Origin of the sequence: Variovorax dokdonensis (assembly GCF_030316895.1) — a bacterium.
In the GTDB taxonomy this organism is placed as follows: Bacteria; Pseudomonadota; Gammaproteobacteria; order Burkholderiales; family Burkholderiaceae_C; genus Variovorax; species Variovorax dokdonensis.
The window spans coordinates 1,816,261-1,868,682 of the sequence record NZ_JASZYV010000001.1 but is presented as its reverse complement, the minus strand read 5'-3'; the positions used below and the strand labels follow the sequence as shown (position 1 = coordinate 1,868,682).

Sequence of the window (52,422 nt, the reverse complement as noted above, 5' to 3'; positions counted from 1 at the left end):
TTGGCTTGGCAAGTTCAAGATCGGAGGCGTGGGCTTCGGGCCCGTCACGGGGTCCTTGCTGGCGGGGGTTCTGATCGGCAACTTCTGGCACGTGCCCGTGTCCGACACCGCAAAATCCCTGCTGTTTCTCATGTTCATGTACGGCATCGGGTTCTCGGCGGGACCGGGCTTCGTCCGGGGCGTGCGCGACGGCGGCTGGCGGTGGGTGGCCCTCGCCGTATGGATGCCTGTCGCCGGCCTGATGACCACCTATGCCCTGGCCCGGCTGCTCCATCTCGACCTGGGCTATGCCGCCGGCTTGATGTCGGGCTCGCTCACGGAATCGCCGGTGATCGGCACGGCCAGCGAGGCCATCCGGTCGCTGGCCTTGTCCGAAGAAGAAAAGCATCGGCTGATCGCCCAGATTCCTGTGGCCGACGCGCTGACCTACGTCTTCGGCACCTTCGGCGTGATCTTCTTTTGCTCCTACGTCGGTCCGCTGCTGCTACGGATCGATGTGAAAGCCGAGGCCATGGCGCTGGAAAAGCAGATGGGCTTCGAACGCCAAAGCCCCGGCATCGCGTCGGCGTGGCGCATGTTCGAAATGCGCGCCTACGAGTTGCTCGAAGGTTCGCTCGTAATCGGCAAGACCATCGAGCAGGTGGAGAGCATGGTGGCGGACGAGCGCATCTTCGTCGAACGCGTGCGCAGAGGCAGCGAGATCATCGAAGCATCGCCCGGGCTCGTCCTGCAGCAGGGCGACGTGGTGGCGGCCATCGGCCACCATGCCTCGCTGATCCGCGCCGTCGGCGACCGCAATCGGGAAGTGTTCGATCGGCCCCTGCTCGACGTCCCGTCGGCCACCTTCGACGTCGTCCTGCGCAACCGCAAGGTGGCCGGCAAGCCCCTGCAGCAGGTGCGCGACGAGACGCCCGACGTGCGGGGCGTCTTCGTCAAGGGCATACGGCGCGGCACCGAGCAGATTCCGGTCATGCCCGGTACGAGGCTCATGGTCGGGGACGTGCTCACGCTTCACGGCCTGGAGCCCGCAGTGCGGCGGGTGTGGCCCAGCCTGGGCGAGTTGCTGCCGCTGGGCAGCACCACGAACTACATGGCGCTGGGCCTGGCGATCTTCGCGGGGGCGTTGCTCGGCGTGGTTGTGGCGTTTCCGGCCGGAGGGGTCAAGATCGCCCTCGGCAGCAGCGTGGCGACCTTGTTGGTGGGCCTTGCCATGGGTTGGCGCAACTCCACGCATCCCACGTTCGGCGCCCTGTCCGCCGATGCCGCCGAGCTGATGAAGTCCATCGGACTGGCCGCCTTCGTCGCCATGATCGGGCTGAAGGCCGGGCCGGTGTTCGTCCAGGCCCTGCAGGACATCGGGCTGACCGTTTTCCTGGCCGGCATCGTGGTGACGTCCGTTCCGCTGGTCACCGGCCTGCTGTTCGGTCGCCATGTGCTGGGCCTCAACCCCATCCTCCTGCTGGGGGCCTTGGCCGGCGCCCAGACCATGACTGCCGGGCTGGCTGCATTGCAGGAGCGCTCCGAAAGCCCGGTGGCCGTCATCGGCTATTCCAGCACCGTTGCATTCGGCCACGTGCTGCTCTCCATCGGCGGGACCGTGCTGGTCTGGATGCTTGCCTGAGCCCGCCCCCCTCCCCTGACTCGCCCTGCTGCAGGGCATTTCCCCGGCTTCGCCCCCTACCGTAAGGAGGGGCGCGAGCGCCCCTTACTTTCCCAGAATCGGTCTCACCCTGATCGAGTCCCGTGCAGTGCATGGGCGGTCGGGGGCAATCACCTGCCCCACCCTTTGCCAAGAACAAGAGGAGACCCGTGCTTCTTCCACAAACCGCGGCCCGCCTGCGCGCCGACTGCCCCTTTCTTGCCCTTTCCGTCACCGCCACGGCCGTCCTGTTGCTGGCCTGCGCACCGGCCGCCCATGGCTTCGAGATCGACACCGGCAATCCCGACTTCGCGGTGCGCTGGGACAACACGGTGCGCTACAACTACGGCAACCGGGTCGAAGGCCGGGACCCGAAGATCGGCAACTCGCCGATCTCGGACGAAGGCACGTACAGCTTCGGCAAGGGCCACACGGTCACCAACCGCCTCGACCTGCTGAGCGAGTTCGACGTGACGTGGCGCAAGCGCTTCGGTGCCCGCGTGAGCGGCGCCGCCTGGTACGACGCCGCCTATGGGGACACCAGCCACGGCAACCCCAACCCGCCGCTCAACGCGATCCCCAGCTACATCAACAACCGCTACAGCGACTACACCAGCCGCTACTACGGTGGCCCTTCCGGCGAACTGCTCGACGCCTTCGTCTTCGGCGGCGTGGACATCGGCAACGTGCCGGTCAATGCCAAGCTGGGCCGCCATTCGCTGTACTGGGGCGAATCGCTCTTCCTGGCCGGCAACATGCACAGCGTGGCCTATGCGCAGAACCCGCTGGACCTGCAGAAGGGATTCGCCACGCCGGGCGTGGAAGCCAAGGAACTGTTCCGGCCGCTGAACCAAGTTTCGGCACAGGCCCAACTGACCGACGACCTGTCGATCGCCGGGCAATACATGCTGGAGTGGGATTCCTACCGCTACCCCGAAGGCGGCACCTACCTGGGGCCGGTGGATTTCGCCTTCAACGGGCCTGACCGGCAGTACATCTCGCCCGCACTGGGATTCGCGATGCGCGGCGATCCATCCGAGCCCAAGCAGCATGGCGAAGGCGGCCTGGCCGCACGCTGGAGCCCCGAGTGGCTCGACGGCACCATGGGCTTCTACTGGCGCCGGTTCGCCGACAAACTGCCGCAAACCTTCCTTACCAACGTGGGCCGTGGCGTCAGCCGGTACAACCTGATCTACGCCGACGACATCGACGTCTACGGCGTCAGCCTGGCGAAGAACATCGCCGGCATCAGCTTCGGCAGCGAGCTGTCCTACCGCCACAACACGCCGCTCAACAGCACGGTGCTGGGCATCGCGCCGGGCCTGCCAGCGCAGGGCGACACCAAGGGCCCGCGCGGCGACACCTACCACGGCCTGGTCAACGCCGTGGGCGTGCTGCCCAAGACGCCGCTGTTCGACACGGCCACCTGGGCAGCCGAACTGACCTGGTCGCAATGGGCCAAGGTCAACAGCGGCGCCAATCTCTTCTATGCCGAAGGCTACGCCGCCTGCGCCGGCAAGGACAAGTGGGACGGCTGCACCACCAAGAACTACGTGGGCGCGGGCCTGGCCTTCACGCCCACCTGGTTCCAGGTGTTCCCGGGCGTGGACCTGTCCATGCCGCTGACCTATGCGATCGGCCTGTCCGGCAACGCCGCGACCATCTTCGGCGGCAACCAGCACAACGGCAACTACAGCATCGGACTGGGCGTCGACGTGCGCCAGAAGTACCGCTTCGACCTCAAGTACATCGACTACCTCGGCGACTACCGATCCAACGCGACGGCCGTCACCAGCCAGAACGGCTTCACCACGCTGCTCAAGGACCGCGGCTTCGTGAGCCTGACCTTCAAGACCACTTTCTAAGGAGACAGACATGCGAATCACCCTCACGCTCGCCGCAGCGCTCGTGGCCGCGCAAGCCGGCATGGCCCACGCGGCCATCACGCCGGACGAGGCCAAGGCGCTGGGCAGCACGCTCACGCCCGTCGGCGCCGAAAAGGCCGGCAACAAGGACGGCACCATTCCCGCCTACGCCGGCGGCCTGACCAAGGCGCCCGCCGACTTCAAGCCCGGCGACGGCATTCGCCCCAACCCCTACGCCGGCGAGAAGCCGCGGCTGGTGATCGACGCCAAGAACATGGCCGAGCATGCCGACAAGCTCACCGAGGGCACCAAGGCGCTGCTGCAGAAGTACCCGACGTTCCGCGTCGACGTCTATCCGACGCACCGCACCGTCGCCTTTCCCAAGTTCGTCGTCGACAACACGGCGGCCGCTGCCGTGCAGGCGAAGACGAACAACGACGGCCGCTCCATCGAGGGCGTGCATGCGGGCTTTCCGTTCCCCATCCCCAAGACAGGCTACGAGGCGATGTGGAACCACCTCGTGCGCTTCAATGGCCAGTCCTACGAGGCCAAGTACCGCAACATCAACGTCGATTCGAGCGGCCGCCCGACGTTGGCCACCGAAGGCGTGAGCGTCCAGGAGTTTCCGTTCTGGAACGTGGGCAAGCCCGAGGCCGACATCTACTGGCGCATCAAGCTCACCTACACCGGACCCGCCCGCCGCGCCGGCGAGGCGTTGATGCTCGTCGACCCGCTGGACGTGGGCAACAAGGAACGCCGCGCCTGGTCCTACCTGCCGGGCCAGCGCCGCGTCAAGGTCGCGCCCGATCTGGCCTACGACACGCCCAACCCAGGCACCGCCGGCGCCACCACCTTCGACGACACCTTCATCTTCAACGGCTCGATGGATCGCTTCGACTTCAAGCTGGTGGGCAAGAAGGAGATGCTCGTGCCCTACAACGCCTACGCGGCCGTCTACCAATCGAAGCAGGACGAACTGCTGCAGCCCAACCATCTGAACCCCGACCTCGTGCGCTGGGAGCTGCATCGCGTCTGGGTGGTTGAAGCCACCCTGCGCGAAGGCAAGCGCCACGTCTATGGCAAGCGCACCTTCTACCTGGACGAGGATTCGTGGGCGGCGCTGGCTTCGGACAACTTCGATGCGCGTGGCCAGCTCTATCGCGCCGGCTTCGCCTACATGGCACCCAGCTACGACCTGCCCGCGCCATACACCGACATGTTCGGGCACTACGACTTTGTATCGCGCGTCTATTCGCTCACCGGCTTCATTGCCGAGACTGGCGGCCTTCGCCACACCAAGCCGCTGAGCGACCGCGAGTGGACGGCCGATTCGCTCGCCGGCAGCGGCGTGCGCTGAGGGCAAGGCCATGGAACTGCGCAGCGCCCTGCGGCCCCTGCTGGTTGGGCTGGGCACCCTGGTCGTGGCAGGCGGCGCCGGCTGGGCGCTTGCCGCCGCCGACGACGCCGGCAGCACCACGGCCGTGCGGCAAGCACGCCCTGTGCGTGACGTGCTCGACACCCCGGCGGCCCCGAGCGTCCTGGCTTCGCGCACGCTGCACAACGGCCTGGCACGCGCTGGCGACCGCATCATCTCGGTCGGGCAGCGCGGACACATCGTGTACTCGGACGATGACGGCCAGCACTGGACCCAGGCCGAAGTGCCCGTCAGCAGCGACCTGGTGGCAGTGCACTTTCCAACGGCCGCCGATGGCTGGGCGGTGGGTCATGACGGCGTCGTGCTGCATACGAGCAATGGCGGCCAGTCATGGTCCGTCCAGCTCGATGGCAGGAGCATCGACCCGGGCAAGGCCGAGGATCCCTTCCTCGACGTGTGGTTCCGAGACGCGCGCCATGGCTATGTGGTCGGCGCCTTCGGCATGGCCTATCGCACCACCGACGGCGGCGCGCGCTGGACGCCCATCACGGCCAACCTGGACAACCCCAAGGGCCTGCACCTCTATGCCGTGCGCGGCATCGGGCAGGACGTGTACATCGCCGGCGAACAAGGCCTGTTGCTCAAGCAGCCTGCCGGCGAAGCCAGGTTCCAGTCCATCGAGCTGCCTTACAAGGGCACGCTGTTCGGCCTGACCGGCGCCGACCAGACCGTGATCGTCCATGGCCTGCGCGGCACCGTGCTGCGCAGCGGCGACAGCGGCCGGCAATGGCAGCAGGTGCCTACCGGGCTGCAAGTGGGCCTGACCGGCAGCACCCGCGGCGCCAAGGGCCAGTATTTCATCGTCAGCCAGGCCGGGCACCTTCTGGCCAGCCACGACGACGGCGCCACGTTCCAACCCTTGCCGATCAAAGGCATTCCCCCGGCGGCCGCCGTGGCCGCAGCCGCCCACGGCACGCTGGTCGTCGCCGGACCGCGCGGCGTCCTGCCATTGCAGTTGCCCTGAACCGGGCAGCCGGAGACCCTCTCATGCACTCCCCTTCCCCGCGCACGGGCGCGGCGGCACAGATCGCCTCGCTCTCCGAATTCGACACCCGCTCCGGCTCGCGCCTGGAGCGCATGGTGTTCAACCACCGCCTGGCGGTGATCGTCTGCTGCGCGCTTGCCACGATCGTGCTCGCCCTGACGGCCTGGACGCGACTGGGCCTGAACGCCAGCTTCGAGAAGATGCTGCCGCGCAGCCATCCCTACATTCAGAACTACCTCGCACATCGCGCGGACCTGCGGGGCCTGGGCGATTCGCTGCGCATCGTGGTGGAGAACAAGAAGGGCGACATCTATTCGCCGCAATACCTGGACGCGCTCCGGCGCCTGCAGGACGAACTGTTCCTCACGCCCGGCGTCGACCGCGCCTGGCTCAAGTCACTGTGGGCGCCGGGCGTGCGCTGGACCGAAGTCACCGAGGAAGGCTTTCGCGGCGGCCCTGTGATGCCGGACAACTACGACGGCTCGGCGCGCGCCACCGAACAGCTGCGTGCCAACATCGCCCGCGCCGGCGTGGCCGGCAGCCTGGTCGGCAACGACTTCAAGTCCAGCATGATCATCGTGCCCTTGCTCGACAAGGACGCACAGACGGGCCAGCGCATCGACTACCGCGCCCTCTCGCACGCGCTCGAAGACATGCGCGTGCGCTACGCAACCGACGCCCAGGGCCAACCTACCGGCATCGAGATCCACATCGTCGGCTTTGCCAAGTTGGTGGGCGATCTGATCGACGGGCTGCACCAGGTGGCGCTCTACTTCGCCATCGCCGCGCTGGTGGCGGCCCTCATCCTCTATGGCTACACGCGCTGCCTGCGCAGCACGGCTTTGGTGCTGGGCTGCTCGCTCGTGGCGGTGGTGTGGCAGCTGGGACTGGTGGCGGCTTTCGGCTTCGAGCTCGACCCGTATTCCATCCTGGTGCCATTCCTGGTCTTCGCCATCGGTGTGTCGCACGGTGCGCAGAAGATGAACGGCATCATGCAGGACATCGGCCGCGGCGCGCATCGGCTGGTGGCCGCGCGCTATACCTTCCGTCGGCTCTTCCTGGCCGGCCTTACCGCACTGGTGGCCGACGTGGTGGGCTTTGCGGTACTCATGGTCATCGACATTCCGGTCATCCGCGAACTGGCGCTGTCTGCCAGCCTGGGCGTGGGCGTGCTCATCTTCACCAACCTCATCCTGCTGCCGGTGCTGCTCTCGCGCGTGGGCGTGAGCTCCGCTGCCGCAAGACGCAGCCTGCGCGACGAGCAGGAGGACGGCGGCCCCGGCCAGGGCCGAGTGCTTGCGACGCTGGTGCGCTTTACCGAACGCCGCTGGGCGATCGGCACACTGGCCGCGACGGCCGGGCTGCTGGTGCTCGGCCTGGCGGCCAGCATGCATCTGAAGATCGGCGACCTGGACGCCGGCGCGCCGGAGCTGCGCCCGCAGTCGCGCTACAACCGCGACAACGCCTACATCGCGGCCAACTATTCGCTGTCCAGCGACACCTTCGCCGTCATCGTCAAGACCGACAAGGAAGGGTGCCTGCGCTACGACACGCTCGTCGAGGCGGACCGCCTCGCCTGGGCGCTGCAGCAGGTGCCCGGCGTGCAGACCACCGTGTCGCTGGCCAATGCGGTCCGCCAGATCACCGCCGGCAGCAACGAGGGCAGCCCCAAGTGGCTGACCATCGCGCGCAACCAGGACGTGCTGAACTACGGCGCCCAGCAGGCCAGCGTGAACAACCCGGAGCTGTTCAACACCGACTGCTCGGTGATGCCGGTCATCGCCTACCTGGCCGACCACCGCGCCGACACGCTGGAGCGCGTGGTGGCGGCCAGCGCCCAGTTCGCCGTTGCGCACAGCAATGACGAGCGCCGGTTCGCCCTGGCCGCCGGCAGCGCCGGCATCGAGGCGGCCACCAACATCGTCGTGCACAAGGCATGGAACCAGATGCTCGTGCTGGTCTATGCGGCCGTGATCGCCCTTTGCTTCATCACCTTCCGCAACTGGCGGGCGGTGGTCGTCGCCGTCGTGCCGCTGGTCGTGACCTCGGTGCTGTGCGAGGCGCTGATGGTGGCACTGGGCATTGGCGTGAAGGTGGCCACGCTGCCGGTGGTGGCCCTGGGCGTGGGCATCGGCGTGGACTACGCGCTCTACCTGTTGAGCGTGCAACTGGCCGAGCAGCGCGCCGGCGCGACGCTGGCCCAGGCCTACGGCCGCGCGCTGCGCTTTACGGGCAAGGTGGTCGCGCTGGTGGGCATCACGCTGGCGGCGGGCGTGCTGACCTGGGCCTTCTCGCCCATCAAGTTCCAGGCCGACATGGGCATTTTGCTGGGCTTCATGTTCCTCTGGAACATGGTGGGCGCGGTGGTGCTGATTCCGGCGCTCTCTCACTTCCTGCTTCAGCCCAAGGCACGCGCCCCGGCCGCGCAGCAGGATTCGATCGGGCATGCGGCCGCGCAGGCCTGAGCCGACGGTCGGCCTTGGACATCGTTTGTTGCACGATCATCAAACTTGTTGAGCGCTTTGACCTCAAGAACCCATAGAGTGCGGCCACCGCTTCTTTGGAGCTCACCATGGTTGATCGGAAGGTCGGTCTTAGGGCCATCGCCGCGATGGCGGTGACGGTCTTCACGGGCACGCTCGTCCAGGCGCAGGACAGCCTCCCATTTCCACCGCGCAAGTCCGGCAGCACGGCGGGCCCCACCATGCAGTCGTCGGTGTACAAGCCGCTGCCGCAGCCCCAGCGACTGCCGGGCGATGCGCCCAATGTGCTCATCATCATGCTCGACGACGTCGGCCCGGCGCTGCCCGACACGTATGGTGGCGACATCCACACGCCAACGCTGACGCGCATCTCCAAGAGCGGCATTTCGTACAACCGCTTCCACAACGCCGCCATGTGCTCGCCCACCCGCGCGGCGTTGCTCACGGGGCGCAATCACCACCGGGTGGGCTTCGGGCAGATTGCCGAACTGGCCAACGACTGGGACGGCTACTCGGGCCGCATTCCGCCCACCACCGCCAGCGCCGCCAAGGTGCTGGGCTACTACGGCTACAAGACAGCCGCCTTCGGCAAGTGGCACAACACGCCGGCCGAAGAGACCACGCAGCAGGGGCCGTTCGACCTCTGGCCGACCGGACGGCTGGTGGGCTTCGACTACTTCTACGGCTTTCTGGCCGGCGAATCGTCCCAGTGGGAGCCGGCCGTAGTCGAGAACACCGTGCGCCTGCCCGCACCGCACAGGAAGGACTACCACTTCACCGAGGACATGACCGAGAAGGCCCTGAAGTGGATGCGCCAGCACCAGGCGGTCAGCCCCAAGGAGCCCTTCTTCATCTACTGGGCGCCCGGTGCGTCGCACGGGCCGCATCACATCTTCAAGGAGTGGGCCGACAAGTACAAGGGCAAGTTCGACGAAGGCTGGGACGTCATGCGCGAGCGCATCTTCGCCAGGCAGAAGGCACTGGGCTGGGTGCCGCAGGAAACTCAGCTCACGACGCGCCCCCAGAGCCTGGCCGCATGGAAGGACATTCCCGAAGACGAAAGGCCATTCCAGCGCCGGTTGATGGAAGTCTTTGCCGGCATGACCGAACACGCCGACACGCATGCCGGCCGCCTGATCGACGAACTCGAGAGCCTGGGCATCCGCGAGAACACGCTCGTGATCTACATCTGGGGCGACAACGGCTCTTCGGCCGAAGGCCAGAACGGCACCATCAGCGAACTGCTGGCGCAAAACGGCATCCCCACCCAGATCAAGGACCACATCCGTGCCCTCGACGAACTGGGCGGCCTGGATGTGCTGGGCACCAACAAGGTCGACAACATGTACCACGCGGGCTGGGCCTGGGCGGGCAGCACGCCGTTCCAGGGAACCAAGCTCACCGCTTCGTACCTGGGCGGCACGCGCACGCCCATGGCGGTGTCGTGGCCCAAGACCATCAAGCCCGATGCGGCCATTCGCACACAGTTCCACCACGTGAACGACATCGTTCCGACCATCTACGACGTGGTGGGCATCCAGCCGCCCAAGCTGGTCGACGGCGTGACGCAGGAGCCACTGGACGGCGTGAGCCTGCGCTACACCTTCGCCGACGCGAAGGCGGTCGAACGCAAGAAGACGCAGTACTTCGAGGTGATGGGCAGCCGGGCCATCTACCAGGACGGCTGGATGGCATCGGTCTTCGGCCCGCGCACGCCCTGGGAGCCGGGCCTGCCGCCGAGCATCATGAGCTGGTCGCCCGAGAAGGACACGTGGGAGCTTTATGACCTGTCGAGCGACTACGCGCAGGGCAAGGACCTCGCTACAGCGAACCCGCAGAAGGTGACCGATCTCAAGAAGGTCTTCGACGAACAGGCCCTGGCGAACAAGGTCGATCCGGTGGGCGGCGGCTTGTGGTCGATCCTGCATCCGCAGTACGCACCGACGAATCCGGCCACGGAGTTCGCCTACAACCAGGACGTGGTGGGCATACCGGAATTCGCCGGCCCCAAGGTGGGTGCGCGCAGCAGCCTCGTGACGATGGAGGTCGACCTCAAGTCCGATTCGAGCGGCGTGCTGTATGCCTTGGGCGCCATCTCCGGCGGTCTGGCGCTGTGGGTGGACAAGGGCAAGCTCAGCTATGAATACAACCTGTTCGAGATCCAGCGCACGCGCATCGAATCGCAAGGCCCGCTGCCCGAAGGCAAGGTGAAGATCGAGGTGGAGTCGCGCATGGCCGAGGCCAAGCGGGCTTCGGCGATGGACGTGTCCATCCGCGTCAACGGGCAGGAAGTGGCCAAGGGCCGCGTGCCCGTCACCGCATCGCTGGCCTTTACCGCCAACGATGCGTTCGACGTGGGCATCGACAGTTACTCGCCGGTGTCGCTGGCCTACTTCGATCGGGCGCCGTTCAAGTTCAACGGACGGATCGGACAGGTGAACATCCGATACCTGTAGCTCGCCCGCCGAGGCGGCACGCGGCGCTTCCTCGCCACGGTGCGCACCGTGGCTCCGAATCCATGAATCCTACTTTGGTCGGATTCACAGCGCCCCCGGCGCCACGCAAGCTTGGCATCCGTGCCTCCTTGCAGCGGCGCCCATGAATCACGCACCACCACACTCCCCACCGAAGGCGTCGGACGCGCCTTCCGTGCGCGTGGACGCGGTGGCAGGCCTCACCGCAGCAGCTGTCGTGCTGCCCAAGGCCATGGCCTACGCAACCGTGGCAGGGTTGCCCGTCTCGGTGGGCCTCTATACGGCCCTGGTTCCGATGCTGGTCTATGCCCTCATGGGCTCGTCACGCGTGCTCAGCGTCAGTTCGACAACCACGCTGGCCATCCTTGCCGGCACTCAGCTTGCTCAGGTGGCGCCCGATGGCGATCCGGCTCGGCTCGTCAGCGCGACCGCCACGCTCGCGGCGCTGGTGGGTGTGGTGCTTCTGGCCGCACGCCTGTTGCGCCTGGGCTTTGTCGCGAACTTCATTTCCACGCCGGTACTGACCGGCTTCAAGGCCGGCATCGGGCTGGTGATCGTCATCGACCAGATTCCGAAGCTGCTGGGCATTCACATCGACAAGCAGGGCTTCTTCCTCGATGTCGCCAGCATCGTGCAACACCTGCCCCAGACTTCGTGGCTGACGCTGGCACTGGCCGCCGCCACCTTCGTGGTGCTGATCGGCATGGAGCGGCTCTGGCCGCATTCGCCTGCCCCGCTGGTCGCGGTGGGCGGCGCCATCGCAGCGTCCTGGTACTTCGGTCTGCAGGGCATGGGTGTGTCGACCGTCGGGCTGATTCCGCAAGGCATTCCCAGGCCGACATGGCCGGATCTCAGCCTGGTCGCCGAACTGGCACCCGGCGCCGTCGGCATTGCATTGATGAGCTTCACCGAGACGATCGCAGCCGGGCGTGCTTTCGCGCTGGCGTCCGACCCGCCGATCGACGCCAACCGCGAGCTGGTCGCCACCGGCTGTGCGAACCTGGGCGGCGCGTTGCTGGGCGCCATGCCGGCGGGCGGCGGAACTTCGCAGACCGCGGTGGTCCGCTCGGCCGGCGGCCGGTCGCAGAAGGCGTCGCTCTTCACCGCAGGCGCGGCGATGGCCACCATGCTGGTGCTGGCGCCGCTGCTCGGCCAGCTGCCCAACGCCACGCTGGCGGCCGTGGTGATCGTCTATTCGGTGGGCTTGATCGATCCCGCGGAGTTTCGTGCCATCCGCGGCGTGCGCTCGATGGAGTTCCGATGGGCACTGGTGGCCTGCGTGGGCGTGCTGGTGTTCGGGACGCTCAAGGGGATCGTGGTGGCCATCATCGTGTCGATGATCGGGCTGGCCAGCCAGACGGCAGACCCTCGCGTGTCGGTGGTCGCGCGCAAGCGCGGCACCGATGTGCTGCGCCCTCTATCTCCCGACCATCCCGACGACGAGCTGTTCGACGGCCTGCTGATCGTGCGGCCCGAAGGCCGTCTGTTCTTCATGAACGTGCAGGCCGTTCGCCAGCGGCTTCAGGCCCTGGTCGCCGAGCACCGGCCAAAGGTGCTCGCGCTCGACCTCAGCCGGGTGCCTGACATCGAGTATTCCGCCTTGCAGGCATTGATCGAAGGCGAGAAGAAGATGACCGAGTCCGGCATCGTGGTCTGGCTCGTCGGCATGAACCCGAGCGTGCTCGAGGTGGCGCGCCATGCGGGCATCGACCAGCGCCTTGGCCCCGAGCGCATGCTGTTCAACGCCCGCGAAGCCATCGCGCAGTATCAGCGGCTGTATCTCACTCCGGCTTGAAGCCGACCGACTGCAGCACCTGACCGACCCGCTGAGAGTCGGCGGCCAGCGAAGCCGACAACGCCTGCGGGCTGCGCTCTTCACCCAGCTCCAGGCCGCTGTCGAGCAGCCGCTCGCGCAAGCCCGGCTGGGCCAGCGCCTTGCGCACCGCATCGCGCTGCGCGGCCTTGATGGGTGCAGGCACGTCGGGCTTGGTCCACAGGCCCATCCACGACTGCGCAGTGAGCGTCGGGTAGCCCAGTTCGGCAAAGGTCGGCACGTCTGGCAACAGCGGCGAGCGCTGCGGCGTGCTCACGGCAAAGGCCTTGATCTTTCCGGACTTGATGAGCGGCAGCGATGTCGGCATGCCGTCGAACATCAGCGGCACGTGGCCGCCCATCACGTCCGTCAGCGCCGGGGTCGACCCCTTGTAGCCCACGTGCGTCATGTCCAGGCCGGCGGCCTTGTTCAATTGCAGGCCCAGCACATGGGACATGGTGCCCGCGCTGTACGAGGCATAGCTCACCGCGCCGGGTTGCCGCTTGACCCATTCCAACAACTGCGCGAAGGTCTTCGCCGGCACCGTGGGCGCGCCCACCATCACCAAGCCGCCATGTCCCAGCTCGGCCACGGGCTCGATCTCCTTGAACATGTCGTTCTTGAGCTTCATGACGTGCGGGATCTCGCTCACCAGCGAATTCACGCCCACCAGCAAGGTGTAGCCATCATGCGGCGACTGGCTCAGGTCGCTGACCGCAAGCACCCCACCCGCCCCCGGCTTGGGGTCGACCACCACCGGCTGGCCGCTCTGCTTGGCCAACGCGTCGGCAAACAGGCGTGCCACGATGTCGGCCGTGCCGCCGGCCGGGCCGGCGACGATCACGCGCACTGTCTTTTGGGGCCACTTGGGCGCCGTCTGCGCATGGGCCGCGCCGAACATCGCCGGCCCCAGGCAGCCGAGACCGGCCAGGCCCGCCAGTTGAAGAATGCGTCGTCTCTGTTGACTTGCTTGCATGTCGTTCTCTCTTTTTTCAGGATGCCCAATGCAGCAACGCAAGGGCCAGTATGGCGAGAAATGCGGTTTCGCCAACCATGAGCAGCACCGGCTTCAGCCCCACGCTCGCCAGGTCGCGAAGCTGCGTCTTCATGCCGATGGCGGCAATGGCCGCGACCAGGCACCAGCGCGAGACATCGCCGCCCGCCTCGGCCAGCGCGTGTGGCACCCAGCCAGTGCTGTTGACAGCCACGAGCAGCGCAAATGCCACGGCAAACCAAGGCAACAGCGGCGGGCGCGCCTGCCCTGCCTGCTGGCCGGCGGCGCGCGAACACAGCACCGCGAACACGATCACCGGCAGCAACATGCCGACGCGCATCAGCTTCACGAAGGTGGCGACGTCGCCGGTTTCCTTCGACATGCCGTAGCCGGCCCCCACCACCTGGGCCACGTCGTGGATGGTGGCGCCCAGGAAGATGCCTGCCGCATGTTCGCCCAGGCCCAAGGCTCGCGCGATCATCGGGTAGACGATCATGGCCAGCGTGGACAAGGCCGACACGCCCACGACAGTGAACAGCGTGGCGCGCTCCTTCTGCGGATGCGCCGGCAATGCGGCTGCCAGGGCCATCGCGGCCGACGCGCCGCAGATCGCCGTGGCGCCTCCGCTCAGCAGCCCGAACAAGGTCTGGAAGCCCATGATCCGCGCCACCAGCATCGACACGCCGATGGTCAGGATCACCGACACCACCACCAGCGCGACCGGGTGCCAACCCAGTTCCGCGATCTGGCCCGCAGTGATGCGCAAGCCCAGCAGCGCCACGCCCCAGCGCAGCACCTGCCGGGCGGTGAACTCGATGCCTGACTTGCACGGTCCGTCTTGCGAGAGGAAGTTCATCGCCAACCCAAGGATCAGCGCGAACAGCATCACCGGCGCGCCGTAGTGCTGGGACAGGAAGGTAGAGGCCGCCGCCACGACGGCGCAGGCCAGCACGCCCGGGAACAGGCTGCGGCCCAGTGCAGGCCAGGCCGAGATCGACAGCGTTGCCATGGCGCCCTCAGACCTCGGCCAGCAGATGGTCGCCGTAGGCTTCGCGCAGCAGGTTCTTCTGCACCTTGCCCGTTGCGCCAAGGGGAATGCGATCGACGAACACCACGTCGTCCGGCGTCCACCAGCGCGCGATGCGCCCTTCGTAGAAGCCGATCAGCTCTTCGCGCGTCAGCGACTGGCCCGGCTTTCTCACCACCACCAGCAGCGGCCGTTCGTCCCACTTGGGGTGGCGCGCCGCGATGCACGCGGCCAGCTCCACGGCGGGATGCGCCATGGCGATGTTCTCCAGGTCGATCGAGCCGATCCATTCGCCACCCGACTTGATCACATCCTTGCTTCGATCGGTGATCTGCATGAAGCCGTCGGCATCGATGGTCGAGACGTCGCCGGTGGGGAACCAGCCATCGACCAGCGGTCCCGCACCCTCGCCCTTGAAGTAGCCCGAGATGACCCATGGGCCGCGCACCATCAGCTCGCCCGCGGTCTTGCCATCGTGCGGCAACTCGGCGCCATCGGGTCCGACGATCTTCATGTCCACGCCGAAGACCGAACGGCCCTGCTTGGACTGGATGGCCATGCGTGCTTCATCGTCCAGCGCGAGGTGCTGCGGCTTGAGCGTGCACACCGTGCCCACCGGGCTGAGCTCGGTCATCCCCCAGGCATGCAGCACCTGCACGTCGTAGCGCTGCTGGAAGGCGCGCATCATCGCCGGCGGGCAGGCCGAGCCGCCGATGATGGTCCGGCGCATCGTGCGAAAGCCCAGGCCATTGCCTTCCACATGTGCCAGCAGCCCTTGCCACACGGTGGGCACGCCGGCCGACAGCGTGACGCATTCGGACTCGAACAGCTCGTACAGCGACTTGCCGTCCAGCCAAGGCCCGGGAAAAACCAGCTTGGCGCCCACCATGCAGGCGACGTACGGCAAGCCCCAGGCGTTGACGTGGAACATCGGCACCACCGGCAGGATGACGTCTTTGGCCGAGCAGTCGAGTGCATCCGGCAACGCCGCGGCGTAGGTGTGCAGCAGCGTGGAGCGGTGACTGTAGAGCGCGCCCTTCGGATTGCCGGTGGTGCCGGAGGTGTAGCACAGCGACGATGCAGCGCGTTCGTCGAACACCGGCCACTGGAACTGCGACGAATGCGCATCGATCAGGTCTTCGTAGCACAACAGGCCCGGCACCTTGCTTGCCTTGGGCATGTGCTCGCGGTCCGTCATCACGACGAAGGCGCGGATGGTCTTCACGCGCGCGGCCACGGCCTCGATCAGCGGCAGGAAGCTCAGATCGAAGAACAGCACCTGATCTTCCGCATGGTCCGCGATCCAGGTCACCTGGTCGGGATGCAGGCGCGGGTTGAGCGTGTGCAGCACGGCGCCGGAGCCCGACACCGCGTAGTAGAGCTCCATGTGGCGGTAGCCGTTCCAGGCCAGCGTGGCGACGCGGTCGCCCTGCCCGATGCCTTGCGCGGCCAGCGCATTGGCAAGCCGGCGCGAGCGCTCGGCCAGTTCACGGAAGGTGTAGCGGTGGATGTCGCCCTCCACGCGCCGCGAGACGATCAACTGGTCGCCGTGATGGCGCTCCGCATGGGTGAGCAGGGAGGAGATCAGCAGCGGCTGATCCATCATCAATCCGTTCATGAAAGTGTTCCGTAGGTCGTTGAGGTGCGGGTCATGCAGGCATGCCCTGCGCTTCGCCGGTGCCGGCGGCGTGCTCGCCGATGGCATCGGTTTGGCTGGCCAGCTGGAGGTCGGCCTCGTAGTTGCGGCTGGCGGCCATGAAGCCGGCGGCTGCCAGCAAGCCGAACACGGGCATCACCGTCAGGGCGTGTTCCAGGCTCCAGGCGTCGGACAGAAGCCCGGCGATGAAGGGCCCGGCAGCCAGCCCCAGCAGGTTCTGGAACAGCGACATCACCGATGCGCCGGTGGCCCGGATGCCGGGGTGCACCACATCGATGACCGCCGCCGCCACCACGCCCACGCTGCAGGTCATGAGAAAGCCCCCCACGGCGAAAAGCGCGAACTGCATCGGCTTGGTGAGCACCACGCCAAGGTGCTGCGCGCCGAAGGCCATCGCCAGCACCGCCGACGAGGCCACGCACACGAATGCGGTCAGGTGCAGCTTGGCGCGCGGACGCGTCCGGCCGGCCCGATCGGCCAGAGCCCCCCACGCGACGCTGCCCAAGGCGCCGCACAGCACCACCAGCGATGCGCGCACTGCCGCCTGGTCGGGCGCCAGGCCATGCAGGCGGTTGAGGTAGCTCGGCAGCCAGGCCCAGACGGCCGACACCAGGATCAGTTGCGCCGGAGCGGCCAGGCACAGCCACAACAGCGTGCGACAGCGCATCAGCCGCCGCACGATGGCGCCAGCGGCCCCGCGGGTGCTTGACGTGGCGCGCTCGAGTCGGGGGTTGAGCGCCACCGTGCGGTAGTCGCGCACCTTCCAGTACAAGAGCGCCAACACCAGCCCCGGAACTCCGACGATGCCAAAGGCGGCCTGCCAGCCCCAGCGCGCCGCGATCAGCCCGCCCAGCATGACGCCCAGCACCGAGCCGACCGAAGCACAGGCAAAGAAGGCGGCCATCAGCGCCCCGCGCATGCGCGCGGGAAAGTGGCTGGCGATCAGCGCCGCGCCCACCGAGCCGTAGCCTGCCTCACCCAGGCCGACCAGCGCGCGCGCCGCCAGCAGTTGGCTGTAGTTGCGCGTGAACATGCAGGAGATGCTGGCCAGACTCCACACGGTCGCCATCACCACGATGCTCTTGACGCGGCTGAACCGGTCGGCAACGAGCGCCACCGGAATCGCGCCCAGCGCCACCGTCACCGAGACCGCCGAGACGAGCGCGCCGAGCTGCTTGTCGGACAGTCCCCAGTCCTGCTTGAGGTGCGGGAAAAGGGAAACGATCACCTGCCGGTCGATGTAGTCGACCATCATCAGTGCGATGGTCATGGCGAAGGCGAACCAGGCCTGGCGCGGGCCGGCGAGGTAGCCGTCCGCCTGGGGCCTGGCGCCCTGTGCGTGCAAGTCCATGATGGCCTCCGCTCAGGGCACCAGCACCGTCGCGCCGGTGGTGGCGCGCGATTCGAGCGCGCGATGCGCCTCGCCCGCATCGGCCAGCGCAAAGCTCTGCTTCGGTTCGCTCACGATGCGGCCGGCCTCGACGTGGCCGAACAGCTCATCGGCCATGGCGAGCATGTGCGAGCGCGGCGTGATGTAGTGCACCATCGCCGGCCGCGTGACCCAGATCGAGCCCTTCACGGCCAGGGTCATGGTGTCGATGACCACGGGGCCCGAGCTGGTGCCGTTGCTCACCAGCACGCCGCGCGGTTGCAGACTGTCGAGCGAGGCTTCCAGCGTGTCCTTGCCCACCGAGTCGTAGACGACCGGCACGCCCTTGCCGTCGGTGATCTCGCGCACCCGCTGGGCGATGTTCTCGCGCGAGGTCACGATGGTGTGGGTGCAGCCGTTGGCCTTGGCGATGGCGGCCTTTTCGTCGGTGCTGACGGTGCCGATCATCGTCACGCCCAGCGCGCGCGCCCATTGGCAGGCGATGAGGCCCACGCCCCCGGCCGCCGCGTGATAGAGGATGGTTTCGCCGCCCTTGAGCGGATAGACCTGACGGAACAGGTACTGCGCCGTCATGCCCTTCATCATCAGCGTGGCGGCCGTGCGGTCCGAAACACCGTCGGGCAGTGGAATGAGCACCTCGGCCGGCATCACCCGCACCTGCGCATATGCGCCCTGGGGGCCGATCAGGTAGCCCACGCGATCGCCCACGCGGATGTCCTTCACGCCGGGGCCCACGGCCTCCACCACGCCCACCGCATCGGAGCCGATGCCATTGGGCAGCGGCAGTGGATAGCGCCCGGTGCGAAAGTAGATGTCGATGAAGTTGACGGCGATGTAGGTGTGGCGCACACGCGCCTGGCCCGGGCCGGGCTCGCCGACCTCGATGCTTTCCAGCCGCAGCACTTCGGGTCCGCCGGTCTCATGAATGCGAATGGCCTTGGCCATGATGTGTCTCCTTGTCTTGGTTGGCGGGCGCGGCGCGCCGCGCCTCAGCCGGCTGCCAGCTCGGCGATGAACGATTCCGCCCGGGGCCATGGGCCGAAACCGGAAGCGGGGTTGAGGTGGCCGACCGCGCCCAGGTCGACGAGTCGGCTGCCCCACGCCTCGGCCAACGCGACCACGCGCTCGTAGCGGGCCAGCGGGTCGTCACGGCTGGCGGCCACGATGCTGGCGAACGGCAGTCGGCTGCGCGGCACCGGCAGCCAGCCGTTTGCCTCCAGACGCGCCATGGTGGGATAGCCCGCGGGCATCAGCTGCTCGAAATCCGGCGGCGCGGCCAACAGTGCGCCGAACACGGCCAGGCGGGTCCGGCGCGCCCAGTGCGCGACCATCAGACAGCCCGCGCTGTGCGCCACGATGATCGGCGGCTGGCCGATGCGGGCCGCCTCGCGTTCGATGGCTTCGAGCCGTGCCGCGCAGTCCAGGTCCGAGCGGCCCATCGGGCGAACGGATCGCACGGCGCGCCCCGCATCGCGCAGCCGGGCCTCCAGCAATGTCTGCCAGTGCGCCGTGACGTGGTCGCGCAGTCCGGGGACGATCAGGATGGGCGGCATGGCGCGCAGGACTTCGGACTCAGGCCACGCGGCGCAGGTGCCCCTGCTGGCGGCCCTTCGGGTTGGGGGCGAAGCCGTTGGCGGCCAGCGTCTCTTCCACCGTGTCGTAGAACACGCCGATCTTCAGGATCTCGCGCGCCTCGCGGCCGTTGGCCACCTCGCGGCCGAACTCCTTGGCCAGGCGCACCAGCTGCTCGATCTGCGCCACGGTGCCCATCTTCGCGGTGCGCGCCTGGTTCCAGAGGTTGTCCTCGATACCGCAGCGCACGTGCAGGCCCATGGCCATGCCGATCATGTTGATGGGCAGCACGTTGCGCATGCTGCTTTCCACGGTGAGCATGGCGCCGTCGGGAATGGCGCGCAGGAAGTTCGCCAGGTTGTAGATATTGGGCGCGTCCATGCCACCGCTGATCGCCACCCAGTTCATCACCAGCGGACCCTTGTAGACGCCGCGGCGGATGAGTCGCTCCACCGTCTCGTAGCTGTTGATGTTGTAGAACTGGAATGCGCTCTGGATGCCGGCCGCGGACAGTCGCCGGACATGCTCCTCGATGAAGCCGGGGCCAGACGGAACGATCATCTCGCGGTAGGCCGCGTTGACTTGCGGATCGGCCAGCGAGGTGCCGGCGATGTCCTCGGCCTCCATGTGCTCCAGCACGTTCATCTGCGTGGTGTTGACCGTCACCGTCACCTGGTCGGGCTTGGGGTCCAGTTCGGCCAGCATGTGGCGGGTGTCGTCCTTGAGCCACTTGGCGGCGGCACCGTCGCTTTCGGGTGCGAACGAGATCGAGCCGCCGACCTGGATCACCATGTCGGGCACGGCCTTGCGCACGCCTGCGATCAGCTCGTTGAACATCGACAGTCGCTTGGAGCCTTTGCCGTCGAGTTCGCGCACGTGCAGGTGCAGCACGCTGGCACCGGCGTTGTAGCAGTCCACGGCCTTCTGGATCTGCGCTTCCATCGTGACGGGGATGTCCTCCGGAAAATCGGAAGGCACCCACTCGGGTCCGTAGGGCGCGGCGGTGATGACCAGCTTGTCCTGGTTTTCGGGAATGAGGGAACCATCGAGGAAGTTCATGTCGGGCCTTTCGTTGTGCTCGGAGATCGGGAATTTCAGAAGGTGGCTTCGCCGCGGATGCCGGCGCGTTCCATCTTTCGATGGCAAGGCGGGTAGTCCATGACGGCGTAGTGCTGGGTGCTGCGGTTGTCCCAGAAGGCCACGCTGTTCTTCTGCCAGCGAAAGCGCACCTGGTATTCCGGGATCGCGGCCTGGCTGATCAGGTAGTGCAGCAACTGGCTGGCGCCGGGCGCGTAGTCCTGCCCGTAGCGCACGTTGGCCGCCGTGTGGAAGTTGGTGAAGTGCGTGGCGAAGGCGTTGACGAAGAGCACCTTCTCGCCCGTCTCCGGATGGGTGCGCACCACCGGGTGCTCCGCGTCGGGAAACTGGGCCTTCAGCGCCAGGCGCTTGTCGGTCGGCATGGCCGCGCCAAAGCTGGCTTCGATGCTGTGGCGCGCGCGCAGCCCGTCGATCTTGTGCTTCACGTCTTCCGGCAGACGCTCGTAGGCCAAGGCCATGTTCACCCAGATCGTGTCGCCCCCGACCGGCGGCGCTTCGACGCACCGCAGCACGCAGCCGAACGGCGGCTGTTCGCGCCAGGTGGCGTCGCAATGGAATGCGTTCTCGTAGCGGTCGTTGGGCGTATCGGGCGACTTGTAGATGCGCACCAGGCCGGGATGTTCGGGGTCGCTGCCGGCCACGGGGTGGTCTTCCAGTTCGCCGAAATGGCGTGCAAACGCGACATGCTCGGCACGGCTGATGTCCTGGTCGCGGAAGAACAGCACCTTGTGCCGGAGCAGCAGCGAGCGCATTTCGGCCATGGTGTCGGCGTCCTGGGCCGCGGCACCCAGGTTCACCTGGCTCAGTTCGGCCCCGATGCTGCAGGTCAGCGGTTCGATCCGGATGGATGTCTGACGTGCCGCCGCCGACACGATGGCCGGTGCATCCGGCGCCGGCTTGGATTCGATGGTGATGTTGCTCAAGGCCTGTCTCCATGGAAGGACACTGGTCGGCCCTTCTCGTGTTGCTGTGTTGCGGTTGCAAGGCCGCGCCAAGGCGGCTTCACAGCTTTGGAGAATAGGAAGAGGGAGGTCTCGCAGCCCCCTCCTTGCGGGAGGGGGTGCGGACTAGTCCGAACTCTGGATCAGCCCCAGGATGCGCGCACGCACCACCACCTCCTTGCGCGTGCCGGCGTCCAGCTTGGCCAGGAGGTTCTTTACATGCCACTTGACGGTGGTTTCGCTCACCTGCAGGGCGCGGCCGATCTCCTTGTTGGAGAGGTTGCGGGCCAGCAATTCCAGCACCTCGCGCTCCTTGGGCGTGAGCACCATGCCGCGGCCGACCAGCAGACGAGGCGGCTCCTTCGGCGCTGCGGGCGCGGGTGGCGGGGCGGCGTGGACCGAACTCGTGGCCTCGCCGTCCGCCTGCCGGGCCCACTGGCCCAGGTCGGGATGCGCATCGTCGAAAACGCGCACGAGCCCGTAGCTGGCGGCGAGGTCCATGGCTTCCTTCAACAGCGGCAGGCTGCGTTCGCCGCAGCGGTCGAGCGCAAAGGCGCGCAGACCGAGGATCTCCAGATGCAGGCGGCCTTGGCGAATCGCCTGCGCCAGCTCGGCGGCCTGGTTCAAGGGCAACAGTGCGCCGCGCCAGTCCTGCGCTGCGATGGCGGCGTGGCCCTGGGCCAGCCGGTGCAGGAGGTCGACGCTGCGCCGCCACATCGGGCCCCGCGGCAGCGCCGGGTCTTCGAGCATGGCTTCGATGCGCACGCACAGTTCGGCGCAAGTCTGGGCCCTGTAGCGCCGCGCGTGGATGCGCACCTGCTCGACCAGGCTGGCGATCCGCAGCCGGGGCAGGTTGCGTGCGGAGCCGATGGCGTCGAGCGCGCCCAGCAACTCCATGGCGCGATGTTCGGCGCCCTCGGCCGCCGCCATGCGCGCCAGCGTGCGGTAGGCCAGCAGGAGCGCTTCGGGCAGGCCGCTGCGCTCCAGCACGTCGAGCCGGCCCGCGAGCAGCGCCGCGGCATCGGACGCCCGCCCACGCTCCCAGAGCGCCGAAGCAAGCAGCGCGGCCAGCATGCAGGTAAAGCTGTTGCGTCGCCCCAGTTCGCCTTCGGCGCTCGCCACGGCCGGCTGCAGCAGGTTCTCGACCAGCCTCACCTGCCCTTCCCAGACGTAAGTCAGGCCGATGATGAGTTCCCCCCATCGCCCGACGAAGTCCTGGCGGCGGCCCGACTCCGGGGCCGGCGATTGCTGCTGGCGCAGGCGCGCGAGCGCCGGATCGCCTTCGAGCAAGGTGCGGTAGGCCGTGCGGTTGGCATGGACCTGCAGCAGCATGGGGTCGAGCAGCGGCGGGTTGTCGGCCCAGGGCTGATGCAGCTCGACGAAGCGGTCCGGATCGTCGGCGAAGACGGCGGCGCCGCTCAGGATGAGCGCGCACTCGCAGCGCAGCGCATCGCTCACGTCAGGCTGCGCGAGGATGCGCGCCACCATGCGGCCCGCATCTTCATGGCGCTCGCTGGTGGCCAGCGTCCAGGCGGCGGCCAGCAGCAGGCGCGGCCGGCGGTCGAGCTCCTTGGCCGGGAGCTGGCTCAGCCATTCGAGCACGACGCCCTGGCGACCATGCGTCACGATGGATTCGTACAGGCTGCGCTCGGCCAGTTCGTAGGCCAGCTCGTTCTGGCCGGCCGCCAAAGCGTGGCGGGCGGCGTCTTCGAGCAGGCCACGCGCGCCGAGCCAGCGAGCGGCGCGCGCATGGACCTGCGACTGTTCCTGCTCGGGCAAAGCCGAAAAGCTTTGCCGAAGCACGTCGCGCGCGAGCGTGTGCATCCGCACCCAGTCGCCCTGCTCGGAGGCGACGAAAACGGGTGTGTCGCGCGCGAGCCGGTGCAGCCGCTCTGCCGCATCTTCCATCTCGGTGGCGGCACGGCACAGGTCGGGATGAAGGTTGTCGAGGATGGCAATGCGCGCCAGGTAGTCACGGTCGGCCGCGTTAAGGTTCGACAGCAGCAGCGCCAGCACGCGGTCGCGCACCGAGCCGCCCATGGCGGCGAGGCTCGCCACCTGCGCACGCGCGTCGGTGCCCTGCCCGACCAGCGTCATCGCCAGCTGCAGGCCCAGCGGCCAGCCCTCGGTCAACTCGTGCAGCCGAGCCGCGGCGTCGCTGTCGATGCGCGAGCCCAGGCGGCCTTGAACCAGCTCCAGCGTTTCTTCCAGGCGCAGGCGCAGCAGCGCCGGGCCGACCACCACGCACTGGCCGTAGGCCATGAGGTCGTCGATGTCGAGGTTGCAGTCGGGACGCGCGGCAATCACCACGCGCAGGTTCGGCGGCGCGTTGCGCAGCAGGTAGGCCAGTGCGTCTCGCGAAGCCTGCGGAAGGCGCTCGGCTTCGTCGACGATGAGCACCACCTCCAGCGCCGTCTGGACCACCTCGGCCAACCAGATGGTGATGCTCTCCAGCCCGCCGGGGCCGGCGGCGTCGAGCAGCACGTGGCCGAAAGTGGCCCGTCCGGAGCCCTGCCGCACCGCGAGGGCCAGCACCTGGGCCAGGCGCTGCGGCGTGTCGGTGTTCTGGGCCGACACCCATGCCACCACGGTGCCGCGCGCTAGATGCTCGAGCCGCCATTGCGCCAGCAACGAGGTCTTGCCGAAACCGGCGGGCGCCTGCACCAGAATGGCCGGCACGCCCTGGAAGGCAGCATCCGACGCCAGCAGGCGCGCGCGCGCTACCAGATGCCGCGGCACCCGCGGCGGTGACACGCGAAGCAGCAGGTCGTCGCTGACGGTGTCGCTGATCGGCGCTGGACTTTTCACGTTCAAAAGCTGACCCCCACCGCCATCACCACCACCTGATCCTGCGACGCCGGCTGGAACCAGTAGGCACCGAGCGTCAGGCGCTCCCAGCTCACCTGCGCGAAAGGCCCTGCCAGCAGGTCGCGCTCTCCGCCGTAGGCGCGGGTGCGCTGCGTGGCCACGCCGAGCCGAAGCCACGACGCTGCTTTGAAGCCGAGTTCGCTCCATGCATACAGATAGCGGCTGTCTCGATCTTCGAATCGCACGTATTCGATCTCGGTGTAGAAGTCGACACGGCCGTAGGCGACGCTGCCCTTGAGCCCCGGCACCACGGCCGAGATGGCTCCCCATGCGCCGCCGATGAGCGGCGTGAGCTCCCACTGGAAGCCGTCGCCTTGACCGCCCGAAAAATTCCAGCCGACGAAGGCCGAGCGGGCACCCACGGCTTCGTAGTTGTAGCGCGCCTCGAAGTGGAGCGGCCCGCGATCGGCGGTGGCAACGGCGGAGGTGTAGCTGTCGCCGCCCCGCACGATGGTGGGATAGGCCGTCAGAGAGAATTCCCATGGCGACCTGACCTCGCCGCCCGATTCCGGCTGACCCTCGGCAGCCATCGCACGGCCTGCCAACGCGAGGGCCGCCATTCCCAGCAAGGCGCGGCAAGCGGCACCGGCCATCATCCGCCGAGCAGGTGGATGGCGATCACCAGCAGCGTGCCGAGCAGTGCCATCTTGATCCCGGCACGCCATCCCCCATAGCCCGCATACCTGCCCAAGGTGAAGCCGCAGAAGAAAAGCATGGCCAGGGAGATCCCGCGCGACACGGACTTGGCCGCGGCAACGTCTGACATCACCGCAAACGGAATCACCACCGGGAAAGTGGCGATCACCACAAGGAGGAACACCGCCACGGCCGCCAGCAGATCGTCGCGACCCAGCTTGGGCCGCGCAGGCACGTCGGGCAGCTCGACGATGCGCTGGCGCATCGCTTCCATCTCGGTACGCGATACCAGGCCGGCGAACTGCGCTTGAAGCGAGGCCTCGATCAGCGCCTGGCCTGCTTCTGCGTCCGCACCCGCGGCACGCACCGAACGAACCAAGCTGAGCGACTTGCCCCGGGCGGTGGCCACACGCACGAGGTACATGACGGCATCGACCAGCCCCCAGGCCAGATTGCATCCCAAGGCGGCCAGGAACATCGCCCGGAGTTCGACGCGCCCGGCTTCGGCAACGGAGACGGCGCCGGTAAAGCTCAGCGCCATCAACAGGCCGAAGATCAATTCCGACACCCGATCCACCGGGTCGAGCACCCGATTGCGTGTCGAAGCCTCACCAATGGCGTCTTGGGGCACTGGCGCTCTCCTCCTAACCAATGTGGGCGGCAATCATGGCACATCTGGCAAGCGACGGATCAGCAGAAACACCCGTCCCCTTTCGATGCATCAAATTAGTTTGCCAACCGGCAAACTGTCTTGCTATAGTTCGCCACATGGCAAACTATTCAGCAGCTTCGCTCGACGACATCTTCCGTGCGTTGGCCGACCCGACAAGACGGTCGGTGGTGGCGAGGCTGGGCCGCGGATCCGCCTCCATCAAGGAACTGGCCGATCCCTTCGGCCTGGGGCTGCCCGCGTTCCTCAAGCACATCAAGGTGCTCGAAAGCTGCGGGCTCGTCGTCTCCGAAAAGATCGGTCGCGTGCGCACCTGCAAGCTCAGGCGCGCCAAGTTGAAAGCCGCCGAAAAGTGGTTCGACGAACAGCGCGCCGCATGGGAAAGCCGCTACGAATCCCTCGACAACCTCCTCACAACCCTGAAAGGCGACCAAGGTGAAAGCTGAACTTCAATTCGATTTCGTCGTCGGCGACGACAAGCGCACGCTCGTGATCAAGCGCGAGTTCGCAGCCAAACGACAGCTCGTGTGGGACTGCCATACCAAGAGCGAACTTCTCGATCAATGGTTCGCGCCCAAGCCGCTGACGGCCAAGACCAAGTTCATGGATTTCAAGGAGGGTGGCCATTGGCTCTACGCGATGGTCGAGCCGAACGGAACGGAGTACTGGGGCCGTACCGACTTCCAGACCATCCACCCCATCGACAACTACACCGCGCTCGACGGGTTCTGCGACTCGAACGGCACGCTGAACCCCGAGTTGCCTCGCGCGGAATGGGACGTCACGTTCTCCGACCTGGGGGCACATACCCTCGTGCAGACCGTTGCACGCTACGCATCGCCACAAGCGCTGGAACAGGTCATGCAGATGGGCATGAAGGACGGCATGACCTCGACGATGGAACGTCTGGACGAGCTTCTGCTGGTGATCGCCCCTCGCTGAGCCCACCTGATCGAGGCAGGCGCCGACCTTCGGCGTGGTCGATGTGTCTGGCTGCGCAATCTGGTGGCCGAGGTGGCTGCGTCGTTGTGACGTCTCCGCCGGCCTCACCTTGATCTAGCGCAACGCTGTCCGCTCGCGGATCCCTAGAGTCGTCTTTCGGCGCGGCACTTTCGGCCGCCCCTGCATTTCCTGCAACCGGAAGACGACCGCCCGAAGGAGCCCGCCCAACATGAACGCATGGAGCCGCGCGGCCCGCTTCCGCTTCATGCCCCGCAACGGCAGTCGTGCATCGCTGCCGGCCCGCTTGGGCATGGCGATCTTGCGGCGACAACGGGACGCGCCTTGAAACGCAGCAAAGGCGTCGCCCTTGGCCTGGGCATTGTTGCCCTTGTGGCCGCGCTCGGCTGGTGGAACTGGCCCGTGACTGTGCAGGCTGCCCGCCCCACCCGCGGACCTGCCATCGAGGCGGTCTATGCGACCGGCACCGTGGAGCCCACCATCCTCATGCCTGTGTCACCCCGCGCGGGCGGCCGGCTCACGGCGGTCGAGGTCGAGGAAGGCCAGCACGTCGCACGCGGTCAGGTGCTGGCCCGGATCGAATCCGACGACCTCGATCAGACCGTCTCGGAGATGCGGGCACGCGAACAGCTGGCGCAGGCCCAATTCGAACGCACCAGACAACTTGTCGAACAGGGTTTCATGTCGCGCTCGGAACTCGACCGCGCGCGCACCGAACTGCAGGCCACCGGCGCCGCCGCGCGGCGGGCTCGCGTCCAGCGCGACTACGCACAACTCACGGCGCCGGCGGACGGCGTCGTGCTGCGTCGCGACGGCGAAGCCGGGCAATTCGTCCCCGCCGGACAGGCCGTTTTCACGCTGGCGTGCTGCGCGCCCCTGCGCGTGACGGCGGAGGTGGACGAAGAAGACATTGCCCGCGTCACGGTGGGCCAGACGGTCACCATGCGCACCGATGCGCTGCCCAAGCAGCTGTTTTCCGGCATGGTGTCGGAGATCACGCCCAAGGGCGATCCTGTGTCACGAAGCTACCGCGTTCGCATCCGGCTTGCGGATGCGCCGCCGGTGGATGCCGGCCCGCTGCGCAGCGGCATGACCATGGATGCCAACCTGATCGTGTCGCGCCGGGACGGCGCGCTGCTCGTGCCCAATGCCGCGCTGCAGGGAAGCACCGTGTGGCTGGTGAGCGAGGGCCGGCTGCGGCGGCGCCCGGTCGTTCTGGGCGTCGCGGGCGCGGGACTGACCGAGATCGTCTCCGGCCTGGGCGACTCGGACATGCTGGTGCTGTCGCCGCCCGCCCATCTTCGCGAAAGCCAGCGTGCGCGCGTCGCTCCCGGCGTGTCCACGCTTCCACCCTTCGCTTCCATGAACGGGCAGTGACGCGCATGCCGATCGCGCTTGACATTGCCGTGGCCCACCTGGCCGGCCGCAAGCGCCAGACGCTGGTTTCGGTCACCGGCGTCGTGCTGGGCGTGGCGTTCTTCCTGGGTGTCTCCAGCCTGATGCGCGGCTCGGAGGACGACTTTCTCAAGCGCCTGGTGGACAACAGCCCCCACGTCACCGTCTACGACGACGTGCGACGAGGACGGATGCAGCCCGCCGCCCTGCAATGGCCACAGGCCGCGGTCGCGGTGCGCAACGTGCGCCCCTTGCGCGAGACCCGCGGAATCCGTGGCTGGCGCGAGAAACTGGCAGTCATCGAAGCGTTGCCCGGCGTGCGTGCCGCGCCGGTACTTGCCGACGCCGCCGTCCTGACCTTTGCCGGCCGCCTGCAAGGCGTGACGCTCTCGGGTGTCGTGCCCGAGAAGATGAAGCACGTGACGACGATCGAGGAGAAGATGCAGGAAGGATCGCTCGACGCGCTGGCGGCGGACCCCAATGGCATCGTGATCGGCCGCGCGCTGGCCGACAAGTTCAACCTGCACACCGGCAGCACGCTCGTCATCCTGTCGGCCGATGGCACCAGCCGGTCGCTTCGCGTGGTCGGCATCTTTCGCACGGGCAACTCCGCGTACGACGAAAACCAGGTCTTCGTGCTGCTCAAGCGCGCCCAGGCGCTGCTTGCGCGGGTGAACAGGGTCAACCGGATCGTGCTGCAACTGGCCGATCCCCATGCCGCGCAGTCGGCGGCGCAAGCCATCGAAGCGGCCACGGGCTACAAGTCGGTGTCATGGATCGAAGCGTCCGAAGACCTGCTCAGCCTGCTGCTGGTGCGCAACATCATCATGTACAGCGTGGTCGCCGCGATCCTGGTCGTGGCGGGATTCGGCATGTACAACACCATCTCCACCATCGTCATGGAGAAGACGCGCGACATCGCCATCATGAAGTCGATGGGCTTCCACCCGCGCGATCTCCGCCGCATCTTCCTGCTCGAAGGCCTGATCGTCGGCGTCGGCGGCAGTGTGCTCGGCAGCCTGTTCGGCCTGGGCCTGATGCACGTGCTCGCGCAGATCGAAATCCGGCCGCCCGGCGTGACGGAGGTCGTGCATCTGCCGATCTTCTGGGGCAGCACACAGTTCGCGATGGCCGCCGCCTTTGCCCTGCTGTCGTGCATCGCGGCCTCCTACCTTCCCGCGCGGCGGGCGGGACGGCTGAGGCCGGTGGACATCCTGCGGGGCGCGACATGAGCGAGCGCAAACCGGCGATCCAGTTCGAGCGGGTGACGCGCCGACTCGAGGGCGAGATCCCCGTCACGCTGGTTCAGGACGTCGACCTGCGCATCGACGAAGGGGAATTCGTCTGCGTGATGGGCCCTTCGGGCTCGGGCAAGTCTTCCCTGCTCTACCTGATGGGACTGCTCGACGTGCCGACCACGGGCAAGGTCCTGGTCGACGGCCTGGACACGACAAGCCTGGACGAAGACCAGTTGGCCGACTTCCGACTGTCCAGGCTCGGCTACGTGTTCCAGTTCCACTTCCTGCTGCAGGAGTTCAGCGCTCTGGAGAATGTTGCGCTACCGATGCGAAGACTCGGCAGGCTGTCTCGCGAGGCAGTGCACGAGCGGGCCGCAGGCCTGCTCGACCGATTCGGGCTCGGTGGCCACCACGACAAGCGCCCGAGCCAGCTTTCAGGCGGCCAGCGCCAGCGCGTGGCCATCGCGCGCGCACTGGCCAACGATCCGAAGGTGATCCTCGCGGACGAACCCACCGGCAACCTGGACTCGGCCTCCAGCACGAACGTGCGCGACATCCTGCGCGACTTGACGCGAGAGCCCGGCAAGACGGTGATCGCCGTCACCCATGACGCATCGTTCGCCTCGATGGCGGACCGGCGCATCGGGATCGTCGACGGGCGCATCGACATGAACTGGCGGCCCGAACGTCAGGCTTGAATGCGGCATACCGCCGTGGCCGCGCAGGTTGACCCGGCTACACGGGCGATGCGTCGACCCAGGCCGCGTTCTGGCGCGTGGGCGCACTGTCCGAATCGCCGTCGCCGCCCTGCTCTTGTGCAGCGCAGGCGTCACGCAGCTGCTCCGGGCACTGATCGCGGAAGTCGGCATAGCCGCCCATGCTTGCGGCCACCGTGCCGAAAAGGAAAAGCAGCCACATCAAGAAGGCCGCGATGCGGGGGCCCGTAGAGCGCTCCCGCGCAGAGAACGCGAACCAGTGTTCCTGCCTCGGCGCCTGCTCTTCTTCGTGCCCTTGCGCGGCAGCTGCGCTTTCGAGCTTGGCCAGATAGCGCCCGATGAGCCGCATACGGGACGAAATGGCCCACGCCTTCACACATCCATAGACCGGAAACGCGATCGGGGTCAGCCACAGCAGCCCCTGGTAGGCGACGAAACCGCCTGCCGACAGCAGCACCAGCGAGAAAGCCAGAAGCGCACCCAGGCCGCAGGCCCATTCGAGGCGATGAAGGCTCCGCGCGGCCTCGCGCAATTCGCTTTGCAAGGCGAGGTACTCTTCTTTGTCCGACAAGGTGTCTGCCATCATTTTCGGGTTGTTCCAGGGGCGCCATCGTAGTCGAAGACTGATGATTCATCCAGTACTCGGCGCCGCCATTCACGGCGATGGATGCCACGCTCGTGGGCGCTTGGCCTACCTCGGCCCGGCGACGGAACGCCAACCATGTGGGGCGCTGCCTCCACCTGTCTCACCCCCATGTCCGAATCCAGAATCGCGGTCTACGGCGCCATCGCGGCCAACGTTTGCATCGCCGCGACGAAGTTCGCCGTTGCGGGGGTCACTGGCAGCTCGGCCATGCTCTCCGAAGGCGTCCACTCGCTGGTCGACACGGGCAATGGCGCGCTGCTTCTGGTGGGTCTGCGCCGCAGCGGTCGGCCTGCCTCGCGAGAACACCCCTTCGGGCATGGCAAGGAGCTTTACTTCTGGAGCCTCATCGTGGCCGTGCTCATTTTCGGAGCGGGCGGCGGAGTCTCGTTCTACGAGGGGATCGTCCATATCCAGGATCCCGAGCCGCTGACAGACCCCTTCTGGAGCTACATCGTCCTGGCAGCAGCGTTCGTCTTCGAAGGCGCCAGCCTCCTGGTGGCACTGCGGCAGTTCCAGAAGTCGCGTGCGCGTGGACCGTTCTGGCAGGCGCTTCACAGCAGCAAGGATCCGTCGACCTACACCGTGTTGGCGGAAGACTCGGCCGCCCTGGCCGGACTGCTCATCGCGGCAGCGGGCGTGTATTTCAGCCATGAGCTGAACATGCCCGTGCTGGACGGCGTCGCATCATTGCTGATCGGGCTCTTGCTGGCTGGCGTGGCTGTCCTGCTGATCCGCGAATCGCGCGGCTTGCTGATCGGCGAAGGCTTGTCGCGCAAGAGCGCGCAGGACATTCGTGCGATCGTCTCCGGCTATGCGTCGGTGCGGGAAGTGGGTCCCCTGCTCTCGATGTACCTGGGTGCCGAGGACGTCCTGCTCACGCTCGACGTGGTCGCCGATCCCGACGTGCCGGCCGGCGAGTTGGCCGTCACGATCAAGGACATCGAGCGCGAGATCCGCCAGCGTTATCCGAAGATCCGTCGCATCTACATCGAAGCGGTGCCTCGCCTCGACGTGCCACCGACGGCAGCACGAACCACCGAGCCGATGGTCAAGCCCTGGACCAAGACCGAGAAGACCACGACGCAGTAAGTCAACGCCAGGATCGTTTCCCGGTATTGGCTCTCGGGCAGATGCAACGCCAGGGCCACCGAGATGCCGCCGCGCAGCCCGCCCCACGCCAGCACGGCGGAAGCGCCACGCGGCAGGCCGAACCAGCGCCGAAGCACGCGCACCGGCAAGGCCACGGTGAGTCCACGCGCGAGCAACGTGATGGCGATCGCTACCGCCCCGCCGACCAGCAGCGACGATGAGAACTGGACCAGCACCACCTCCAGCCCGATCAGGACAAACAGCACGGCATTGAGGATCTCGTCGATCAGTTCCCAGAACATGTCGATGTAGCGCTCGGTCGTACTCGACATGGCATGTTCCCGGGCGCTGCTGCCGACCATGAGCCCGCAGACCACCATCGCGAGCGGCCCCGAAACGTGAAGATGCCTGGCCAGCGCATAGCCGCCGATCACGGCCGCCAGCGTCAGCAGCACCTCGACCTGGTACTGATCGATGCTCCGCAGCAGGACCAGCAGCACCAGGCCGATGACGAGCCCCAGCCCGATTCCCCCGCCCGCCTCTCGAAGCAGCAACATGGCGGCGTCGCCACCGCTGGGGGTCGACCCGCTGGCCAGAACCCCAGCCAGCAGTGCGAAGACGACGATCCCGACGCCGTCGTTGAACAGCGACTCGCCGGCGATCACCACCTCCAGTTCGCGCGGCGCGCCAGCGGACTTGATGATGCCCATCACGGCGATCGGATCGGTGGGCGCGATCAGCGCGCCGAACAGCATGCAGTGGATCAGCGGCATCTCGATGCCGACCCAGGGCAGTGCCAGCCACGTCGCCCCACCGACGAGCACGGTGGTGGCCAGCGTTCCCACCAGCGCCAGCGCGCCAACCTGCCACCGATGCGCCTTGAGCGCTTTCAGATCGACATGCAGCGCGCCCGCGAACAGGAGCAGCGACAGCATGCCCTGCATCAGCAACTCGGAAAAATCGATTGACTGGATGAACGACGCTTCGCGCTCGCGAAATCCGTGATCGAGCCCAACCGCGTCCAACCCGACGATGACCAGCGACAACACCAGCGCGATCGCCATCACCCCGATCGTCGTGGGCAGGCGGAACACGCGCTGGTTCACATAGGCAAGAAGCGCCGTGAGCGCAAGACAGATGGCGATCAGGTCAAGCATGAGGGGGCGGCGCTTGCGCCGCAGGGCAGCGGCACGGAGGGCGTTGGCCGGATGGGCGTCCGGCCATTGTCGCTCCGGCCGCCGGCCGTCATGCGTTCTTCAAGGGCCGCTCCGCCGCCTTTCGTTCGCGTTCAGCCTCGTCGAGATCGTCGGCGGCGTCTTCGGTGGTCATCTCGTTGCTGGTGCTGCGGCTGCCCTTGAGGTGAAGCTCGACGTCGGTGGCCAGATCGCCCACCTTGGCCACGGCATCCTTCACTTGATCCGAACTGACGTCGAATCGCTTGGCCCACTGGTCCAGCGCGGCGTCGGAATGAACATCGATGCGGTCGAGCCCGATGGCGTCGGGCGCGATGGGCGCAGTCTCGCGCGATGATGAAGTCGACATGATGAGGGTCCTTTTTCTGCGAAGTGGGTGCCCTCAAGATAGGCGCCGTGGCCCGGCGCGGCTGTAGGCGGTGCGAGACAAAGCGCCTAGGCGTGTTCTTAGAATGCCCCGTGGACCTGAGAACACTGCGCTACTTCATTGCCGTGCTGGAGGCCGGTAGCCTGTCGCGGGCGGCGGGCAGCCTCTACATTGCGCAGCCCGCGCTGACCGCGCAGATCAAGAAGCTCGAAGCCGAACTCGGTGCCCAGCTCTTCGATCGCTCGCACGCCGGCGTGACGCCGACGCCGGCCGGCGTGCAGCTCTACGAGGATGCGCGCCGCCTGCTGAGCGATGCGGACGCGGTCCGCGAGCGCATCCAGCGCCTGCCGCAGGGCCCCGAAGGCTCCGTCACCGTTGCACTGCCGTTCCTGCTCGCTTCGTTGCTGATGGGGCCGGTGCTTGCCGCCCTGAAGCTTTCTCACCCACGCATCCGCGTGTTCGTGCTCGACGACCTGAGCCTTGGCGTGAAGAAGGCCATGCTCGACCGGCGCGCGGATGTCGGGCTGCTGGTCGATGCGCCCCAGGTCGATGGCCTCGCGTGCCGGCCGCTGGTGCGCGAGGCGATGTACTTCTGCGGCCATGACTTGGATGGCGCCGTGGCCCGACTGCTGCGCATGCCCGCCAACGGCCGGACCACGAAGACGCCGCGCACGAGGAAGAACGCCAAGTCCCCTTCCGCAGCCGAGCGGCCCGAGATCGACTTCGCCGTGGCCGTCGCACAGCCACTGGTGTTGCAGTCGAGACGTTTCGCCATCCGGCGGGCCGTGGAAGACACCGCCACGTCGCTGGGGCTGCCGCTCAACATCGCGCATGAACAGGATTCGACCCGCGTGATCCGCTCGCTGTACCTCTGCGGTGCGGGTTTCACCTTCACGCCCGCCTGCGCGCTCAACGACCAGCCGGCGCCGCGGCCGGGCTGGATCGTCGCGCGCGTCGCCCGGCCGCACATGCAGCGCACGTACTCGCTGGCGATGCCCGACACGGGCAGGCCCATCGACGCCGCGACGCAGGTGGTGGCCGACGCGCTGGCAATGCAGATGAAATCGATGATCGAATCCAGCGCCTGGGAAGCCGATTGGCTGGGCACTGCATAGCCGGGCCATCAATTCGATTGATCCCCTTGGATCAGCAAACAGTATTTCCCTGATACCGGTCGATCTGGAACAGTTGAATCAACCCCTTGGCACAGCGCCCGAGGGGAGTTCCAGGAGACACGCCATCACTGCATCAACTTCTTCCGCCGGGCTGGGGCAGCGCCCCGTCGCCAATGTGGGCGCCCTGGTGTCGCGAAGCGCTCGCGCCTTTGCCAACCGGATCGCCATCAAGACCCCTGCGCTCAGTCTCAGCTATGCCGAACTGGAGCGTCGTTCCAACCGCCTGGCCAATGCGCTGCTCGGCCTGGGCCTCAAGCGCGGCGATCGCGTCGGCATCTACCTGCCCAATCGCCCGGAGATCGTGGAGGTCGAACTGGCCTGCTACAAGGCCGGGCTCATCAAGGCGCCATTCAACGCCCGACTGTCGCCAGCCGAAGTGGGCGAGATTGCCGCCAACAGCGAAGCGGCCGTCATCGTGACCACCGCCTTGCGCGTCGAAGCTTTTCGCCCGCACATTCGTGGCGCCATGCCCAGCCTCCTGCTGGTGGCCGAGCGCGCCGGGAGCGACGAGCCCAGTTCGTACGAAGACGCCCTCGCCTCTGCCAGCGACGCATTCGCGCCCGTGGCGGTCACCGCCGACGAAGTGGCGGTCCTGCACTACACCTCGGGTTCGTCTGGCGTGCTGAAGGCCGCGATGCAGACCTTCGGCAACCGCCTGGCGCAATTGCGCAAATTCCTGCTGCGCTCCGAAGGCATGAACGAGGGTGCGGTGCTCGGCCTGGTCGGGCCGATCACCCACGCGTCGGGCATGCAACTGGTGCCGGCCCTGTGCTGCGGCGTCACGATCCGCCTTTTCGACAGCTTCGAGCCAAGCCGCTTCATCGCGGACATGCGTGCGGACCGCGTCACCCACACCTTCATGGTGCCCACCATGATCAACATGCTGCTGGGCGAGCTCGAAGGGCAATACCGCCCGTTGCCGGACCTGGTGCGCCTGGGCTACGGCGCCGCGCCGATGGCGCCCGCGCGCATCCTGCGGGCGATGGACGTGTTCGGACCGGTGCTGTCGCAAGGCTACGGCGCGGGCGAGACCACGTCCGGTGTCTGCGCGCTCACGGTGGCCGACCACCTGTACGCCCGTGCGGCGCGGCCCGAACGGCTGGCTTCTTGCGGCCGGCCGCTGCTCGAGTGCGACGTGCAGATCCTGGACGACGACGGGCAACCGGTGGCCTCCGGGGAGATCGGCGAGATCGTGGTCGGCGGCGACGACGTGTTTGCAGGCTACTGGCGTGCGCCCGAACTCACGGCCGAAGTGCTCAAGAACGGCCGCTACCACACGGGCGACCTGGCCCGCATGGACGACGAAGGCTTCGTCTACATCGTGGACCGCAAGAAGGACATGGTGATCAGCGGCGGCTTCAACGTGTACCCCTCGGAGGTCGAGGCCGTGCTCTACCAGCACGCCAGCGTCAAGGAGGCCTGCGTGTTCGCCATCCCCGACGACAAGTGGGGCGAGGCCGTCGCGGCCCACGTGGTGCTCAACCCCGGCAGCGTGGCCGATTCGGGCCTGCTGGATGCCTTCTGCGGCGAGCGGCTTGCCGGCTTCAAGCGGCCGCGCCACATCGAGTTCGTCGCCCAGTTGCCCAAGAACCCCAATGGCAAGGTGATGCGCAAGGCGGTGCAGGCGCCCTACTGGGCCGGACAGGAACGGATGGTGAACTGAGATGGATGCGATGACCACGACCACACCGAACGTCCCGCCGCCCTTCTTCGCCGGCCCCTTCGAGGGCACCGAGCGTGCGGCCGAGATCATCCAGCGCGTGCGCGAATATCTGCATGGTGAACTCGCCGACCTGGCCCGCGAGCACCATGTCGACCAGGAGCATGGCGCACCTCGCGAAGTGCTGCAGCAGGTGTGGCGCCGCTCGCGCGAGCTGGGCTTCTACGGCATGACGCTGCCCAGCAAGATGGGCGGCCTGGGCCTGTCGCTGCTGGACCATGTGCTGATCAAGGAAGCCATCTACGCCAGCGGGTCGCCGTTTGCGCCGCACGTCTTCGGCGAACTGAGCGGGCCGCCGCGCGTCGGGGCACTGGCACGCCAGGCGACGCCCTACCAGATGCAGCAATTCATCATTCCGGTGGCGCAGGCCGAAAAGGCGATCTGCTTTGCCTTGACCGAAGCCGAAGCCGGTTCGGACGCCGGGGCGGTCCAGACCCACGCGGTGCGCGATGGCGACCACTTCGTGATCACCGGGCGCAAGCGCTTCATCTCGGGATCGCCGTTTGCCGACTATGCCGTGCTGATGGCCTCCACCGCTGCCGACCCGAGCCGCGAACGCGAGGTCTCGGCCTTCTTCGTGGACCTGCAATCGTCCGGCGCGCGTGTCGAATGCGGTTACAAGACCATGGCCGGCCAGAGCAGCACCGGCGACATCGTGCTCGACGGCGTCCGCGTACCCGCTGCGAACTTGATCGGCGAACCGGGGCGCGGCCTGGCGCTGGCTCTTGGCCGCATCACCGTCAACCGCCTCTTGCATTGCCCGGCGATGGTGGGGCTGGCCACCGTCGCCCTCGCCGATGCTCGCGACTATGCGTTGCAGCGTCGGCAGTTCGGCCGCGCGATCGGGCAGTTCCAGGCCATCCAGCACATGCTGGCCGAAGCGGCCACCGAACTCGCCGCGGCCCGCGCTTTGATGATCCACACGGCCCGGCAGATCGACGGCGGCGCCGAGGCGCGCGCCGAGGCTTCCATGACCAAGCTGTTCTGCTCGGAGACGGCCTTTCGCGTGGCCGACCGCGCGGTTCAGATCCACGGCGGCGAGGGCATCGTGCAAGGCCGCCGGGTCGAGTTCCTGTTTCGCATGCTGCGCATGTACCGGGTGCTCACCGGCACCAGCGAGATCCAGAAGAACACCATCGCCAAGGAACTGCTCGGCGACGCGGCGGCGCGCTAGACGCGCTTTTCCGCGCCGATCGAGGCGCCATTCATTTCCGCCTAAAACAGACTTACGGAGACAAGACCATGAACGACATCACCCGCCGCGCACTGCTTCGCCGCGCATCCCTGGCCGCGCTGCTGCCGCTGGGCGCTCCCGCCCTGGCCCTGGCGGAGCAGGAGCCCTACCCCAGCCGCCCCATCAAATGGGTGGTTCCCTATCTGGCGGGCACTGGTCCGGACACGACCACCCGCATCCTGGCCGAGGCGGTGACGCCCTTCATCGGGCAGCCGGTGGTCATCGACAACCGTGCCGGCGCGGCCGGGAACATCGGTGCGCGAGCCGGTGCCAAGGCGGCGCCGGACGGCTACACATGGATCTACTCGGCCGCACCCATGGCCGCGAACATGCTGATGTACAAGAACCCGGGCTACGACGCGCTCAAGGATTTCCGCCACATCATGCGGCTGACGCGCTCGGACATCGTGGTGGTGGTGAGCGCCAAGTCCGACATCCGCACCATGCAGGAACTGGTGGCCCGCGCCAAGGCCAAGAACGGGCAGATGAACTACGCCTCCGGCGGCGTGGGCACGCCGTCGCACCTGGGCGTGGAAATGATGCTGACGTCCGCGCACGCCCAGGCCATGCATGTGCCGTACAAGGGTGCTTCGGAACTGGTCAATGCCGTCATCGGCGATCAGGTGACCTTCGGCGCGCCGATCTTCAGCGTTGCCTTTCCGCTCATCAAGGCGGGCCAGTTGCGCGCCTTGGCCGTGGCCGGCAGCAGCCGCAACCCGACGCTGCCCGACGTGCCGACGCTGGCCGAAGCCGGCATCAAGGGCGCCGAACTCACCTCGTGGGGCGGCATCTCGGTGCCGGCCGGGACGCCGGACGCGGTGGCCGAAAAGATTCGCGGCGCCTTCGAGAAGGCGCTGGCACAGCCCCAGGTGATCGCGCTGCTCGAAAAGCAAGGCGGCATGGTCGACATCCAGGACTCCACCGCCTACGTGAAGGGCTTCAAGCAGGAGATGGCCTTCACCGAGGCGATGATGAAAAAGGTGGGGCTGGAGGCGATGTAGCCGCCGCCCTCAACGCGTCGGCGCGCGCACCAGCAGCGCAGGGTCGTAGCCTTGCTTGGCCACGAAGTCGGTCAGGCGGCGCAGGTCGGCATCCGGGATGCTCGGCGTGCGCGCCATGATCCAGACGTAGTCGCGCTTCTCGCGTGCCACCACGGTCTGGGCGTAATCGTCGGACACATAGGCGATCCGATAGTCCGCCTTGATCGGCCACACGTACTGCTGGCCCCAGATCGCGTTGGTGCGCTGGTCCAGCACATAGCCTCGCGACTCGTAAGTGCGCAGGGGACCATCGAACGCGTCGGCGTTGAAGGTGAAGGTGGTGGCGATGGTCCCGTCCGCGTCCAGCCGGTAGTTTTCCTTCGGGTTGTGGGCGCCCTTCTCGAGGAAGGTCGGAATGCTGGCGATCACGTACCAGTCGCCCATGAAGCGAGGCAGGTCGACATGGTCCGCCAGGGCCAGCGGCGGCAACTTGCGATCCGGCGAACTGGCGCAGCCCGCCACCGCCACGCCGGCCAAGACAACGGCCAGCGCGAGCCATGGCTTTCGAGCCGGTACCCGCGCGCGGCCGCGCATCGGCCCAAGTGAATCGATCACGTCACGACGTCCCATGTCAGAACCTGTTCCCTTTCATTAAGCAGGCAGAAGCACCCGGTCGATGACGTGCACCACCCCGTTGCTGGCGAAAACGTCCGTGGCCACCAGCCCGGTCGTTCGATTGCGCTGATCCACGATGCGCAGGTTGGCATTGACCCGGAAGGTCTGGCCCTGCAGCGTGGTAATGGGCGAGTCGACACGGATGTCGGCCTTGAGCGTGCGGCTCGGCACCACGTGGTAGGTCAGCACCTTGGTCAGCAAGGCGTTGTCGGCCAGCAGGGCCTGCTTGGTCACGCCCAGCTCTGTCAGAAGCGCGGCGAAGGCGGCATTGGTGGGCGCAAAGACCGTGAACGGGCCCGGCGCCTTCAGCGAGTCCACCAGGCCAGCCGCGACCACCGCCTCCACCAGGATGCTCAGGTCCGCCGTGGCCTGAGCCGTCTCGACGATGTCCTTGTTGGCCGGCAGCAGCACGCGGTTGACGACATGCAGCACGCCGTTGGCTGCCACCGAATCGGTGCTCGTGATGGCGCTGGTGCGATTGCGGCCGTCGGTGATCTGGTAGGCATTGCCCTGCAGTTCGATCTTGAAGAAGCCGCCGCCGATGGGCTCGATCGCCTTGCCCAGCGGAATGGCTTCCTTGAACACCACGCTCGACAGCACATGGTATTTGAGTACCGCCCCCAACAGCGCGGTGTCGGCAAACAGCGCGTCCTTGGTGGTGCCCAGTTCGGCCAGCAGCGCCGCAAAGGCGTTGTTGTCGGGCGCGAACACCGTGTAGCTGCCGCTGGAAAGCGTGTCGCGCAGGCCCGCCGCATTCACCGCCTCGACGAACAGACTCAACTCGGGCTTGCTCTCCGCGAGCGTGACGAGGTTCTTCCGGTCGGCGGCATCGCTGCCACCACCTCCGCATGCGGTGAGCAAGGTCGGCATGGTCATCACTGCAGCCGCACCGGCGATCCACTGGCGGCGGCTCAACTTCGGCTTCACGGACATTGGCGTCTCCTGGGTTTGAACTCACGCCGGGACGATGCAGCGCACAACGCGCCGCCATTTCGGCATGCGATGCCCTCTACGCAATCGGTCGCGCTGCGGATGACTTTCGTGCATGAGTTACTTGCGGTTGCGCCTTTCGCCATCCGCAGGGTCGGTGCAGATCCAAGCGTGCCTGGGCTGCGTACAACACGAAGCTCAACACGCCCAAGCCGCCAATGCTTTCCGACGCCACCACCATCCGATGGGTAGAACAAGGGTTCGTGCCCGATTACGTCGTCCGCCTCGGAATCCGCAACTTCCTGCGGCAGCGCCTGACGGAGGTGAGCGGCAATGCCGCAGCCACCTTGGCCATGACCCGTTCCTTTGCCAGGAGCATGTTCACCGCGCCGGTGGCCCCCCTGGCGCACAAGGCCAACGAGCAGCACTACGAGTTGCCGGCATCCTTCTTCGAGCAGGTGTTGGGGCCGAGGCTCAAGTACAGCTGCTGCCTGTGGCAGGACGATGCGCCCGACCAGAGTCTGGCCGAGGCGGAGACCGCAGCCCTGAGGGCAACCTGCGAAAACGCTCGCCTGGCCGACGGACAGGACGTGCTGGAACTCGGCTGCGGCTGGGGCTCGCTCAGCCTGTGGATGGCCGAGCACTATCCGGCCAGCCGCATCACGGCCATCTCGAATTCCCGTTCGCAGCGCCTCTTCATCGAAACGCAGGCGCGCCGGCGCGGCCTGGACAACCTGCGGGTGATCACCTGCGACATGAACGCCTTCGACGCCGGAGCGGAACGCTACGACCGCGTCGTGTCGGTCGAGATGTTCGAGCACTTGCGCAACTGGCCGACGGCCTTTGCCCGCGTGGCGAGCTGGATCCGGCCGGGCGGCTTCTTCTTCATGCATGTGTTCGCGCATCGCGAGGCGCCATACGCCTTCGACGTGCGCGACGACAGCGACTGGATGGCCCGCTACTTCTTCAGCGGCGGCATGATGCCCAGCGACGATCTGCCGCTGTATTTCCAGGACGACCTTCGCATCGCGGACCGCTGGCGTTGGGATGGGCGGCACTACGCCCGCACCGCCCGCGCCTGGCTCGACAACATGGACGCCAAGCGCGACCAGCTCCTGCCGGTCGTGCAGGCGGCCCACCAGGACACGCAGGCCGTGTGGTGGACGAGATGGCGCCTGTTCTTCATGGCCGTCGAAGAGTTGTTCGGCTGGAACGCCGGGCAGCAATGGTGGGTGAGCCACTACCTGATGGAGCGTCGGCCGTGAGGCTCCTGCACCGTGCCCCGAAGCCGCACGCGCCGCAGGTCTTGCAGGCTTCGGACGCTGGTGGGGGCGAGCCCGGCACGGTGCATCGCATCGCCAACTTCGTGCTTTGCCAAATCGCCTGGTTCGCGGCCGTCGTGGGCGCGGCAAGAGGGTACGAAGCGGTGGGTTGCGCGGTCGTGCTGGCGGTGATGGCCTGGCACCTCGCGCTGGCGGCTCGCCCACTGCGCGAAGCCGCGCTGCTGCTTGTCGTCACGTTCTTCGGCCTGCTGGCGGAGGCTGCCCAGGCGCATCTGGACGCGTTCCGCTACGTGGGCGCCGTGGCGCCGGGCGACCAGCCGCCGCTGTGGCTGGTGCTCCTGTGGCCGTTGCTGGGTTGCATGCTCAACGTGAGCCTGCGCTGGATGCGTGGACGCTACCTCCTGGCCGCCGTCTGCGGTGCAATCGCAGGGCCGCTGGCGTTCTTCGGCGGGGCACGCCTGGGCGCGGCGCAGATCCACGACGCCTCCATCCTGTGGCTGGCGCAGGCGATCGGCTGGGCCGCACTGATGCCGCTTTTCGTGGCGGTCGCCAGCCGGCTCGATGGCATGGCGCGACCGTCGGCATCGGGCGGGCCGTCATGAGCGCACTGGTGAACGTCGCCCTCCCCGGCCTGGCCACCTGCCTGGCCATCGCCGTGATGGTCTGGGTGGCCAGCCTGATCCGCAAGGACGTCAGCATCGTCGATCCGTTCTGGCCCGTGATGATTCTGGCGGCGGGCGTGACGTATGCGCTTTGCATCGAGCAAGTCAGTTCGCGCGGCTGGATCGCGCTGGTCCTGGCCGGCGCATGGGCCGTGCGGCTTTCGCTGCATCTGGCGGTGCGCAAATGGCACGACCCTGGCGAAGACCGGCGCTACGTCGCCATCCGCGAGCGCAACTCGCCGGGCTTTGGCTTCAAGAGCCTGTATCTGGTGTTCGCTCTGCAGGCCTTGCTGGCATGGGTGGTTTCCGCGCCGCTGGGCGCGGCCTCGGCATCCAGCAGCGGGCTCAATCTCCTGGACATCGTGGGCGTGCTGCTTGCCGTGTTCGGCGTGAGTTTCGAGGCCATCGCCGATTGGCAACTGGCTCGCTTCAAGGCCGATCCGAAGTCGCGCGGCGCGGTGATGGACCAGGGTCTTTGGCGGTACAGCCGCCACCCCAATTACTTCGGTGAATCCTGCCTCTGGTGGGGCCTGGGCCTGATCGCGCTGGCAGCCGGCTTTCACAACGCATGGGCGCTGGTGTCGCCGGTTCTGGTCACGGTGCTGCTGCTGAAGGTGTCGGGCGTCGGTCTGCTGGAAGCCGACCTGGTCGAACACCGCAAGCCCTATCGTGACTACATCGAACGCACGCCGGCTTTCTTTCCTGGCCGGCCCCGCGCATCCGGAGGCAAGGCATGAAGCGGTACGCGGCATGGTGGGTCTGCCTCGCCCTGGCCGGCTCGGCGGGCGCCGTCGATGCCCGGACCACCACGTTCACCGTGTTGCTCGACGGCGAACCCATCGGCGAACACCGCTTCGTCCAGACGCCGCAGCGCGACGGTTTGCTCGAACTGACGAGCGAGGCCAACTTTCAGGTCCGCCTTCTGGGCGTGCCCGTGTATCGCTACCAGCATCGGGCCCAGGAGCTTTGGCAAGGCGATTGCCTGCAGACGCTCAAGGCCTCGACCCAGGACGGCGGCGAATCGACGCAGGTCGATGCCAGCAGGGTGCAAGGCGCGCTCGTGATCGAGACGGGCGAGCGAAGGCAGCAGGTGGACGGCTGCCTGATGAGCTTTGCCTACTGGAATCCCGTCATGCAGCGGCAGAATCGGCTGCTCAACGTGCAGACCGGCCGGATCGAGCAAGTGCAGCTGACTCGCATCGAGACCGCGCAGATCGACGTGCGTGGACAAATGGTGTCTGCCCAGCGCTGGCGCCTGAGCGGCACCGAACGACCGCTCGATGTCTGGTGGACCGCACAAGGCCAATGGGTAGGCCTGGACGCCACGGTCAGCGGCGGCCGCAAGCTCAGCTATCGGCTGCGCTGAAGCGCACCGCTCCCCTTTTGCTTTTCAAGGAACGCCCATGAGAACCTTTGCACTGGCCTGGATCCTGGCCGCCGTCATCTTCCTCGCCCTGGACGCCGTCTGGCTCAGCCTGATGACGCCAAGGCTCTACCAGCCGATCATCGGCCCGCTCTTGCGCCAGCCCTTCGACATGTGGGCCGCCGGGTTCTTCTACGTCGTCTACATCAGCGGCATGGTGGCCCTGGCGATCTCGCCGGCGTTCGACCTGAAAAGCGTCGGCGCAGGCGCGGCCCGTGGGGCGATGCTGGGTTTCGTGGCCTATGCCACCTACGACCTGACCAACCAGGCCACCTTGCAAGGTTGGTCGTGGAAGATCACGCTGGCCGACCTGGCCTGGGGCACCAGCGCCACGGGCGCTGCGTCCGCCCTCACCGTGCTGGTGCTGCTCAAGCTCTTGCCCGGCCGCTGAATCACATGCCGATCGAAGCGCCCATGAGGCGCGCCAGCCAGCCGTCGAACCGCAGCGTTCCTTCGACCGAGGCCAGGCAGATGCAGTCTCCATTGGGCTGAACGGTCGGTTGATGGCGCACCGATCCGTCCGTCTCGTCGAAATCGCCGGCGCGGAACTCGCTGCGGCCATCGTCGAACGCTCCCCAAAGCACCTGCGTCAGCTCGCTCTGGCTGTGCGTGTGCTGCGGCAGCATCCGGCCGGCGCCAATGCGAAGCATGAAGACCTTGGCCTGCGGCGCGTCCGGAACCACCACGCGGTTCCAGTACATGCCCGGGCCCATCCAGCGCCAGGGACCGACTTCGCAGCCGGACATCGCCGCCGGCCAGGCGACCGGAAGCCAGGGCTTCTCGCCTACGACCGTGCTCGTCCTGGGCGCGTCGGCCAAAGAGCCGGGCCCGGCATCGATGCGGGCAAGCACGCGCTCCAGCGCATGCGGCGACAGTTCCGCCGGCGGCAGTTCGTCGAGCATGACGCCGCCCAGCGCGTTCAGTTGCGCCATGCGCTGGCGGCAGGCCGCGCAGCCTTCAAGGTGCACGTCGAGCAGCAGGCGATGGCCCGCGCCCAGGCTGCCCGCCGCATAGGCGAGCATCAGTGCGTCATCGGGGTGATGTCGAATCCTCATGGTTGCATTCCATCCAGCCGGCGTCGCAGCTGGTTCAAGGCCAGGCGCACGCGGGATTTCACCGTGCCCAGCGGAAGACCCAGCTCGGCGGCGATCCGCGCATGCGGGTGCTCCTCATAAAACGAAAGCCGCAACACCAGCTGCTGCTCCGGCGGCAGCGCCGCCATGGCCGAGCGCACCGCGCGCTCGCACTGGGCGCCGAAGAGCTGCTCTTCAGGCGTGGGCTCGGGGTCCTCGGCGCCAGCCAGGGCATCTTCATGGGGATCGCTGGCGATCTGCTCCATGCGGTTGCCCAGGCGCCGGAAATGGTCGATGCGCAGGTTGCGGGCGATGGCAAAGATCCAGGTCGAAGCCGCGGCCTCGGCCGGATCGAAGCCCGCGGCCTTCTTCCAGACGTTGACCATGGCCTCCTGGGCGAACTCCTCGGCCTGGCTTTCGGAGCTGCCCGAGCGCATCAGGTAGCTCTTGATGCGCGGCGCGAAATGCTTGAACAAGGCCGCGAAGGCCTGGCGGTCCGACTTGCTGCCCACGCAGACAAGCAGGTGGTTCAGCAGGTCGGGTTCGGGTGCATGCTCCGGAATATCAGGCGACATGGCAACGGACAGGTAGGGAGCGCGGGCTCGATGCCTGGCGGGGTCGATTTCCGAGGATTGCCGTAGGCCGGTCATGGGGGGTTCTACGCATCATCGGCGCGATTGGATCACAGCGCGCATCTACACTGCGTCGCGATTGATCCGGCGCGGCCCAGGTTGCGTAGAAGACGACAAGACCACGACGCGGCCCCCTACATGCCTGCCATTCCAACCATTCCCGCCAGCCCAGCCCACCGCCTGATTCCGGGCGCCGCCCCCGGCCCGGACGGCTCGCAAGGGCGGCAGAAGATCGCCGTGATCGGCAGCGGCGTCTCGGGGCTGTCGGCCGCGTGGCTGCTGTCGCGCGCCCACGACGTGACGCTGTTCGAATCTCACCAGCGGCTTGGCGGCCATGCCCACACGGTCGACGTCGACGTCGACGGCGTGCCGCTGGCGGTCGACACGGGGTTCATCGTCTACAACGAGCCGGCCTACCCCAACCTGACGGCCATGTTCGAGCACCTGGGCGTGCGCACCGAGGGTTCGGACATGTCGTTCGCCGTGAGCCTGGACGACGGGCAGCTCGAATATTCAAGCGACGGACTGGCCGGCCTGTTCGCCCAGCCGGTCAATGCCCTGCGTCCGCGCTTCTGGCGCATGCTGGCCGAGCTGCGCCGCTTCTACCGCGATGCTCCGGCGGATGCGCGCAATTTCGGCCTGGTCGCCCTGGACGACTACCTGGACGCACGCGGCTACGGCGATGCCTTCCGCGCCGACCACCTCTATCCGATGGCCGCGGCGATCTGGTCCGCCCCGGCGGAGCGCATCGGCCGCTACCCCACCGAGGCTTTTGTGCGCTTCTGCGAGAACCACCGCCTGCTCGACCTGGGCCAGCGCCCCGTCTGGCGCACGGTCGTCGGCGGGAGCCGCGAGTACGTGAACGCGCTCGCTTCTGCGCTCGACGCGCGGCAGGTGCTGCGCGGCCAGGCCGTGCTCGAGCTGGCGCGTGACGCGCAGGGCGTCCAGGTGCGCACCTCCAACGGCTGGCACCCGCAGCGCTTCGATGCGGTGGTCGTCGCCACCCACGCCGACGAGGCCCTGCACCTGCTGGATGCACCCAGCGCGGACGAGCAGCGCCTGCTGGGTGCCTTCTCGTACAGCCGCAACCTGGCCGTGTTGCACACCGACACGCGCCTCATGCCCCGGCGCCGCCGGACCTGGGCGAGCTGGAACTACCTCGGCCACCGGCGCGACGCGCAATCGCTTTGCGCGAGCTACTGGATGAACCGGCTGCAACCCCTGCCCACGAGCACGCCGATCATGCTCACGCTCAACCCCGGTCATCCGCCGGCCGCCGGCCGCCTGCTGCATACCCAGAGCTACGAGCACCCGCTGTTCGACGCGCGGGCACTGCGCGCCCAGTCGGAGCTGTGGCGCCTGCAGGGGCAACGACACACGTGGTTCTGCGGCGCCTATTTCGGCGCAGGCTTCCATGAAGACGGTCTGCAGGCTGGTCTGGCGGTGGCCGAGGCCCTCGGCGGGGTGCGCCGGCCCTGGCAGGTGGAGAACGAGTCAGGGCGCATTCCGGCCATCCATGCGGCGTCGAAGGCGGCGGCACGCGCTTCCGCATGATGAATCCGCCTGCCAGCAGGCTGCTTTCAGCCACCGTCGTGCACCAGCGCATGCGGCCGTTGCGGCACCGGCTGCGCTATCGCGTCGTCTTCCTGCTGCTGGATCTGGACGAACTCGAATCGCTGAATGCACGGCTGCGGCTCTTCAGCCTCGATCGGCCCGGCCTGTTCAGCTTCCGGCAGTCGGACCACGGCGCGCCGACGGGCGTGAACCTGCGTGACGAGATCCACGGTCAACTGCGTGCTGCTGGTATCGAGGCCACGGGGCGCGTGCGCCTCTTGACCATGCCGCGCATTCTTGGCCACGCATTCAACCCGCTGTCGATCTTCCTGTGCGAACACGAGCATGGCGGGATGGCGGCGGTCATCTACGAGGTGAGCAACACCTTTGGCGAGCGGCACCGCTACCTCGTCGAAGTGGAGCCCTCGCAACAGCATGCGACCACATTGCGCCACGCCTGCGGCAAGCGGCTGCACGTGTCGCCCTTCATGGACATGAACCTGAACTACCGATTCACGCTGAGCCTGCCGCCCGACGAGCAGTCCCCCTTTCAGGTGCACATCGACACCTGCGATCCCGAAGGTACGGTTGTGCTTTCCGCCGGACTGTCCGCAAGGCAAGCGCCGGTGAGCGACTCGAGCCTGCTGGGCGCGTTCGTGCGCCACCCCCTGCTGGGACTGAAGGTGCTGGGCGCCATTCATTGGGAAGCATTGCGGATGCTCATCAAGGGCGCGCCATTCCGGCGCCACCCTGGCGCCGCCGAAAGGCCGCTGACCGTCGTTCGAAGCCAGGAAGCCTCGTTGCCATGAGCCGATTGATCTTCAACACAGCCCGCACCTCGGAAGCCAGCATCAGCGCGGGGCCCGGCCTGCCGTGGACCTGGCGCGGCCAGATCCAGCGCGCGTTGGCCGGTCTTCAGCGCGGCAGCCTCGACCTGACTCTGCCCAATGGCGAGCGCATCAGCGTGCGCGGCCGCGTCGACGGTGCGCATGCCACCGTGCACGTGCATCGCTGGCGAGCGCTGCGTCGCCTGCTTTCTCAAGGCGATCTGGGCTGGGCCGAAAGCTACTGCGACGGCGACTGGTCGACGCCCGATCTCGTCGGCGTGCTCGAATTCGGGCTTGCCAACGAATCGGCGATGGGCAACACACTCACCGGCAACTGGCTTGCCCGTGCCTGGACGCGCGTGCGTCACCTGCTCAATGCCAATACGCCGGCAGGCAGCCGCCGCAACATCAGCGCGCACTACGACCTGGGCAACACCTTCTACGGGACGTGGCTCGATCCGCAGATGATCTACTCCAGCGCGATCTACGCGCCGGGCGATCTGAGCCTGGAGCAGGCCCAGGAGCGGAAGCTCTCGCGCATCGAATCGCTCCTTCAACTCGAAGGGGGCGAGCGTGTTCTCGAGATCGGCTGCGGCTGGGGCGCGCTGGCCATGAAGCTGGCCGCGAACCCAGGCGTGCACGTGACCGGCGTGACGTTGTCACGCGAGCAGCTCGCGCACGCCAATGCCCAGGTCGAGGCCGCTGGGCTTCGCCAGAGCGTGGAACTGCGCCTGCAGGACTATCGGGACATCGAAGGCACATTCGACCGCATCGTCTCCATCGAGATGCTCGAAGCCGTCGGTCAGGCCTATTGGCCGCGCTACTTCCAGACGCTGCGCGATCGCATGAAGCCTGGCGGCACGGCCGTGGTGCAGGTCATCCTGATCGACGACGCGCACTTCGACGCCTACAGCCGAAATCCGGACTTTATCCAGCGCCACGTGTTTCCGGGCGGCATGCTGCCGTGCGACGCTGCCTTGCGCCAGCAGGCGCAGCAGGCGGGCCTGCAGCTCGAATGCACCGACCGCTTCGGCGCGAGCTATGCCCGCACCGTGCAGGAATGGCGACAGCGCTTCGAGGCAGCATGGCCTCTGCTGCGCCCCCTGGGCTTCGACGAGCGCTTCCGGCGGATGTGGAACTACTACCTGGGCTACTGCGAGGTCGGCTTTCGCAACGAGCGGATCGACGTGGCGCTATACAGGATCACGCATTCGCCGCAGGGCCAGACGGCTTGAGGCGCTGGCCCTTCGGGGCTTGCGCAGACAGGTGATCCACCAGGAGCCTGGCCGCTGGCGAGAGGTGCCCCGGATCGCGAAAGCAGATGGCGAATCGTCGCTGGGCCCAGGCATCGTCGAGCCGCACGATCCGACGGCGATCCTGCTCGCCGGACGTGGAAGCGATCTCCCTGGGAACCACCGCCAGGCCAAGCCCGGCGCGCACGCATCGCAGCGAGGCGTCGAAGGTGGACACCACCGCCCGGTAGTAGATCGGCTTGCCGATGATGGCCGCCGCACGTGCAAGCATGGTGTGCACGGCCGTGTTGGCGGGCAGGCCGACATGGTCGAAATCCAAGGTCTGCTCGAAACTGCACGACTTGCGTCTTGCCAGTGGATGCGACGGATGGACGACCACGCAGAGTTCGTCGCCGCGATAGGGCCTTGTTGCCAGGCCTTCCAGGTCCGCCGCATCCCAGCACACGCCGATTGGCGCCAACCCCTCCCGAAGGGCTGAGACGAGCTCCGAACTGGTCCGCTCTTCGATGTCGACGCGAATCTGCGCGTGCTCCGGCATCTGCAGGAAGCTCGCGATGTCATCGGGCAGGGACTCCGTGATCGCCGACACCGAGGCCAAGACGCGAACCTGGCCTTTCACGCCCTTGCGATAGGCCGTCATGTCCCGGGCCACGCGGTCGGCCGTCGCGAGCATCGCGCGCGCATGCTCCAGGAGCATTTCGCCAGCGGCGGTCGGCACCACGCCGCGGCGGTGACGCTCCAACAGCGGCGCACGCACCTGATCTTCGAGCTGGGCAAGGCGCTTGCTGATGGCCGAAGTGCCGATGTGGTTCTGCGCCGCCGCACGTCCGATGTTCCGGTGATCGCAGGTGGCCACGAAGAGTCGCAAAGTCGTCAGGTCCAGGTCGTGCATCGCTTGTGCCTTTCCATATCGGAAACAGATGTGGGATGAATTGTCGCTTTACCACTCATCCAGGCAATCCTAAAGTGGTTGCCAGCAGATGCGAAAAGCAACGGAGACCACATTGAGCACAGCACATGGATCATTGCCACGCCGGGTCGCCATCCGAGAGGTTGGCCTGCGCGATGGCTTGCAGAGCATCGGGACCGTCGTTCCGACGCAGCGCAAGTTCGAGTGGCTGCGCGATGCGGTGGCAGCGGGGCAGACCGAGATCGAAGTCGGATCGTTCGTTCCGCCCAGGCTCATGCCGCAACTTGCAGACACGCAGCAGGTGCTGGCCTATGCCAAGTCTCTGCCGGGCTTGTTCGCCTCGGTCCTCGTGCCCAACCTCAGGGGCGCAGAGCTGGCTCTGGAGGGCAATGCCGACCTGATGATCCTTCCTCTGTCGGCCAGCCATGCCCACAGCCTTGCCAACTTGCGCAAGACGCCGGACGACGTGGTGGCCGAACTGGGGCGCATCCGCGCAGCCCGCGACGCGTCGGGCAAGAAGACTTTGATCGAAGGCGGCGTGGGCACGGCGTTCGGCTGCACGATTCAGGGCCACGTGGCCGAAACCGAGGTGCTTCGATTGATGCAGGCGCTGCTCGATGCTGGCGCCGACCGCGTGAGCCTGGCGGACACGGTGGGCTATGCCGATCCGGCATCGGTCAGCCGCCTGTTCGAGAAAGCCATCGCCATTGCGGGCGATCGCTTTTGCTGCGGCCATTTCCACGATACACGCGGCCTCGCGCTCGTCAATGTTCACGCGGCGCTGCAACTGGGTGTCGATCGGTTCGACGCCTCGCTCGCCGGCATCGGCGGCTGCCCGCACGCGCCTGGCGCAAGCGGCAATGCCGCCACCGAGGACCTGGCGTTCATGTTGCAAGCCATGCGCATCGACACCGGGCTCGACATTCCTGCCCTTCTGGCATTGCGCCAGAAGGTCGCTGGCTGGATCGAGGGCGAGCCGACCCATGGCGCACTCTGGCGAGCCGGACTGCCCAAGACATTCCCCTTCCCCGCCGCCGCCTGAAGGCTCACCCATCCCCTCCTCTTCCCCCATGAAAACCGACAACAACCTGCCGCTGGCCGGCATCCGCGTGCTCGAATTCACCCACATGGTGATGGGCCCGACCTGCGGCATGATCCTGGCCGACCTCGGTGCCGAAGTCATCAAGGTCGAGCCGCCCGGCGGCGACAAGACGCGGCAGCTGCCAGGCCTGGGCATCGGCTTTTTCCGCAGCTTCAACCGCAACAAGAAGAGCGTGGTGCTCGACATCACCACCGACGCGGGAAAGCAGACCGCCGCGGAACTCGTGGGCACCTGCGACGTCGTGCTGGAGAACTTCCGCCCTGGCCTGATGAAGCAACTCGGCCTGGACTACGAAGCCTTGTCCAAGCGCTTCCCGCAGCTCATCTACGTGAGCCACAAGGGCTTTCTGCCAGGGCCCTACGAGAAACGCCTGGCGCTCGACGAGGTCGTGCAGATGATGGGCGGCCTGTCGTACATGACCGGGCCAGTCGGCCGGCCGCTGCGCGCGGGCACTTCGGTCAACGACATCATGGGCGGCATGTTCGGTGCCATCGGCGTGCTCGCTGCGCTGCGCGAGCGCGAACGCACCGGGCACGGACAGGAAGTGCAAAGCGCCCTGTTCGAGAACTGCGTGTTTCTCAGTGCCCAGCACATGCAGCAGTACCTGATGACCGGCGAAGCGCCGCCGCCCATGCCTTCACGCGTATCGGCCTGGAGCGTGTACGACGTCTTCACCCTGGCCGATGGCGAACAGCTCTTCATCGGTGCTGTCAGCGACAAGCAATTTGCGACCCTCTGCAAGGTGCTCGAACGCCCGGACCTGCTGCAAAGGCCCGAATACGCGGACAACGCGGCGCGTGTTGCGCTGCGGCCTCAACTGCTGGCTGAACTCGGGGCGATCCTGGTGGACCACCGCATCGGTGAACTGGCACCCAAGCTGGAGGCCGCCGGGATTCCCTACGCGCCCATCTCGCGTCCGGAGCAACTCGTGAACGACCCCCACCTTCAGCAAAGCGGCGGCATCGTGCCGATGCCCACCGACGATGGCGGCTCCACCGACGTCGTCTTGCTCCCGCTGCTCATGGGCGGCCGGCGGCCGGGTGTCCGCATGCCACTGCCGAAGATCGGCGAGCACACCGAAGAAGTGTTGGCCGCCCTCCACGCGCCTGCCTGAACGGCCCGAACCGCTTTCCACCATCACAAGACAGGAGACATCATGACCACCTACCCCCTCGCCCGACGCACATTGCTTTCCTGCTTTGGTGCATTGATGGCCGCTGGCGCGTTGAGCGCCGTCGGCAATGCCAACGCGCAAAGTTCAACCCCGCTCAGAGTCATTCTTCCGGTGAGCGCGGGCTCGGGTGTGGACGTGATCGTGCGCTCTTCGCAGGTCGCGCTGTCCAAGGCGCTGGGCGGACAGCCGGTGGTCATCGAGAATCTGCCGGGCGCCGGCGGCATCACGGGAACGCAGACCCTTATCAAGGCCGCGCCCGACGGCAACACCATCGCCATCATCTCCAACAACCACGCGGTCAACCCCAGCGTGTTCAAGAAGCTGCCCTACGACAGCCTGGCGGACATCACGCCGATCAGCATCATCGGCGGCTCGCCGTTCGTGCTGGTCGTGAACCCCAAGGTGCCGGCCAAGACCGCGAAAGAGCTGCAGGCGCTGCTCAAGTCGAAGCCCGGTGAATTCAACTTCGGCTCATCGGGCAACGGGACCATCATCCACCTGGCCGGCGAGATGTTCATGGACGAAGCGGGCGTGAAGGCTCGCCATATTCCCTACAAGGGCACCGGGCCGTTGATCACCGACATCATGGCCGGTCAGGTCGAGATGGGCGTCGCGGCGGTCGCCGCTGTCCAAGGCCAGATCAAGGCTGGCACGCTGCGGCCGA

47 protein-coding genes (1 of these 47 only partly in view) are annotated in these 52,422 nt (G+C 67.1%); 28 read left to right on the top strand and 19 right to left on the bottom strand.

The genetic code is table 11. The annotated features are described in order from the left end of the window. From QTH91_RS08610 to QTH91_RS08580, 7 genes are all read left to right on the top strand, one after another. Positions 1-1,621, top strand: a 1,621-nt coding sequence (locus tag QTH91_RS08610; protein WP_286659568.1) for an aspartate-alanine antiporter-like transporter, incomplete at its 5' end; no start/stop codon positions are given. A 188-nt stretch (positions 1,622-1,809) separates the two neighbouring features. Beyond that, positions 1,810-3,504, top strand: a complete 1,695-nt coding sequence (locus QTH91_RS08605; RefSeq protein ID WP_286659567.1) for a DUF1302 domain-containing protein — start codon at positions 1,810-1,812, stop codon at positions 3,502-3,504. A 10-nt stretch (positions 3,505-3,514) separates the two neighbouring features. Continuing rightward, positions 3,515-4,861, top strand: coding sequence for a DUF1329 domain-containing protein (locus QTH91_RS08600; protein ID WP_286659566.1), 1,347 nt, complete (start codon positions 3,515-3,517; stop codon positions 4,859-4,861). Positions 4,862-4,871: 10 nt separating this feature from the next. Further along, on the top strand, positions 4,872-5,903 hold the full coding sequence (locus QTH91_RS08595; protein WP_286659565.1) for a YCF48-related protein: 1,032 nt from the start codon (positions 4,872-4,874) through the stop codon (positions 5,901-5,903). 23 nt (positions 5,904-5,926) lie between these two features. Beyond that, positions 5,927-8,389 (top strand): efflux RND transporter permease subunit, encoded by a 2,463-nt coding sequence (locus QTH91_RS08590; protein WP_286659564.1) that lies wholly within the window; start codon positions 5,927-5,929, stop codon positions 8,387-8,389. A gap of 107 nt (positions 8,390-8,496) precedes the next feature. Continuing rightward, a complete protein-coding gene (locus tag QTH91_RS08585; RefSeq protein WP_286659563.1) occupies positions 8,497-10,863 on the top strand; it encodes an arylsulfatase in 2,367 nt (788 codons plus the stop codon). 142 nt (positions 10,864-11,005) lie between these two features. Next, positions 11,006-12,676 carry a SulP family inorganic anion transporter gene (locus QTH91_RS08580; protein WP_286659562.1) on the top strand — a complete coding sequence of 557 codons (1,671 nt, stop codon included), beginning with the start codon at positions 11,006-11,008 and terminating at the stop codon, positions 12,674-12,676. Here QTH91_RS08580 and QTH91_RS08575 read toward each other — a convergent pair. The 11 genes from QTH91_RS08575 to QTH91_RS08525 form a co-directional block, all read right to left on the bottom strand. Next, positions 12,663-13,670, bottom strand: a complete 1,008-nt coding sequence (locus QTH91_RS08575; RefSeq protein WP_286659561.1) for a Bug family tripartite tricarboxylate transporter substrate binding protein — start codon at positions 13,668-13,670, stop codon at positions 12,663-12,665. The genes QTH91_RS08580 and QTH91_RS08575 overlap by 14 nt on opposite strands. A 16-nt stretch (positions 13,671-13,686) precedes the next feature. Then, positions 13,687-14,697: a YeiH family protein gene (locus tag QTH91_RS08570; RefSeq protein WP_286659560.1), complete on the bottom strand. Its 1,011-nt coding sequence runs from the start codon at positions 14,695-14,697 to the stop codon at positions 13,687-13,689. 7 nt (positions 14,698-14,704) lie between these two features. Beyond that, positions 14,705-16,333, bottom strand: a complete 1,629-nt coding sequence (locus QTH91_RS08565; protein WP_286659559.1) for a 3-(methylthio)propionyl-CoA ligase — start codon at positions 16,331-16,333, stop codon at positions 14,705-14,707. A gap of 31 nt (positions 16,334-16,364) precedes the next feature. Then, on the bottom strand, positions 16,365-17,723 hold the full coding sequence (locus QTH91_RS08560) for an MFS transporter (protein ID WP_286659558.1): 1,359 nt from the start codon (positions 17,721-17,723) through the stop codon (positions 16,365-16,367). A gap of 12 nt (positions 17,724-17,735) precedes the next feature. Further along, complete coding sequence (locus tag QTH91_RS08555) at positions 17,736-18,707, bottom strand: quinone oxidoreductase family protein (protein WP_286659557.1); 972 nt, start codon at positions 18,705-18,707, stop codon at positions 17,736-17,738. A gap of 44 nt (positions 18,708-18,751) precedes the next feature. Further along, positions 18,752-19,315, bottom strand: coding sequence for an RBBP9/YdeN family alpha/beta hydrolase (locus QTH91_RS08550; RefSeq protein WP_286659556.1), 564 nt, complete (start codon positions 19,313-19,315; stop codon positions 18,752-18,754). A 19-nt stretch (positions 19,316-19,334) separates the two neighbouring features. Further along, entirely contained in the window at positions 19,335-20,393 is a 1,059-nt protein-coding gene (locus QTH91_RS08545) for a beta-keto acid cleavage family enzyme (RefSeq protein WP_286659555.1), read from the bottom strand. Between the two features lie 35 nt (positions 20,394-20,428). After that, positions 20,429-21,277: a TauD/TfdA dioxygenase family protein gene (locus QTH91_RS08540; RefSeq protein WP_286659667.1), complete on the bottom strand. Its 849-nt coding sequence runs from the start codon at positions 21,275-21,277 to the stop codon at positions 20,429-20,431. Between the two features lie 222 nt (positions 21,278-21,499). Next, positions 21,500-24,181 (bottom strand): LuxR C-terminal-related transcriptional regulator, encoded by a 2,682-nt coding sequence (locus QTH91_RS08535; RefSeq protein WP_286659554.1) that lies wholly within the window; start codon positions 24,179-24,181, stop codon positions 21,500-21,502. 2 nt (positions 24,182-24,183) lie between these two features. Beyond that, positions 24,184-24,837, bottom strand: a complete 654-nt coding sequence (locus QTH91_RS08530) for a hypothetical protein (RefSeq protein WP_286659553.1) — start codon at positions 24,835-24,837, stop codon at positions 24,184-24,186. Then, positions 24,834-25,508 (bottom strand): VIT1/CCC1 transporter family protein, encoded by a 675-nt coding sequence (locus QTH91_RS08525; RefSeq protein WP_286659552.1) that lies wholly within the window; start codon positions 25,506-25,508, stop codon positions 24,834-24,836. The genes QTH91_RS08530 and QTH91_RS08525 overlap by 4 nt, the downstream gene beginning before the upstream one ends. Before the next feature lie 137 nt (positions 25,509-25,645). Here QTH91_RS08525 and QTH91_RS08520 point away from each other — a divergent pair, with 137 nt between their 5' ends. The 5 genes from QTH91_RS08520 (at position 25,646) to QTH91_RS08500 (ending at position 29,838) form a co-directional block, all read left to right on the top strand. After that, the gene (locus QTH91_RS08520; RefSeq protein ID WP_286659551.1) at positions 25,646-25,993 is read left to right on the top strand and encodes an ArsR/SmtB family transcription factor; all 348 of its coding nucleotides are present in this window, start codon (positions 25,646-25,648) and stop codon (positions 25,991-25,993) included. Then, a complete protein-coding gene (locus QTH91_RS08515; protein WP_286659550.1) occupies positions 25,983-26,489 on the top strand; it encodes an SRPBCC domain-containing protein in 507 nt (168 codons plus the stop codon). Before QTH91_RS08520 ends, QTH91_RS08515 begins: the two co-directional genes overlap by 11 nt. Positions 26,490-26,831: 342 nt before the next feature. Then, positions 26,832-27,884 carry an efflux RND transporter periplasmic adaptor subunit gene (locus QTH91_RS08510; RefSeq protein WP_286659549.1) on the top strand — a complete coding sequence of 351 codons (1,053 nt, stop codon included), beginning with the start codon at positions 26,832-26,834 and terminating at the stop codon, positions 27,882-27,884. Between the two features lie 5 nt (positions 27,885-27,889). After that, a complete protein-coding gene (locus QTH91_RS08505; RefSeq protein ID WP_286659548.1) occupies positions 27,890-29,134 on the top strand; it encodes an ABC transporter permease in 1,245 nt (414 codons plus the stop codon). Further along, entirely contained in the window at positions 29,131-29,838 is a 708-nt protein-coding gene (locus QTH91_RS08500; protein ID WP_286659547.1) for an ABC transporter ATP-binding protein, read from the top strand. Before QTH91_RS08505 ends, QTH91_RS08500 begins: the two co-directional genes overlap by 4 nt. Positions 29,839-29,875: 37 nt before the next feature. On the opposite strand, the gene QTH91_RS08495 is transcribed toward QTH91_RS08500, so the two are convergent. Further along, positions 29,876-30,427, bottom strand: a complete 552-nt coding sequence (locus tag QTH91_RS08495) for a hypothetical protein (protein ID WP_286659546.1) — start codon at positions 30,425-30,427, stop codon at positions 29,876-29,878. A 183-nt stretch (positions 30,428-30,610) separates the two neighbouring features. On the opposite strand from QTH91_RS08495, the gene QTH91_RS08490 reads away from it, so the two are divergent. Next, positions 30,611-31,591 (top strand): cation diffusion facilitator family transporter, encoded by a 981-nt coding sequence (locus QTH91_RS08490; RefSeq protein WP_286659545.1) that lies wholly within the window; start codon positions 30,611-30,613, stop codon positions 31,589-31,591. Here the strand turns inward: QTH91_RS08490 and QTH91_RS08485 are convergent. Next, positions 31,486-32,748, bottom strand: coding sequence for a cation:proton antiporter (locus QTH91_RS08485; RefSeq protein ID WP_286659544.1), 1,263 nt, complete (start codon positions 32,746-32,748; stop codon positions 31,486-31,488). The genes QTH91_RS08490 and QTH91_RS08485 overlap by 106 nt on opposite strands. Positions 32,749-32,836: 88 nt before the next feature. After that, positions 32,837-33,133 carry a DUF3606 domain-containing protein gene (locus tag QTH91_RS08480; RefSeq protein WP_286659543.1) on the bottom strand — a complete coding sequence of 99 codons (297 nt, stop codon included), beginning with the start codon at positions 33,131-33,133 and terminating at the stop codon, positions 32,837-32,839. Positions 33,134-33,243: 110 nt separating this feature from the next. On the opposite strand from QTH91_RS08480, the gene QTH91_RS08475 reads away from it, so the two are divergent. From QTH91_RS08475 to QTH91_RS08460, 4 genes are all read left to right on the top strand, one after another. Further along, positions 33,244-34,266: a LysR family transcriptional regulator gene (locus tag QTH91_RS08475; RefSeq protein WP_286659542.1), complete on the top strand. Its 1,023-nt coding sequence runs from the start codon at positions 33,244-33,246 to the stop codon at positions 34,264-34,266. A gap of 124 nt (positions 34,267-34,390) precedes the next feature. Next, entirely contained in the window at positions 34,391-35,989 is a 1,599-nt protein-coding gene (locus tag QTH91_RS08470) for an AMP-binding protein (protein ID WP_390368181.1), read from the top strand. A gap of 1 nt (position 35,990) precedes the next feature. After that, the gene (locus tag QTH91_RS08465) at positions 35,991-37,220 is read left to right on the top strand and encodes an acyl-CoA dehydrogenase family protein (RefSeq protein WP_390368169.1); all 1,230 of its coding nucleotides are present in this window, start codon (positions 35,991-35,993) and stop codon (positions 37,218-37,220) included. Between the two features lie 68 nt (positions 37,221-37,288). After that, positions 37,289-38,281: a Bug family tripartite tricarboxylate transporter substrate binding protein gene (locus QTH91_RS08460; protein WP_286659540.1), complete on the top strand. Its 993-nt coding sequence runs from the start codon at positions 37,289-37,291 to the stop codon at positions 38,279-38,281. Positions 38,282-38,290: 9 nt separating this feature from the next. Here the strand turns inward: QTH91_RS08460 and QTH91_RS08455 are convergent, their stop codons facing one another. Further along, entirely contained in the window at positions 38,291-38,890 is a 600-nt protein-coding gene (locus QTH91_RS08455; protein ID WP_286659539.1) for a lipocalin family protein, read from the bottom strand. Between the two features lie 21 nt (positions 38,891-38,911). Then, complete coding sequence (locus QTH91_RS08450; protein WP_286659538.1) at positions 38,912-39,868, bottom strand: fasciclin domain-containing protein; 957 nt, start codon at positions 39,866-39,868, stop codon at positions 38,912-38,914. Positions 39,869-40,083: 215 nt separating this feature from the next. Between QTH91_RS08450 and QTH91_RS08445 the strand changes: the two genes are divergently transcribed. Genes QTH91_RS08445 through QTH91_RS08425 form a run of 5 tightly spaced genes read left to right on the top strand, consistent with a single transcriptional unit; the run spans position 40,084 to position 43,624 of the window. After that, a complete protein-coding gene (locus tag QTH91_RS08445; protein WP_286659537.1) occupies positions 40,084-41,130 on the top strand; it encodes an SAM-dependent methyltransferase in 1,047 nt (348 codons plus the stop codon). Then, a complete protein-coding gene (locus QTH91_RS08440; RefSeq protein ID WP_286659536.1) occupies positions 41,127-41,750 on the top strand; it encodes a DUF2878 domain-containing protein in 624 nt (207 codons plus the stop codon). Before QTH91_RS08445 ends, QTH91_RS08440 begins: the two co-directional genes overlap by 4 nt. After that, positions 41,747-42,547 carry a DUF1295 domain-containing protein gene (locus tag QTH91_RS08435; RefSeq protein WP_286659535.1) on the top strand — a complete coding sequence of 267 codons (801 nt, stop codon included), beginning with the start codon at positions 41,747-41,749 and terminating at the stop codon, positions 42,545-42,547. Before QTH91_RS08440 ends, QTH91_RS08435 begins: the two co-directional genes overlap by 4 nt. Beyond that, a complete protein-coding gene (locus QTH91_RS08430) occupies positions 42,544-43,176 on the top strand; it encodes a DUF6134 family protein (RefSeq protein ID WP_286659534.1) in 633 nt (210 codons plus the stop codon). The genes QTH91_RS08435 and QTH91_RS08430 overlap by 4 nt, the downstream gene beginning before the upstream one ends. A 37-nt stretch (positions 43,177-43,213) precedes the next feature. Continuing rightward, a complete protein-coding gene (locus QTH91_RS08425; RefSeq protein WP_286659533.1) occupies positions 43,214-43,624 on the top strand; it encodes a DUF2177 family protein in 411 nt (136 codons plus the stop codon). A 1-nt stretch (position 43,625) separates the two neighbouring features. On the opposite strand, the gene QTH91_RS08420 is transcribed toward QTH91_RS08425, so the two are convergent. Beyond that, positions 43,626-44,288, bottom strand: coding sequence for a ChrR family anti-sigma-E factor (locus QTH91_RS08420; protein ID WP_286659532.1), 663 nt, complete (start codon positions 44,286-44,288; stop codon positions 43,626-43,628). Continuing rightward, entirely contained in the window at positions 44,285-44,881 is a 597-nt protein-coding gene (locus QTH91_RS08415; RefSeq protein WP_286659531.1) for a sigma-70 family RNA polymerase sigma factor, read from the bottom strand. The genes QTH91_RS08420 and QTH91_RS08415 overlap by 4 nt, the downstream gene beginning before the upstream one ends. Positions 44,882-45,076: 195 nt before the next feature. Between QTH91_RS08415 and QTH91_RS08410 the strand changes: the two genes are divergently transcribed. The 3 genes from QTH91_RS08410 to QTH91_RS08400 are packed head-to-tail and all read left to right on the top strand — an operon-like array spanning position 45,077 to position 48,554. Continuing rightward, positions 45,077-46,492: an NAD(P)/FAD-dependent oxidoreductase gene (locus tag QTH91_RS08410; protein WP_286659530.1), complete on the top strand. Its 1,416-nt coding sequence runs from the start codon at positions 45,077-45,079 to the stop codon at positions 46,490-46,492. Beyond that, a complete protein-coding gene (locus tag QTH91_RS08405) occupies positions 46,489-47,301 on the top strand; it encodes a DUF1365 domain-containing protein (RefSeq protein ID WP_286659529.1) in 813 nt (270 codons plus the stop codon). The genes QTH91_RS08410 and QTH91_RS08405 overlap by 4 nt, the downstream gene beginning before the upstream one ends. Further along, entirely contained in the window at positions 47,298-48,554 is a 1,257-nt protein-coding gene (locus tag QTH91_RS08400) for an SAM-dependent methyltransferase (RefSeq protein WP_286659528.1), read from the top strand. Before QTH91_RS08405 ends, QTH91_RS08400 begins: the two co-directional genes overlap by 4 nt. On the opposite strand, the gene QTH91_RS08395 is transcribed toward QTH91_RS08400, so the two are convergent. Beyond that, positions 48,523-49,464, bottom strand: coding sequence for a LysR family transcriptional regulator (locus QTH91_RS08395; protein ID WP_286659527.1), 942 nt, complete (start codon positions 49,462-49,464; stop codon positions 48,523-48,525). The genes QTH91_RS08400 and QTH91_RS08395 overlap by 32 nt on opposite strands. A gap of 112 nt (positions 49,465-49,576) precedes the next feature. On the opposite strand from QTH91_RS08395, the gene QTH91_RS08390 reads away from it, so the two are divergent. The 3 genes in view from QTH91_RS08390 to QTH91_RS08380 are tightly spaced (at most 42 nt apart) and all read left to right on the top strand, a layout consistent with a single transcriptional unit that may run on beyond the window. Continuing rightward, positions 49,577-50,524, top strand: coding sequence for a hydroxymethylglutaryl-CoA lyase (locus QTH91_RS08390; RefSeq protein ID WP_390368165.1), 948 nt, complete (start codon positions 49,577-49,579; stop codon positions 50,522-50,524). 28 nt (positions 50,525-50,552) lie between these two features. Next, complete coding sequence (locus tag QTH91_RS08385; protein ID WP_286659525.1) at positions 50,553-51,698, top strand: CaiB/BaiF CoA transferase family protein; 1,146 nt, start codon at positions 50,553-50,555, stop codon at positions 51,696-51,698. A 42-nt stretch (positions 51,699-51,740) separates the two neighbouring features. Next, positions 51,741-52,422: the 5' portion of a Bug family tripartite tricarboxylate transporter substrate binding protein gene (locus QTH91_RS08380; protein ID WP_301334476.1), read on the top strand. 311 nt of this gene lie beyond the right edge of the window; only the first 682 of its 993 coding nucleotides appear in the window; it begins with the start codon at positions 51,741-51,743; its stop codon lies beyond the right edge, outside the window.

What these genes read in the sequence shown, in the direction of transcription:
- QTH91_RS08490 (WP_286659545.1), top strand. Translation starts at nt 30,611, where the DNA reads ATGTCCGAATCCAGAATCGCGGTCTACGGCGCCATCGCGGCCAACGTT.
- QTH91_RS08555 (WP_286659557.1), bottom strand. Translation starts at nt 18,707, where the DNA reads ATGGCCAAGGCCATTCGCATTCATGAGACCGGCGGACCCGAAGTGCTG.
- QTH91_RS08505 (WP_286659548.1), top strand. Translation starts at nt 27,890, where the DNA reads ATGCCGATCGCGCTTGACATTGCCGTGGCCCACCTGGCCGGCCGCAAG.
- QTH91_RS08550 (WP_286659556.1), bottom strand. Translation starts at nt 19,315, where the DNA reads ATGCCGCCCATCCTGATCGTCCCCGGACTGCGCGACCACGTCACGGCG.
- QTH91_RS08600 (WP_286659566.1), top strand. Translation starts at nt 3,515, where the DNA reads ATGCGAATCACCCTCACGCTCGCCGCAGCGCTCGTGGCCGCGCAAGCC.
- QTH91_RS08580 (WP_286659562.1), top strand. Translation starts at nt 11,006, where the DNA reads ATGAATCACGCACCACCACACTCCCCACCGAAGGCGTCGGACGCGCCT.
- QTH91_RS08425 (WP_286659533.1), top strand. Translation starts at nt 43,214, where the DNA reads ATGAGAACCTTTGCACTGGCCTGGATCCTGGCCGCCGTCATCTTCCTC.
- QTH91_RS08575 (WP_286659561.1), bottom strand. Translation starts at nt 13,670, where the DNA reads ATGCAAGCAAGTCAACAGAGACGACGCATTCTTCAACTGGCGGGCCTG.
- QTH91_RS08395 (WP_286659527.1), bottom strand. Translation starts at nt 49,464, where the DNA reads ATGCACGACCTGGACCTGACGACTTTGCGACTCTTCGTGGCCACCTGC.
- QTH91_RS08585 (WP_286659563.1), top strand. Translation starts at nt 8,497, where the DNA reads ATGGTTGATCGGAAGGTCGGTCTTAGGGCCATCGCCGCGATGGCGGTG.
- QTH91_RS08590 (WP_286659564.1), top strand. Translation starts at nt 5,927, where the DNA reads ATGCACTCCCCTTCCCCGCGCACGGGCGCGGCGGCACAGATCGCCTCG.
- QTH91_RS08520 (WP_286659551.1), top strand. Translation starts at nt 25,646, where the DNA reads ATGGCAAACTATTCAGCAGCTTCGCTCGACGACATCTTCCGTGCGTTG.
- QTH91_RS08480 (WP_286659543.1), bottom strand. Translation starts at nt 33,133, where the DNA reads ATGTCGACTTCATCATCGCGCGAGACTGCGCCCATCGCGCCCGACGCC.
- QTH91_RS08410 (WP_286659530.1), top strand. Translation starts at nt 45,077, where the DNA reads ATGCCTGCCATTCCAACCATTCCCGCCAGCCCAGCCCACCGCCTGATT.
- QTH91_RS08500 (WP_286659547.1), top strand. Translation starts at nt 29,131, where the DNA reads ATGAGCGAGCGCAAACCGGCGATCCAGTTCGAGCGGGTGACGCGCCGA.
- QTH91_RS08545 (WP_286659555.1), bottom strand. Translation starts at nt 20,393, where the DNA reads ATGAACTTCCTCGATGGTTCCCTCATTCCCGAAAACCAGGACAAGCTG.
- QTH91_RS08530 (WP_286659553.1), bottom strand. Translation starts at nt 24,837, where the DNA reads ATGATGGCCGGTGCCGCTTGCCGCGCCTTGCTGGGAATGGCGGCCCTC.
- QTH91_RS08455 (WP_286659539.1), bottom strand. Translation starts at nt 38,890, where the DNA reads ATGGGACGTCGTGACGTGATCGATTCACTTGGGCCGATGCGCGGCCGC.
- QTH91_RS08435 (WP_286659535.1), top strand. Translation starts at nt 41,747, where the DNA reads ATGAGCGCACTGGTGAACGTCGCCCTCCCCGGCCTGGCCACCTGCCTG.
- QTH91_RS08595 (WP_286659565.1), top strand. Translation starts at nt 4,872, where the DNA reads ATGGAACTGCGCAGCGCCCTGCGGCCCCTGCTGGTTGGGCTGGGCACC.
- QTH91_RS08565 (WP_286659559.1), bottom strand. Translation starts at nt 16,333, where the DNA reads ATGAACGGATTGATGATGGATCAGCCGCTGCTGATCTCCTCCCTGCTC.
- QTH91_RS08465 (WP_390368169.1), top strand. Translation starts at nt 35,991, where the DNA reads ATGGATGCGATGACCACGACCACACCGAACGTCCCGCCGCCCTTCTTC.
- QTH91_RS08430 (WP_286659534.1), top strand. Translation starts at nt 42,544, where the DNA reads ATGAAGCGGTACGCGGCATGGTGGGTCTGCCTCGCCCTGGCCGGCTCG.
- QTH91_RS08485 (WP_286659544.1), bottom strand. Translation starts at nt 32,748, where the DNA reads ATGCTTGACCTGATCGCCATCTGTCTTGCGCTCACGGCGCTTCTTGCC.
- QTH91_RS08450 (WP_286659538.1), bottom strand. Translation starts at nt 39,868, where the DNA reads ATGTCCGTGAAGCCGAAGTTGAGCCGCCGCCAGTGGATCGCCGGTGCG.
- QTH91_RS08400 (WP_286659528.1), top strand. Translation starts at nt 47,298, where the DNA reads ATGAGCCGATTGATCTTCAACACAGCCCGCACCTCGGAAGCCAGCATC.
- QTH91_RS08415 (WP_286659531.1), bottom strand. Translation starts at nt 44,881, where the DNA reads ATGTCGCCTGATATTCCGGAGCATGCACCCGAACCCGACCTGCTGAAC.
- QTH91_RS08385 (WP_286659525.1), top strand. Translation starts at nt 50,553, where the DNA reads ATGAAAACCGACAACAACCTGCCGCTGGCCGGCATCCGCGTGCTCGAA.
- QTH91_RS08560 (WP_286659558.1), bottom strand. Translation starts at nt 17,723, where the DNA reads ATGGACTTGCACGCACAGGGCGCCAGGCCCCAGGCGGACGGCTACCTC.
- QTH91_RS08460 (WP_286659540.1), top strand. Translation starts at nt 37,289, where the DNA reads ATGAACGACATCACCCGCCGCGCACTGCTTCGCCGCGCATCCCTGGCC.
- QTH91_RS08420 (WP_286659532.1), bottom strand. Translation starts at nt 44,288, where the DNA reads ATGAGGATTCGACATCACCCCGATGACGCACTGATGCTCGCCTATGCG.
- QTH91_RS08570 (WP_286659560.1), bottom strand. Translation starts at nt 14,697, where the DNA reads ATGGCAACGCTGTCGATCTCGGCCTGGCCTGCACTGGGCCGCAGCCTG.
- QTH91_RS08405 (WP_286659529.1), top strand. Translation starts at nt 46,489, where the DNA reads ATGATGAATCCGCCTGCCAGCAGGCTGCTTTCAGCCACCGTCGTGCAC.
- QTH91_RS08445 (WP_286659537.1), top strand. Translation starts at nt 40,084, where the DNA reads ATGCTTTCCGACGCCACCACCATCCGATGGGTAGAACAAGGGTTCGTG.